General features: G+C 68.6%; 49 protein-coding genes and 9 pseudogenes (1 of these 58 cut by a window edge). 30 read left to right on the top strand and 28 right to left on the bottom strand.

Annotated features, from left to right (window positions below; all coding sequences use genetic code 11):
• A pseudogene (locus tag AC07FK_RS32430) lies at positions 1-524 on the bottom strand (IS5 family transposase); it reaches 307 nt to the left of the window's first position.
• A gap of 491 nt (positions 525-1,015) precedes the next feature.
• Between AC07FK_RS32430 and AC07FK_RS32425 the strand changes: the two are divergent.
• From AC07FK_RS32425 to murJ, 3 genes and pseudogenes are all read left to right on the top strand, one after another.
• A complete protein-coding gene (locus AC07FK_RS32425) occupies positions 1,016-1,480 on the top strand; it encodes a hypothetical protein (protein WP_479108496.1) in 465 nt (154 codons plus the stop codon).
• Positions 1,481-1,766: 286 nt separating this feature from the next.
• Positions 1,767-2,045, top strand: a pseudogene (locus AC07FK_RS32420) (transposase); the annotation flags it as partial.
• Between the two features lie 179 nt (positions 2,046-2,224).
• On the top strand, positions 2,225-3,907 hold the full coding sequence (gene murJ / locus AC07FK_RS32415) for a murein biosynthesis integral membrane protein MurJ (RefSeq protein ID WP_479108495.1): 1,683 nt from the start codon (positions 2,225-2,227) through the stop codon (positions 3,905-3,907).
• On the opposite strand, the gene AC07FK_RS32410 is transcribed toward murJ, so the two are convergent.
• A complete protein-coding gene (locus tag AC07FK_RS32410) occupies positions 3,863-4,270 on the bottom strand; it encodes a hypothetical protein (protein ID WP_479108494.1) in 408 nt (135 codons plus the stop codon). The genes murJ and AC07FK_RS32410 overlap by 45 nt on opposite strands.
• An 827-nt stretch (positions 4,271-5,097) precedes the next feature.
• On the opposite strand from AC07FK_RS32410, the pseudogene AC07FK_RS32405 reads away from it, so the two are divergent.
• Both AC07FK_RS32405 and AC07FK_RS32400 read left to right on the top strand, forming a co-directional pair.
• Positions 5,098-6,255, top strand: a pseudogene (locus AC07FK_RS32405) (alkyl/aryl-sulfatase); the annotation flags it as partial.
• Positions 6,256-6,762: 507 nt separating this feature from the next.
• On the top strand, positions 6,763-7,077 hold the full coding sequence (locus AC07FK_RS32400; protein ID WP_479108493.1) for a hypothetical protein: 315 nt from the start codon (positions 6,763-6,765) through the stop codon (positions 7,075-7,077).
• A gap of 335 nt (positions 7,078-7,412) precedes the next feature.
• On the opposite strand, the gene AC07FK_RS32395 is transcribed toward AC07FK_RS32400, so the two are convergent.
• Positions 7,413-7,598, bottom strand: coding sequence for a hypothetical protein (locus AC07FK_RS32395; RefSeq protein ID WP_479108492.1), 186 nt, complete (start codon positions 7,596-7,598; stop codon positions 7,413-7,415).
• Between the two features lie 291 nt (positions 7,599-7,889).
• On the opposite strand from AC07FK_RS32395, the pseudogene AC07FK_RS32390 reads away from it, so the two are divergent.
• Positions 7,890-8,159 (top strand): annotated as a pseudogene (locus AC07FK_RS32390) (helix-turn-helix domain-containing protein); the annotation flags it as partial.
• A gap of 843 nt (positions 8,160-9,002) precedes the next feature.
• Here the strand turns inward: AC07FK_RS32390 and AC07FK_RS32385 are convergent.
• The 3 genes and pseudogenes from AC07FK_RS32385 to AC07FK_RS32375 form a co-directional block, all read right to left on the bottom strand.
• Positions 9,003-9,134: pseudogene (locus tag AC07FK_RS32385) on the bottom strand (IS21-like element helper ATPase IstB); the annotation flags it as partial.
• A 493-nt stretch (positions 9,135-9,627) separates the two neighbouring features.
• Complete coding sequence (locus AC07FK_RS32380) at positions 9,628-11,106, bottom strand: SulP family inorganic anion transporter (RefSeq protein WP_479108491.1); 1,479 nt, start codon at positions 11,104-11,106, stop codon at positions 9,628-9,630.
• Positions 11,107-11,120: 14 nt separating this feature from the next.
• Positions 11,121-11,702, bottom strand: a complete 582-nt coding sequence (locus tag AC07FK_RS32375; protein WP_479108490.1) for a carbonic anhydrase — start codon at positions 11,700-11,702, stop codon at positions 11,121-11,123.
• Positions 11,703-12,524: 822 nt separating this feature from the next.
• Between AC07FK_RS32375 and AC07FK_RS32370 the strand changes: the two genes are divergently transcribed.
• Both AC07FK_RS32370 and AC07FK_RS32365 read left to right on the top strand, forming a co-directional pair.
• Complete coding sequence (locus tag AC07FK_RS32370; RefSeq protein WP_479108489.1) at positions 12,525-12,707, top strand: hypothetical protein; 183 nt, start codon at positions 12,525-12,527, stop codon at positions 12,705-12,707.
• Between the two features lie 840 nt (positions 12,708-13,547).
• Positions 13,548-14,120, top strand: coding sequence for a hypothetical protein (locus AC07FK_RS32365; RefSeq protein WP_479108488.1), 573 nt, complete (start codon positions 13,548-13,550; stop codon positions 14,118-14,120).
• Here the strand turns inward: AC07FK_RS32365 and AC07FK_RS32360 are convergent.
• The 4 genes from AC07FK_RS32360 to AC07FK_RS32345 all read right to left on the bottom strand — a co-directional run bounded on the left by AC07FK_RS32360 (position 14,117) and on the right by AC07FK_RS32345 (position 16,552).
• The gene (locus tag AC07FK_RS32360; protein WP_479108487.1) at positions 14,117-14,935 is read right to left on the bottom strand and encodes an ABC transporter permease; all 819 of its coding nucleotides are present in this window, start codon (positions 14,933-14,935) and stop codon (positions 14,117-14,119) included. The two genes, AC07FK_RS32365 and AC07FK_RS32360, sit on opposite strands and share 4 nt — an antisense overlap.
• Positions 14,936-14,964: 29 nt before the next feature.
• Positions 14,965-15,936, bottom strand: a complete 972-nt coding sequence (locus AC07FK_RS32355; RefSeq protein ID WP_479108486.1) for an ABC transporter ATP-binding protein — start codon at positions 15,934-15,936, stop codon at positions 14,965-14,967.
• A 187-nt stretch (positions 15,937-16,123) separates the two neighbouring features.
• Positions 16,124-16,303 carry a hypothetical protein gene (locus tag AC07FK_RS32350; protein ID WP_479108485.1) on the bottom strand — a complete coding sequence of 60 codons (180 nt, stop codon included), beginning with the start codon at positions 16,301-16,303 and terminating at the stop codon, positions 16,124-16,126.
• Positions 16,304-16,342: 39 nt separating this feature from the next.
• Complete coding sequence (locus tag AC07FK_RS32345) at positions 16,343-16,552, bottom strand: hypothetical protein (protein ID WP_479108484.1); 210 nt, start codon at positions 16,550-16,552, stop codon at positions 16,343-16,345.
• Positions 16,553-16,742: 190 nt separating this feature from the next.
• On the opposite strand from AC07FK_RS32345, the gene AC07FK_RS32340 reads away from it, so the two are divergent.
• The gene (locus tag AC07FK_RS32340; protein WP_479108483.1) at positions 16,743-16,922 is read left to right on the top strand and encodes a hypothetical protein; all 180 of its coding nucleotides are present in this window, start codon (positions 16,743-16,745) and stop codon (positions 16,920-16,922) included.
• A 51-nt stretch (positions 16,923-16,973) separates the two neighbouring features.
• Here the strand turns inward: AC07FK_RS32340 and AC07FK_RS32335 are convergent, their stop codons facing one another.
• Positions 16,974-17,168, bottom strand: coding sequence for an alpha/beta fold hydrolase (locus AC07FK_RS32335; RefSeq protein ID WP_479108482.1), 195 nt, complete (start codon positions 17,166-17,168; stop codon positions 16,974-16,976).
• Between AC07FK_RS32335 and AC07FK_RS32330 the strand changes: the two are divergent.
• Both AC07FK_RS32330 and AC07FK_RS32325 read left to right on the top strand, forming a co-directional pair.
• A pseudogene (locus AC07FK_RS32330) lies at positions 17,110-17,499 on the top strand (TetR/AcrR family transcriptional regulator C-terminal domain-containing protein); the annotation flags it as partial. The gene AC07FK_RS32335 and the pseudogene AC07FK_RS32330 sit on opposite strands and share 59 nt — an antisense overlap.
• A gap of 86 nt (positions 17,500-17,585) precedes the next feature.
• Positions 17,586-17,660 (top strand): annotated as a pseudogene (locus tag AC07FK_RS32325) (IS5/IS1182 family transposase); the annotation flags it as partial.
• Between the two features lie 227 nt (positions 17,661-17,887).
• On the opposite strand, the pseudogene AC07FK_RS32320 reads toward AC07FK_RS32325, so the two are convergent.
• Positions 17,888-18,061: pseudogene (locus tag AC07FK_RS32320) on the bottom strand (DUF5994 family protein); the annotation flags it as partial.
• A 281-nt stretch (positions 18,062-18,342) separates the two neighbouring features.
• Here AC07FK_RS32320 and AC07FK_RS32315 point away from each other — a divergent pair.
• The 3 genes from AC07FK_RS32315 (at position 18,343) to AC07FK_RS32305 (ending at position 19,476) form a co-directional block, all read left to right on the top strand.
• A complete protein-coding gene (locus AC07FK_RS32315; RefSeq protein ID WP_479108481.1) occupies positions 18,343-18,897 on the top strand; it encodes a DUF5994 family protein in 555 nt (184 codons plus the stop codon).
• A gap of 4 nt (positions 18,898-18,901) precedes the next feature.
• Positions 18,902-19,111 carry a hypothetical protein gene (locus tag AC07FK_RS32310; RefSeq protein WP_479108480.1) on the top strand — a complete coding sequence of 70 codons (210 nt, stop codon included), beginning with the start codon at positions 18,902-18,904 and terminating at the stop codon, positions 19,109-19,111.
• A 92-nt stretch (positions 19,112-19,203) separates the two neighbouring features.
• The gene (locus AC07FK_RS32305; RefSeq protein ID WP_138898869.1) at positions 19,204-19,476 is read left to right on the top strand and encodes a hypothetical protein; all 273 of its coding nucleotides are present in this window, start codon (positions 19,204-19,206) and stop codon (positions 19,474-19,476) included.
• Between the two features lie 170 nt (positions 19,477-19,646).
• On the opposite strand, the gene AC07FK_RS32300 is transcribed toward AC07FK_RS32305, so the two are convergent.
• Positions 19,647-19,784, bottom strand: coding sequence for a hypothetical protein (locus tag AC07FK_RS32300; protein WP_479108479.1), 138 nt, complete (start codon positions 19,782-19,784; stop codon positions 19,647-19,649).
• Positions 19,785-20,302: 518 nt separating this feature from the next.
• On the opposite strand from AC07FK_RS32300, the pseudogene AC07FK_RS32295 reads away from it, so the two are divergent.
• Positions 20,303-20,881 (top strand): annotated as a pseudogene (locus AC07FK_RS32295) (hypothetical protein).
• Positions 20,848-21,879 carry an asparagine synthase-related protein gene (locus AC07FK_RS32290; RefSeq protein WP_479108478.1) on the top strand — a complete coding sequence of 344 codons (1,032 nt, stop codon included), beginning with the start codon at positions 20,848-20,850 and terminating at the stop codon, positions 21,877-21,879. Before AC07FK_RS32295 ends, AC07FK_RS32290 begins: the two are co-directional and overlap by 34 nt.
• 152 nt (positions 21,880-22,031) lie before the next feature.
• Here AC07FK_RS32290 and melC2 read toward each other — a convergent pair whose 3' ends face one another.
• Positions 22,032-22,859 carry a tyrosinase MelC2 gene (gene melC2 / locus AC07FK_RS32285; protein WP_479108477.1) on the bottom strand — a complete coding sequence of 276 codons (828 nt, stop codon included), beginning with the start codon at positions 22,857-22,859 and terminating at the stop codon, positions 22,032-22,034.
• Positions 22,860-22,910: 51 nt separating this feature from the next.
• Positions 22,911-23,318 (bottom strand): apotyrosinase chaperone MelC1, encoded by a 408-nt coding sequence (gene melC1, locus AC07FK_RS32280; protein ID WP_479108476.1) that lies wholly within the window; start codon positions 23,316-23,318, stop codon positions 22,911-22,913.
• Positions 23,319-23,742: 424 nt separating this feature from the next.
• Between melC1 and AC07FK_RS32275 the strand changes: the two genes are divergently transcribed.
• Complete coding sequence (locus AC07FK_RS32275) at positions 23,743-23,961, top strand: ATP-binding protein (RefSeq protein WP_479108475.1); 219 nt, start codon at positions 23,743-23,745, stop codon at positions 23,959-23,961.
• An 851-nt stretch (positions 23,962-24,812) separates the two neighbouring features.
• Here AC07FK_RS32275 and AC07FK_RS32270 read toward each other — a convergent pair.
• A complete protein-coding gene (locus AC07FK_RS32270) occupies positions 24,813-26,054 on the bottom strand; it encodes a PucR family transcriptional regulator (RefSeq protein ID WP_479108474.1) in 1,242 nt (413 codons plus the stop codon).
• A 33-nt stretch (positions 26,055-26,087) separates the two neighbouring features.
• Complete coding sequence (locus AC07FK_RS32265; protein WP_452805873.1) at positions 26,088-26,270, bottom strand: hypothetical protein; 183 nt, start codon at positions 26,268-26,270, stop codon at positions 26,088-26,090.
• A 239-nt stretch (positions 26,271-26,509) separates the two neighbouring features.
• On the opposite strand from AC07FK_RS32265, the gene pgfA reads away from it, so the two are divergent.
• The 9 genes from pgfA (at position 26,510) to AC07FK_RS32220 (ending at position 39,824) form a co-directional block, all read left to right on the top strand.
• A complete protein-coding gene (pgfA, locus tag AC07FK_RS32260) occupies positions 26,510-27,463 on the top strand; it encodes a cell envelope lipid trafficking protein PgfA (protein ID WP_479108473.1) in 954 nt (317 codons plus the stop codon).
• A 306-nt stretch (positions 27,464-27,769) separates the two neighbouring features.
• Positions 27,770-28,972: a glycosyltransferase family 4 protein gene (locus AC07FK_RS32255; protein ID WP_479108472.1), complete on the top strand. Its 1,203-nt coding sequence runs from the start codon at positions 27,770-27,772 to the stop codon at positions 28,970-28,972.
• 78 nt (positions 28,973-29,050) lie between these two features.
• Entirely contained in the window at positions 29,051-29,728 is a 678-nt protein-coding gene (locus tag AC07FK_RS32250) for a class I SAM-dependent methyltransferase (RefSeq protein WP_479108471.1), read from the top strand.
• Between the two features lie 22 nt (positions 29,729-29,750).
• The gene (locus AC07FK_RS32245; RefSeq protein WP_479108470.1) at positions 29,751-34,043 is read left to right on the top strand and encodes an alpha-(1->3)-arabinofuranosyltransferase domain-containing protein; all 4,293 of its coding nucleotides are present in this window, start codon (positions 29,751-29,753) and stop codon (positions 34,041-34,043) included.
• A gap of 80 nt (positions 34,044-34,123) precedes the next feature.
• Positions 34,124-35,680 (top strand): condensation protein, encoded by a 1,557-nt coding sequence (locus tag AC07FK_RS32240; RefSeq protein WP_479108469.1) that lies wholly within the window; start codon positions 34,124-34,126, stop codon positions 35,678-35,680.
• Between the two features lie 26 nt (positions 35,681-35,706).
• A complete protein-coding gene (locus AC07FK_RS32235; RefSeq protein ID WP_479108500.1) occupies positions 35,707-36,468 on the top strand; it encodes a class I SAM-dependent methyltransferase in 762 nt (253 codons plus the stop codon).
• A 3-nt stretch (positions 36,469-36,471) separates the two neighbouring features.
• On the top strand, positions 36,472-37,377 hold the full coding sequence (locus AC07FK_RS32230; protein WP_479108468.1) for a DMT family transporter: 906 nt from the start codon (positions 36,472-36,474) through the stop codon (positions 37,375-37,377).
• Positions 37,374-37,589, top strand: coding sequence for a Trm112 family protein (locus AC07FK_RS32225; RefSeq protein ID WP_479108467.1), 216 nt, complete (start codon positions 37,374-37,376; stop codon positions 37,587-37,589). Before AC07FK_RS32230 ends, AC07FK_RS32225 begins: the two co-directional genes overlap by 4 nt.
• A 1,200-nt stretch (positions 37,590-38,789) precedes the next feature.
• Complete coding sequence (locus tag AC07FK_RS32220; protein WP_479108466.1) at positions 38,790-39,824, top strand: magnesium and cobalt transport protein CorA; 1,035 nt, start codon at positions 38,790-38,792, stop codon at positions 39,822-39,824.
• 84 nt (positions 39,825-39,908) lie between these two features.
• On the opposite strand, the gene mscL is transcribed toward AC07FK_RS32220, so the two are convergent.
• The 6 genes from mscL to AC07FK_RS32190 form a co-directional block, all read right to left on the bottom strand.
• Positions 39,909-40,364 (bottom strand): large conductance mechanosensitive channel protein MscL, encoded by a 456-nt coding sequence (gene mscL, locus AC07FK_RS32215; RefSeq protein WP_479108465.1) that lies wholly within the window; start codon positions 40,362-40,364, stop codon positions 39,909-39,911.
• Positions 40,365-40,474: 110 nt separating this feature from the next.
• The gene (locus AC07FK_RS32210; protein WP_479108499.1) at positions 40,475-41,035 is read right to left on the bottom strand and encodes an aromatic acid exporter family protein; all 561 of its coding nucleotides are present in this window, start codon (positions 41,033-41,035) and stop codon (positions 40,475-40,477) included.
• A gap of 151 nt (positions 41,036-41,186) precedes the next feature.
• Positions 41,187-41,663 (bottom strand): hypothetical protein, encoded by a 477-nt coding sequence (locus AC07FK_RS32205; RefSeq protein WP_479108464.1) that lies wholly within the window; start codon positions 41,661-41,663, stop codon positions 41,187-41,189.
• 1,753 nt (positions 41,664-43,416) lie between these two features.
• A complete protein-coding gene (locus AC07FK_RS32200) occupies positions 43,417-44,931 on the bottom strand; it encodes an FAD-dependent oxidoreductase (protein WP_479108463.1) in 1,515 nt (504 codons plus the stop codon).
• A 657-nt stretch (positions 44,932-45,588) separates the two neighbouring features.
• The gene (locus AC07FK_RS32195) at positions 45,589-45,921 is read right to left on the bottom strand and encodes a thioredoxin family protein (protein ID WP_479108462.1); all 333 of its coding nucleotides are present in this window, start codon (positions 45,919-45,921) and stop codon (positions 45,589-45,591) included.
• Positions 45,922-46,320: 399 nt separating this feature from the next.
• Entirely contained in the window at positions 46,321-47,460 is a 1,140-nt protein-coding gene (locus AC07FK_RS32190; protein ID WP_479108461.1) for a PucR family transcriptional regulator, read from the bottom strand.
• A gap of 87 nt (positions 47,461-47,547) precedes the next feature.
• Here AC07FK_RS32190 and AC07FK_RS32185 point away from each other — a divergent pair, with 87 nt between their 5' ends.
• Genes AC07FK_RS32185 through AC07FK_RS32175 form a run of 3 tightly spaced genes read left to right on the top strand, consistent with a single transcriptional unit; the run spans position 47,548 to position 49,885 of the window.
• Complete coding sequence (locus tag AC07FK_RS32185; protein ID WP_479108460.1) at positions 47,548-48,603, top strand: ferredoxin reductase; 1,056 nt, start codon at positions 47,548-47,550, stop codon at positions 48,601-48,603.
• 7 nt (positions 48,604-48,610) lie between these two features.
• A complete protein-coding gene (locus AC07FK_RS32180; protein WP_479108459.1) occupies positions 48,611-49,729 on the top strand; it encodes a fatty acid desaturase family protein in 1,119 nt (372 codons plus the stop codon).
• 12 nt (positions 49,730-49,741) lie between these two features.
• Positions 49,742-49,885 carry a DUF6207 family protein gene (locus AC07FK_RS32175; protein ID WP_479108458.1) on the top strand — a complete coding sequence of 48 codons (144 nt, stop codon included), beginning with the start codon at positions 49,742-49,744 and terminating at the stop codon, positions 49,883-49,885.
• 726 nt (positions 49,886-50,611) lie between these two features.
• Here the strand turns inward: AC07FK_RS32175 and AC07FK_RS32170 are convergent.
• The 4 genes from AC07FK_RS32170 to AC07FK_RS32155 form a co-directional block, all read right to left on the bottom strand.
• A complete protein-coding gene (locus AC07FK_RS32170) occupies positions 50,612-51,334 on the bottom strand; it encodes a cation efflux transmembrane domain-containing protein (RefSeq protein WP_479108457.1) in 723 nt (240 codons plus the stop codon).
• Position 51,335: 1 nt separating this feature from the next.
• Complete coding sequence (locus tag AC07FK_RS32165; protein WP_479108456.1) at positions 51,336-51,671, bottom strand: ArsR/SmtB family transcription factor; 336 nt, start codon at positions 51,669-51,671, stop codon at positions 51,336-51,338.
• A gap of 188 nt (positions 51,672-51,859) precedes the next feature.
• Positions 51,860-52,201 (bottom strand): hypothetical protein, encoded by a 342-nt coding sequence (locus AC07FK_RS32160; protein ID WP_479108455.1) that lies wholly within the window; start codon positions 52,199-52,201, stop codon positions 51,860-51,862.
• 832 nt (positions 52,202-53,033) lie between these two features.
• Entirely contained in the window at positions 53,034-56,270 is a 3,237-nt protein-coding gene (locus tag AC07FK_RS32155) for an RHS repeat-associated core domain-containing protein (protein WP_479108454.1), read from the bottom strand.
• 492 nt (positions 56,271-56,762) lie between these two features.
• On the opposite strand from AC07FK_RS32155, the gene AC07FK_RS32150 reads away from it, so the two are divergent.
• Positions 56,763-56,894, top strand: coding sequence for a hypothetical protein (locus AC07FK_RS32150; RefSeq protein WP_479108453.1), 132 nt, complete (start codon positions 56,763-56,765; stop codon positions 56,892-56,894).
• A gap of 9 nt (positions 56,895-56,903) precedes the next feature.
• Here AC07FK_RS32150 and AC07FK_RS32145 read toward each other — a convergent pair.
• On the bottom strand, positions 56,904-57,076 hold a 173-nt coding region (locus tag AC07FK_RS32145; RefSeq protein WP_479108498.1), incomplete at its 5' end, for a transposase.

Here is a 57,076-nt window from a genome sequence, read left to right as displayed (position 1 = left end):
GCGGGCGTCCCGGTCCCTGGGGGGTACTCGTATTGCCTCCATTACGGCGGTGAACTGGGTGCAGTCGTTGGTGTTTCCGCCCGTGAGCAACAGGGCGAGCGGGCGGCCCAGGCCGTCGCATGCCAGGTGGATCTTGCTCGTCAGTCCGCCGCGGGAGCGTCCGAGTGCCGGGTTGCGGTGCCCCCCTTTTCGGGCACCGGCCGCGTGCTGATGGGCGCGGACGATGCTGGAGTCGACCGACACCAGCCAGTCGATGTCCCCGGCCGCGTCCGCCCTGGCTTGCGCGGCCCGCAGCATCCGGTCGAACGTGCCGTCGGCGGCCCAGCGGCGGAACCGGGTGTGCAGACGGCCCAGGATCCGTACCGCTCGGGCACATCACGCCAGGCCACTCCGGCACGGAACTTCCGCACGATCCCGTTGAGCATCGTCCGGTCGTCCAGCCGAGGCCGCCCCATCACCCTCCGGGGCAGCAACGGCCGCACGAAATCCCACTCAGCATCGGACAGTTCATGGCAGCGTATCACCCGACCATGATCCACTACCCAAGATCACATTGACGACAGTCCCTGGCCCGGTGGTGACTGGACTGGCGGGAGTTCAGGTGGCAATGCCGAGTTCATTGCGTGTGGTGGACGAAATGCCGCGGCTGGCTCAAGCCGCCAGGAGGCAAGGGTCGGTATCGAACTCGTGGACGTAGTTCTTGGCCCGGCTGGAGTGGATGCTGACGCGGATGTCGACGGACTGGTCGCCCAGTGCGAGGCTGTGGTCGAATTGCGGGCTGGATTGGGCGGTCCGGTCCGGATGCATGCTGGCGGAGCAGTGTGAAGGCGCCGTACAGCATGCCTGCGGCTCGCTAATTTCTGGGCAGGTCCGCTCTAGGGATTCTGTGGCTGCAGCAGGCTCGTCGGCATGGCCGGGAACTGGTGGCAGGAGGGGTGTCTTACCGTGGCGCTTGAGCTGGGCCTATACGATCTCGCGCGACGGCAGGGTAACTGACGAGCACAAAGGAGTAGGCGTGGCGGAACTGATCAAGCAGCAGGAGCTCGACGTCGAGGTCGACTTCTTCGGATTCGGTCTCCAGGAGGTGGACGATCGGTTCGTGCCGGTCGGCTACCCCGAGGGGCGTGTTCCAGAAGGTTTCTTGGCGGAGCACCCCGGCCGTATCGATGTGGAGAGCGGCGGGCATACCCACACGGCTTCGTTGACGGTCGAGGTGTGGGACGCAGAGCCTCCTTCTGCGGAGGCACGCGACGCGTGGGAGGCGCAGGGTGAGGCACAGATTCACAGTGCATCAGGCGAGTTGGCGCTGTGGGCCGTGGCCGGCCCCATGCCCGAGTACGTGCGGCTTCCCGACGCTGGAAGGGAGTGGCGGGTGCGCATCTACTGCGCGGGGCGGCAGGAAGTGCGGTGCCTGGCACAGGAGTCGGTGCCCGAAGGCGTGGAACGTTACCTTGCGCAGTTCTGGCCCGTCGACGTATGAGGACTGGGCAGGAGCTTGGTTCACTCCTGCCCCCGACTCTCAGCTGATCTTGACGATGAAGCCGTCGTCCATGCCGTCGATGAGGCGGTTCTTCGTATAGAACTGTGAAAGCAGGATTCCCGCGTCCCGGTTCTCGTCGCCGGTCACTGGGAGCACGGAGAAGTTGTTCTTTTCAACGTACGGGTCGTACTCGGGCTGTGCGCACCCTTCGTAGGTGGTCGCGAAGGGGTACACCAGGGCCGAGCGCCCCTGCAATGCCACCTCATCGCCCACGACACGGAGGCGATGGGCCGAGTTCGTCCCGTTCCTGCACTTCGACGCCGAGATCCGCCGGATCGTCTGCACGACCAACGCGATCGAGTCCGTCAACGCGAGGATCCGCCGGGCGGTAAGGGCCCGTGGCCACTTCCCCTCCGAGAACGCCGCCCTGAAGTGCGTCTACCTCGCGGTGATGTCCCTCGACCCGACCGGCGCCGGCCGCAAACGCTGGACCACCCGCTGGAAGCGAGCCCTCCAGGCCTTCGACATCGCCTTCGACGGACGCCTCACCAACAACCGAATCTGACCCACGAGCCAACCACGGTTACACCGTTTACTGGACAGACCCCGAGAGCGCGACAGCCCCCGCGTGAGCGGGCCGGGTGGGTGTGCCGCTCCAGGGAGCGGACGGACGCGTGCCGGGACCGCGCGAGCAGTAAGGCGCGCGAATTGGGGGCGTGGGATCTTGGGGCATAGGTTGACGGCATGGTGGAGGGGGCGAACTCTGCGGCGCAGACCATGCCGCAGGAGCAGCAGACAAGGGGGCGGCATGCCGCCCGGCGGAATAAGGACAAAGGCGGGCTGGCTCGTTCGTCTTTGTTGATGGCTGTTGGCACGGTGGTCTCGCGGGCGACGGGGCTGATCCGTCAGGTGCTGCAGGCCGCGGCGCTGGGAACGGGCCTGCTGGCCAGCACGTACAACACGGCGAACACCGTGCCGACGAGCCTGTACACGCTGCTGATCGGCGGCGCGCTCAATGCTGTGCTGGTGCCGCAGCTGGTGCGGGCCCGGGCCACGGAGCCCGATGGCGGGCGGGCGTACGAGCAGCGGCTGGTCACGCTCGTGGTGTGCGTGTTGGGCGTGGGGACGGCGCTGGCGGTATGGGCAGCGCCGCAGATCGTGGGCCTGTACATGCGGGACACCCCGGACAATCACGAGGCGTTCGAGCTGACGGTGACGTTCGCGCGGTTCCTGCTGCCGCAGATCTTCTTCTATGGCCTGTTCAGCATCTACGGGCAGGTGCTGAACGCGCGTGAGAAGTTCGGCGCGATGATGTGGACCCCGGTGCTGAACAACGTCGTGCTGGTCGGCATGTTTGCCGCCTATCTGGGGCTGATGACGGTGCCCGACCGGGTGGAGGACATCACCGCCGCCCAAGTGCGGCTGCTGGGGATCGGGACCACTACGGGCATCGCCGTCCAGGCCCTGGCTCTGATCCCCTTCGCCCGGGCGGCCGGTTTCCGGTTCCGGCCGCGGTTCGACTGGCGGGGCACCGGCCTGGGTAAGAGCGTGCACGCAGCGAAGTGGACGCTGCTGTTCGTCCTGGCCAACCAGGTCTCCCTGACGGTGGTCACGAACTACGCCAATGCCGCCGACCAGGAGCTGCCGCAGGCCGGCGCAGGCTACTCCGCCTACATCTACGCGCAGACCATCTGGATGTTGCCGCAGTCGATCGTGACCGTGTCCCTGGTGACGGCGCTGCTGCCGCGCATGAGCCGGGCCGTCGCCGAGGGCCGCATCCCGGACCTGCGCGCGGACCTGTCCGGGGCGCTGCGGATCAGCGGCGTGGTCATCGTGCCCGCCGCCTTCCTCTTCCTCGCCCTGGGGCCCCAGATCTCTTCGCTGCTGTTCGCCCACGGAGCAGCCGATGCCGCCTCAGCCCGCCCACTGGGCTACATGCTGCAGGCGTTCGGGCTCGGGCTCATCCCGTTCTCCGCCCAGTACCTGATGCTGCGCGGCTTCTACGCCTTCGAGGACACCCGCACCCCGTTCTTCATGGCGGCCTGGATCGCAGGCGTGAACATCGCCCTGGCCACGGCCTGCCATGTGGCCCTGCCCGCCCGCTGGTCGGTAGTCGGCATGGCCGGGGCCTACACCCTCTCCTATGTGGCCGGTCTCGCACTTACCGCCTACCTGCTGCGCAAAAAGATGGGGGGCCGGATCGACGACGGAGGTGTGCGCCGCACCTACGTGAAGCTGCTGTGCGCCGCGTGCCCGGCTGCTGGGCTGGGCTGGGCCGCAGCGCGTGCGTGCGCTGGCCCGGGAGATGGGACGTGGCCTACTGCTGTCGCCTTGGCTGCCGGGGCGCTCGCGACAGCCCTGGCGTATCTCCTTCTCGCCCGGTTACTGAAGGTCAACGAGCTCCGTCGTCTGCCCGGGATGCGTTGAGTCCAGGCAAACGATGAAAGGGGGCGGGTAAGAACGCCGGCACCAGCCGCCAACATGGGTGTCACGTCCGGCGACGTGCGGGGGGCGCTCGGCGACGTGCCGGGCGACCGCGTCGACGCCGGGGCGGGCGTACCGCTCCAGGGAGCGGACGGAGGCGTGGCGAGAGCGGGCCAGCAGCATCGGGGTGGACGTGCCGTCCTCGGCGTCGTGTGTCAGGGCACTGTGGCGGAGCCGGTGGAGCGTCCCGCCGTCCAGGTCCTCGATGCCGTCCGGAGAGGCGAGGGGGTTGGCCGGCAGCTGGGTGTTCTCCTCGAAGATCTCCTCAGCGCGGCGGTAGGAGGGCCGGGGACACCGCGAACTCAACGGAGCTCTGCCAGGGTGGCGCCGGTGGTCTCCTCGTAGGTGTCGTCGCTGTATCTCTGGTGCGATATCTCGGCCTCGTGTCAGTGACCCACCATGGGATATACCGCGGTGTGGCATTGAGACGCGTTGTCCGTGTCACCCCCATGTCAGCAGCGGACAGCCGCTCGCCCGTCCATGACCAGCGAAAAAATGACAGGAAACAGCGGCCAGCCACTGCCAACCACTCCACTGACACGAACCCGGCACATCGCACGCAGCACCCGCTCTGAAGGGGGCTTCTGGCTACGCGTAGTGGGCGGCTCCGGCATAGGACCTCCCCAGTGCTGTGGTGAGCTGGTGCGCGGCAGGACTTCCTGCGCACCAGCCTCGACGACGTCACCACCGCCGCGGCCTCCTCCCCCATGGTCCCCATCCACCTGCGGGGCCTCCTGAACCGCCTCCCCACCCCGAGCGGCACCCTACTGCTGGGCCGTCTGACTTGGGCGGAATCCCAACCCGCCAGGGTCTTGCCCCCGCTGTGGCACGAACAGAGCCACCGCGCCTCCGACACACCCGACCCGTCGGCTGCCGAGGGCCGATGAACCGACCGACGATCCCGCTCGGGAGAGGACACGTCGAGCAGCACGTCGGCGACGGCATCGCGCGCCGCTCCTGTCCCGGCGGGATGCCGGTTCGGCCATTCCATGGGGCGAACGGGCGCAGCAGAGCAGGTCGCTCGCCGTCACTGGGAAGGGGGGTGTCGGCGCTTTCTCCGCCCTCGCCAACCACCAGGAAGCCCTATAAGGGCTTAATCTGCGCGAAAAGGCGTCGTGGAATGGAGCAGGCCGATGAGCAGCAGTCTTCCCTTCGAGGACACCACCGACTTCGACAATGCCGACAGGGGGTTCCTCGGCGCGCTGGTGCCGGCCGTGGTGCGGGATGCCGGGAGCCGCACGGTGTGGGACAACGACGTCTACGGGTTCGTGGAGGCGGGATGCCCGCAGACGGTGAACCCGAGTCTGTGGCGGCAGGCGCAGCTGCCTTCGAAGCAGGGACTGTACGAGGTCCGAGGGTGTGTACCAGGTGCGGGGGCTGGATCTGTCGAACATCACGTTCGTGGAGGGTGAGCGTGGTGTGGTGGTGATCGATCCGCTGATCTCGGCGGAGACAGCCGCGGCGGCGCTGGGGCTGTACCGGGAGCACCGGGGCGAGCGGCCGGTGACGGGCCTGGTCTACACGCATTCGCATGCCGACCATTTCGGCGGGGCGCGGGGAGTGGTCCCGGTGGGGTCGGAGACGGAAATTCCGGTGGTGGCGCCGACGGGGTTCATGGAGCACGCGATCAGCGAGAACGGGTACGCGGGCAACGCGATGACGCGCCGTGCGGTGTACATGTACGGGGACCGGCTGCCGCGTTCGCCCCTGGGGCAGGTGGGTGCGGGTCTGGGATGGCGATGTCAACCGGGACGATCGGGCTCCCCCCGACGCTGGACATCACCGCCAGCGGCCAGGAGGAGACGGTCGACGGGGTGCGTATGGTCTTCCAGCTCACCCCTGGCACCGAGGCTCCCTCGGAGATGAACATCCTGCCGCCGAACCAGCGGGCGCTGCGCATGGCGGAGAACGTCACCCACACCCTGCACAACATCCAGACGCTGCGCGGTGCGGTGGTGCGCGACGCGCGAACTGGTCACGGTACATCGACGAGGCGATCGACATGTTCCACGGCCGCTACGACGTCGGTTTCACCTCCCACCACTGGCCCACCTGGGGCCACGAGAAGGTGGTGGCGCTCCTGGCCCGCCAGCGCGACCTGTACGTCTACCTCCACGACCAGACGCTGCGGATGCTGAACGAGGGGCATGGTCGCCGCCGAGATCGCCGAAGAGATCCAGCTGCCGCCGGCTCTGGAGAACGCCTGGGACGCCCGCGGCTACTACGGGTCGGTGAGCCACAACGTCAAGGCCATCTACTACCGCTACTTGGGCTGGTTCGAAGGCACCCCCCCATGACGGCCCAGCCAAGACGCCACGACACCCGGGCCCCCATATCCACCAAACGGGCACAGGGCGACAGCGCCGCCCGGTCCAGCGCGGATTGGCAGAAGAAACGTGGCCGGTTGCTCAATCAGCAGTGGTCCTCACCAGTCCGGCGGGCAGCACAACCGGGGGCCGAACGCCGCCTACGGCCAGCCCCGGGAGGACCTGCTTTGTCCACTCACCACGAGGGTGCGCCCACACCCCACACCCCACGCTTCTGCAACACCCCAAAGGGAGATCCCCTCGGCTCGGTCGGCGGCTTCACAAGGCCAGACGGCCCACGCCGACCGCATCCCGTCACAGCTACGGCGCCCCCGGCCCCTCCGTAACGAGAGGACACCACGGCGCGTTGCACACAAAACATCACAAACATGACCTAACGTGCTGATTTGTCCGGTACTTCCCAATAACGTCAAATCTGACGGAAGTGGAGATGTTGTGCGCAAGCTTCGCAATGCCGCTCTGGTAGCTGCCATGCTCGGGAGTTTCAGCATGCTCGGGGCCGGTGTCGCCGCGGCCGGCGACGGCGACGGCTACGGCCACCCCGACGGCCGGCACAAGGGCAAGGACGGCAACGTCGTCGTGTGCGAGCAGCGGTCCCGTGTCAGCGACGAGACGCTCCAGCTCGGGCTGATCAACCTCGCGACCGGGCCCATCACGATCCTCGGCAGCGGCCCGGCGACCGCCGTCTCGGTCCAGCAGATCTGCAGCGGCGAGGACACCCGGGCCAGGAGCGACGCCCACGCCGAGACGGGACCCGGCCTCGGCCTCGACCTCGGCCTTCTCTAACCACGCGCCACCCCTCCCCGCGCTCGCCGGCAAGCCGGAAACGGGCGATACCCGTTGAGCTGATGGGCCGCAAGCCGTTCACGCCAGACGCCCGGCTGGGAATTCCCAGCCGGGCGTTTCGCGTGAACAGATGTCGGATTCAGCCACGCCGGCGTCCAAGCGGTCCGGCACGAAGATCCGGGGACCTGGACCGGGCGTTGGCCAGGACCCCGGGGGGCCGCACCCTCGAGGGATGGACAATGCGAGCACCGCCAGGAACAACGCATTGCACGCACTTCAGTCACGGGTAAAGGAAAAAGGACACCGAACTCCTGGTTGCGAGCTGCCGACGTTCCTCACCGGCATACACCGCCGAGGATGACGGCGGCGCTCTGGAGCGAGCACTCGCCGACACCGAGCGGCGCCCCGCTGATCCGAACGCGGTACAGCGCCTGGTCGACGAACTGGCAGCCGCCAGCGGCCGAAGCGGGCAGATCGCCCTCGAGCTCGCCCCGCCCTACCTCTGCGAACAGGAAACCCACGACACCATCCTCGCCCGGCTCGCGAGCGACATAGGCAGCGACACCGAGACCATCCTGGCCGCACGCCGCTACGCCGTCACCGGTGGCCGCCGCGCCCTGGACGGCACCTGGCTCTGCAACCGGAAGTTGAGCCGGGCCCCGCGCCGACTCCGGCGTTACTTCAGTGAGCTTTTTCAAAGTGGTCACCGATCGGGTGACGTCGGTGGCGGGGCCGTAGTGGCAGAACGGGCGGGGCTCCCAGGCAGTTGAGGGAGGTATCTGACATCTCATCTCGGTTGCCGGGGAGCCCCGTTGATTACGTATCCTGCCGCACTCGACCTTCCGCACGCTCTCGTAGAGAGGGTAACGATGCTGATCGTCCTCCGTGAGGGTGACCGGCGGTGCAAGCTGCCTGCGCACCAGCGTGCGCTGGGCGCGCTGGTGTACTTGCGCCAGCACACCACCCTCGCCCAGATCTCGGCCGGCTTCCGGATCAGCGTGGGCACGGCGCACGCCTACGTCCGCTCCGTCGTGACACTCCTGGCCAAGAAGGCACCGGGGCTGACCCGCGCCCTGCGCGAAGTGAAGGCGCGAGCGGGGTTGCTGCTCACCGGCAGCGCCGGCAGCGGTCGCTCCCGCCTGCTTACGGGGGCTGCCGTGAACCCGAACCGGGCCCGGGGGTTCCGATCGTGGTACCGGTCGTGGGGGCGGCCTGCTTCCTCGCTCGCGGACGCGGCGCTGGGCACTGGCGTTGTCGATTCTCGCCGGTGTACTTGGCGCCTCATCGTCGACCGCGGACCGCCCCGGAAGCGACCCGCCGGACTGGGCTTCATTCCGCGACCGGTGACCCGGAAGCGAAGCCAGTGCGCCGCTCTCCGCTGGCCAGCAGACGGCTGGCCGCTTTGACGCGAAGACACGGGACCCCACATGCGCCGCCACCCCTCGGAGTCACGGCGGTGGCTCCTCCGCAGAGTATTCACTCTCCATGACCAGACTGGCCAAGTAGCTCGGAATCGCGGCCAACACCCCTGTCCCTTGGTCATCGGCACATCAGCAGGTCGTGATCGGGACTGCTCGATCGCCTGCCATATCCTTCTGCTCTGGCGAAGACGGAATTGCGCAGGAGGAGGGCGGGGGTGTCGCGAAACCCGAGGGGCGAGTTCCTTGATAGCCCGGCTTGGATGTGTTTGAGCATCCTGTTCTGCGGGTGGACGGCGGCCAGTAGCGACACCGCGCCCTGGGTGAGGGTTGCCTCAACGCTGATGCTGGTGGCCTGGGTGGTGCTGCTGGCGAGGAACCTTCTGCGACGTGCCCGTGACCCTAGGTCTTCCGAGCCGGATGAATCGGCATCCTGAAGGACGCCGAGACCGGAGTCGGCCCGCCACCCGTGAGGGCGGCCGACCGGCGGGGTGGAATCGGCAGAGATCAGCCGGCCTTGGCGGGTTCCACTGCGCGGGCCCGGGTGCTGGCGAGGCGGAAGGAGTCGCAGCCGGTTTCTATGATGGTGCCGTTAAACGTGAGCCGGTCGACGATCGCCGCGCAGAGGTGGGGGTCGGTGCCTTGGGGTCCTCGGCAAGAACAAGCAGGTCACCTTCATCGGATGGCTCCTGACCGTGTGTCCGAGCTGCACCAACAGGCCCGAGACCGCCGCCTGCACGATTGCCTTCATGCTGCCACCCGAGGCTCCGGACTGTTCCCCCGGCCAGCGCAGTGAACCCGGCTGAAGCGGTCCATGGGCAATACCTCCCCATCGGCAGATACGGCTCGATGAACTTCCGCTGGTCATGCGTGAGTTGCCTGCGTGTCACGACCACACAGTCCTACCGGGTTCCACCCCGCGCGAAGGGCAGAATCCAGCAACTGACCACGACATCACACAGGCCCTAGTAGCCCTAGTAGGCGTGACGCCGACGCCGCCCGCCGCTGAACCGGATGCACGCGACGCCCGGTCGGTGAACCTGTGCCCACACCGCTTGCGCACCGGACGGCGCGCTCGGCCGGAGGCTCGGGTCGAGCGTTCGTCCGGGCGGCAGATCGCTCCGGCGAGACTTTACGGCGCCGTAGCCCTCACCGGCTCCGCGGTCGTGACCTTCACCGGTTCGGTGTCGGGTGCGCTGTGCCGCTGGGCCCAGTTCTCCAGGGCCGTGCGGCAGGCGCGGTCGAGGTGGTGCAGCCCGGACAGGTCCATCTCGATCGGCCGATCCTGCGGAAGGGCCTCCAGGCTGTCGAGTATCTTCGGCAGCCGCAGGAACGTCGCGTTGCCCGACAGGTGCACCTGGATCGGCCCCGCGCCCTTGTCTATGACCTCTGTCTTCAGGTGCGATGCCTCCCAGGCGGTCTTGATCACCGCCAGGGCCAGACCGATGAGCACGCCCTCGAACATGTTCACGGCGACGATCGACGCGGCGGTGGCCACCAAGATCAACGCCTCCCCCTTCTGCCCCGGCCACAGCCCGGCGAGCTGGCGGAACGGGATCAGCTTCCAGCCCGCGTGCACCAGGATGCCGGCGAGCGCGGGCAGCGGGATCAGCGCCAGCGCGGAGGGCAGCGCGGCGGCGAACAGCAGCAGCCACACGCCGTGCAGCACACGCGACGCCTTGGTCTTCGCGCCCGCGTTGACATTGGCCGAGCTGCGCACGATCACCGCGGTCATCGGCAGCGCGCCGAGCAGGCCGCACACCGCGTTGCCCCCACCCTGGGCGATCATCTCTTTGTCGTACTGGGTGCGCGGACCATCGTGCAGCCGGTCCACCGCGCCCGCGCTGAACAGCGACTCTGCGGAGGCGATCAGTGCGAACGCGATGATCGTCCCCCAGATGGCCGGGCTGGCGAGCTCACCGAACGCGTCGGCGCCGGGCGGCTGGATGACGCCGAGCAGCCCTTCTACCTCGACGGTGGCGACTGGCAGGCTGAAGGCGAGCGAGGCGACCGTGGCCAGCAGTACCGCGGCAAGGGCGCCGGGCACGATCTGCGCCTTCCTCGGCGCCTTCCTCCACAGCACGATGACGGCGATGGTGCCCGCGCCGATCGCGAGCGAGGCGAGCGCCTTGGTGCTGCCGAGGGCGTCGGCGAACGCCCCGGGCAGGCCGGCGATCTTGCCGAGGCCCGTGTCCGGGGCCTTCATGCCTGCCGCCGCGTAGAGCTGCCCGGCGATGATCACCAGGCCGATGCCGCAGAGCATGCCCTCGACGACGGAGACGGAGATCGCCCGGAACCAGCGGCCTATCCTGAGGAAACCCAGGGCGAGCTGGAGCAGTCCCGCCATCAGCACGATCACGCCGAGGGCGGCTATTCCGAACTCACTGACCGCCTCGAAGACCAGCACGGTCAGGCCTGCGGCCGGCCCTGAAACCTGAAGACTGCTGCCGGGCAGAAGGCCGGTGACCAGGCCGCCCACGATGCCAGTGACCAGGCCCAGCTCCGCGGGGACTCCGGAGGCGACCGCCACGCCGACGCACAGCGGCACGGCGACCAGGAAGACGACGATGGAGGCGGCGAAGTCCTGCCGCAGGTGCGGGAACTTCGACATCACAGTCAGCCCCTTCACAGTGCCTCGAACATGTCCGATTCCGCGCTGTGTTCGCGCACGGCCCCGGTGTGCACCTCGTAGTACCAACCGTGCAGCCTGAGTTGGTCCGCCTGCAGACGTTGCTCGATGCACGGGTAGGAGCGCAGCCGCAGCAGCTGCGTCAGCACGTGGTTCTGCACGGCCTCGGCGACCGTCGGGTCGGCGGGGTCGGAGCACTTGGGTTCCTCTGCGGCGTGCGTGAGCCAGTCACGCACCGCGGGTACGCCGTTCAGGTCCTCGCCACGCACCAGCGCGCCGACGGCGCCGCAGTGGGAGTGACCGCAGACGACGATGTGCTGGACGCCGAGCACCTCGACGGCGTACTCGATGGTGGCCGCCTCGCTGGTGGGGTGCTCGCCGGCGTATGGCGGGACGATGTTGCCCGCGGTGCGCAGCTCGAAGAGCTGGCCGGGGCGGGCGCCGGTGATCAGGGCCGGGATGACCCGGGAATCGGCGCAGGTGATGAACAGGGCCTCTGGTGTCTGGCCTTGGGCGAGGCCGGCGAACTCCTCAGGGCGCTGTCCGAACGTGCGGGCGTTGTCGATGAGGGGTTGCATGTGTGGTGCCTCCTCCTGGCGCGCCGTGGGGGCGCGTCGGGCTTACAGGACAGGTGGGGGACTGCTCTGCTGCTCAACAGCGGAACGCTTGGAGTGCCGCCGGAGAGTGGGCTGTTGAGGTTCTTGATGTGTGGAGGTGATGCGGGCCAGGCCGGGTCGCGGCGGGTCGGCTGCGGATCACCTCCTTCTCTTGGCACGCGCGCTGGACTGCGCCAAGAAAAGCCAAAGACAAGGTCAATGAAGAGTAATGGCGCAGGTGGGGTCGGGCTGAGAAGACATGCTGAACCGGCACTGTTTTCGACTGAAAATAGCTTGAAGTCGGCGAAAAACCACCCGGAGGGCGGAGGGGCGTGGTGTCGACGGAGTGCGCCGCGGACCCAATGAGATGACAGGTGAGCCGCCTCCCGAGAGACGGGCGAAGAGCGGGAGAAGCGTCGAACGATTACGGAAGATTCCCGCACGCGGGGAGGTCAAGCCGAGCAAATCGCCACCCGCAAGCCGGAATGCCCCGGTGCCAGCGGGGAGTACATGTTTATGGCCGGGTTACTGCAGTCCCGACATGCTGCGGAACCGCGTCCCAGAGTCCTCGCCACAGGGCGGGCTCGAGGGCTCGGGCTACCTCACGGGACTTGGGTAGCAGGTCAAGTCCGTCAAGTACTCCGCCAAGGCCTCGTCTCCTCGTGCTGGCAGACCCACCACCACGACACTGTTATCCTCGTCCGTCGCGGCAACGCCGGGCGAGCTGTGCTTCTACACCGACCCGGCTACAGGGGCGCCTCCTGGTGCTACCGCCCATGGGGCTACGCGGACGCGCCGGACCACGTGCACGACAAAGCTCGCTCCTTCGAGTCCAACGCTGATATCACCCTCTACGCGATCGACCATGCGCCGGGCGGACAGTGCTACTACCGCACGCTCTGGGCAGGTGACCGGGACACGAACTGGGCCTGGGGTGCCAGGATCGACGGCATCAGCACCGATCCGAAGGAATGCCAGGCCAACTGAGCCGCTCCTCCCCCGTCCTGGCTTGCCGAAAGACTTCAGGGCGACCGTCCCGCGACCGCAATGACCAGCCGAATATGTAACGTGACGATCGGATGACGACCAGCTCAGCGGCATACCCGTGCACCTGTCAGCGTTAACCAAGCATGAATAGCCTCGACGGATCGGATGCCCCCCCACCCGGCCGCCCGCCTCGACGCCTACTGGCTCGACCGGCCAGCACACGAACCAGAGCTGTGCAGGCATTGCCGCACCCTGTTCGAACCACCGCCCGAAGCAGCCCAATTACTGATGATCACTGCGTGGTGTCGCCTTGCAGTCGCCCATGACACCAGCACAGAGGACCTGCTGCCATGCGACATCACGCGCCGAATCTCAGTAACGGCAAGCTATCTCATGACCAGCCTCGACACTGACCGTCCTGGCCTCACTCACCGTCACCTTGGCACGAGCACTTCCCCGCTGACCACCGCGACCTGGCTTCGTGTCGACGGACGTCCAACGGCCCACCTGGGGGGGTGAAGCTGTTCGCGCTCGTGGAAGCACAACGCATGCCCACGGCTGAGCGGGCGGCCTGGTGGCTGTGCTCGAGGCCCGGGGGCGCCGGAGCAAGTTGTGGAGCTGGGGCTGTAAGGGGGACTGCTGAGCGTCCGATCACTTCTTCCCTCGCTTGTATCGCCAGCAGACGAGGAGGAAACGTCCCCAATCGGAAGTAGCACAGGGAACCGGCACGTCTGACATCTACTGAAGTGCAGCTATCCGCGGCCCTACGGTGAGACCCGAGCAGACTCGCAGCGAATGAACCTGCGGCCCCGTTGTCGGTCAGGTACAGAACCTTGCCTCGTGCCCCTCGATACAGATGAGCATGGGCCTGAAGACTGGGCCTTCACCTACTGGTTGCAGTTCAAGGTGGAGGTCCATAACCGCCTTGAGAGCCCCCACTTCGTTCTCCAGGAAACCGAGTCTGCGTGCCTTGGCCTGAGCTTCGAAGAAGTGGCGAACCCTTTCCCAACCTTCGGACGGTTCAAAGCCATCAAGGGCCGATCACCGGACGGTGAAGACAGTGATCTGAGCACACCCTCGCCACATCTCACCCACCAGACTGGTCCGTCGGTACTCTCGTCCCTCTGTTGCACGACTCCTCCTACAGAGCCCGTCCGAGTTGCCTCCACCGGCTACTACACGTACCTCGAACGCAGCTCCTTCCTGCGCCAGACCGCCGACGCCATCGAGGAAGGGGCCAACGCCTTCACGCTTGGCGTCGGCCCCTACAGCGACTTCGACGCGGACCGCGAGCAGCAGGCGCTGAAGCTGTTCAACCAGCGCGTTGAAGACCGCCGCAACGAGCAGCGGCGCCGCCAGCAGCAGCTGGACCAGCCCGCGCCCACTGGGCCGGCATCCCCGGCACATCACTAACCGACCCGCTGCATCGCCTTCCGGTGCCGTTCCGCCATCGCGGCTCCGGACTCGCGGCGGGCCATCCTGCGCAGGACGGACGGTGCGAGGAGCAGCCCGGCGACCGCCCAGGCGCCCAGCACGCCCGCTGTCTCTAGGTGCCGCCAGGATTCGCCGATCTCGGCGGCGACCGCTTCGGCCGGCAGCAACGCGGCACGCAGACCGAGGCCGAGCCAGTACACGGGGAAGATCTGTCCAACGGTCTGCAGCCACTCGGGCAACTTCGACAGGGGGAAGTAGATCCCCGAGATCACGACGAGTCCCATCACCGGAAGCATCAGCAGCCCGACGGTACGCGGACTGGAGACGAGTGAGCCGATGACGGCACCCATCGGCAGGGTCGCAAGGAGACCCAGCGGCACGACCCACACCAGCGTCAGCAACGCTCCGCGGCCCTGCCGGGCAACCCCGTCCACGAGGAACACGCCAACGGCAAAGGGGAGCGCCATGGAGACGAGAGCCGTTCCCGACACCATGATGATCTTGCCGACGAGGTGGCCGACCATGCCGTGAGGCACGGCCTTGGCCCGCAGCAAGGTGCCGTCTTCGCGCTCGGTCGCCAGGAGCTGCGCCGTGGTCATCATCCCGGTGAACGCAAGCGTCATCCCCACCATGCTCGGCAGCATGAACGCGCCGGCCGAGATGCCGGCACCCTTCAGCGGATCGTCACCGACCAAGAACAGCGGAACGATGAGCAGGACCGTCCAGAGCACGTACCCGAACACGTCCTGGCCGGTGGTGAAGGTTTGCCGGAGTTCCGTCCAGCCGCGCCGCACTCCTACTCCCGCCGCGTACCACATCGGACTCATCGCGATCCCTCCCCGAAAGCATGCGCCGCCCGCTCACCGGGAACGCTCCCCGCCTGCAGCTCCCGCACCATCGTCAGGTAGGTGTCTTCCAGGCTCGCCCGGCGCACCTCCAGCCCGCCGATCGCCTCGCCGTGTTCCTCGAACAGCCGACGGACGAACCGGGTGGGCTCTGCCGTCGCCTGCTCGAAGGACTGCCCGTCCCGCGTCCAGCGGACGGTGGCCTCGGCCGATGCCTGCCGGGACAGTTCCTCGGCCGGACCGTCGGCCACGATCCGGCCACCGGCCAGGATGAGGATCCGGTCGGCCAGCTTCTCCGCCTCGGAGAGGTCGTGCGTGGTCAGCAGAACGGTGGTGTTCTCGTCCGCGAGCCCGCGCACCAGGCCGTGGAACTCGTTCCTGGCCTCCGGGTCCAGACCAGCCGTCGGCTCGTCCAGGAACAACAGCTCGGGTCTGCCTACGATGCCGACGGCCACGTCGAAACGCCTGCGCTGCCCGCCAGACAGGGTTCCGACCCGCTTGTCCGCCTGCTCGGTCAGCCCCACTGCGGCGAGGAGCTCGTCAACGTCCCACGGGCGCCGCACGAGGGTGGTGGAGTAGGGCGCGTAGTACGAGCCGAGATGGGACAGCAGTTCCCGTACCCGCCACTTGCCGTGGTCGCGCCAGGACTGCAACACGATACCGAGGCGCGCACGCCACCGCTCGTCCCCGCGAGCCGGATCGGTGCCGAGGACGGCCACGTCACCGGCCGAACGCATCCGGAAGCCCTCCAGGACCTCGATCGTGGTCGTCTTGCCCGCCCCGTTCGGGCCGAGCAGCACGACGACTTCGCCTCGCCGGGCCGTGAAGCCGACGCCCTTCAGTACGTCCTGGCCGCGGTAGCGCATCCGCAGGTCGTGTACGGCGATGACCGTGTCGCTCTCCGGCGGTGGGCTGCTCCCGACCCCGGACAAGGCGTGAGCGGTCGTCATCAGTGTTCCCCCGTGCGTCTCGTGGTCCGTCTTCTGGGATCAGGGGCCGCAGGCCCTGCCGACGTCCGTGGTCATGGGACGTGTCTACGGCTGCGGCTGCTCCGGTGCCGTCGGGCAGCAACCGTTCGGGCCCTCCCCGGATGAACACATTACCGAACGGTTCACGTATCTCCTGCTGTTCCCCTGGTCAGCCGTCGCGCTGGAGTGCGCGGTCGAAGAACCTGTGGTCCGCGTCGATGCGGATGTCCCGCACGCCGAGGTAGAGACGGGGAAGTGGATCGTGGGTGGTGGCGATGACCTGGCAGGCGTCACCGTCGGCCGAGGAGTCGGCGGCGATGTCGATGAGGGTGTCGATCAGGCCGGGCATCAGCCCGTCGACTCACTTCCGGCGGCCGGACCGCGCCGGTCAGCCAGTTTGCGAGGGAAGCCGGTACTCGTACTTGCGGGGCCTGAGGTCTTCCTCGGCCAGCTCCCAGTCGGTGTAGAGCGTGACCTTGTCACCGCTGGCGGTGTACGGGTCGGTGCTCGTATCGATCTTGATGTCGCTGACCACGTAGAGATCAACGGTGCTGTACTTGTCCCGCGCGTGCAGGACCTCGTTGATCGTCAGCTCCACGCTCGTCGGGGCCCCTGCGGTCCTCTTGACCCTCTTGCGTTCCAGGGTCCTTGGCGGTCTTGACCGAGGAGCCCTCAGGGGTGACGGTCGTAGAAGTCTGTAGAAGCTTGAGGAGCAGGGGAGAGCCATTACGTTACGGTTCATCTCGAAGGACCCGAACACGAACGGGGATAACTGCCCGACCGTGTGGGTGGACGAGAAGACTGGGGACTTCGTCGTCCAGGGGTGGAAGGCGGACGACGAGACGGAGCGGGAGTGCTTGGAGACAGGCGGCATCCCGGACACCGAAGCGGTTGTCCGGCTGCCCGGTCGCATGGTGGCCGCGATCAGGGAGGCGTGTGATGTCGCAGGCGGTACCGCCATTCGCTGAGCTGCTGGCCTGTTGTCGTCATAGCGCCGTCCACCTGTAGACCCGTGACGCCTACGGAGTCACCATGCCGAAGACCATCGCCTCGCCGCCCGTGCGCTCGATCAGGGCATCCAGGTCCTCGACCTCGCGCTGTACGTCGTACTCCGGGCTGTCCCCGCTGTCGCCGCGGCCCCGGCGGTCGTACGTGATGACGGTGCAGTGCTCGGCCAGCAGGTCGGCCAGTGCGGCGGAATCGCCGCGCGTCATGAAAGGGCCGCCGACGAGCACCACCGCGGGGCCTAGCCCTGTTGCTCGTAGGCGATGGCCGTGCCGTCGGACCGCCCTCACCGACCCCCGAGTGATCCAGCTGCGGCGCCTGATCATCGCCAACGCCGACGTCTTCCCCGACCTGGGAACCGAGTGGTACGAGCGAGGCTTCCAACGAGGGCTCACCACACTGGAGGCAACCTTCCAGCGCCTGGCCGACCAGGGGCTCCTCCGCATCGACGACACACTCCTGGCCGCGAACCACTTCTCCGGCCTGCTGCTGTGGATCCCGGTCAACAAGGCCATGTTCACCGGCAGGGTCCAGCACACCGAGGCCGACCTCGACCGCTACGCAGCTGCCGGCGCCCGCGTCTTCCTCGCCGCCTACCGCCGACCACCGCCCCCGACCTCACCGACTCACGCGCACTGCCCGGCCGCACGCACGACCCGACCGCGGCCCGCACCCACAGGCCCATCCGGATCTGCGAACGCCCGGTCGTACGGCACCAAACACGAGGGCTGCTGAAGACCATGAGACGAGGCCGTTCCCGCACACCGCTGTGACGAGCGCGCCGAAATCCTGTGATCGGGTAACAGCTGCGCCACACAGCGCGCCGCGAGCACCACCGCCCACACTGTGACCGCGCCCCGTTTCACAACTGGCGCCCGGATCAGCATGAGCACGGGAAACTCGACAAGTCGCCATGGTTCCGGTTCTCCAGGCCGGGCAGCTCGGCCGTGACGTCCCGGGAGCGGGGCCACCAGGCACCGTCGAGGGCGCCTACGCGGGAGTGGGTCGTCTGCAGCCGGAGCAGCGCGGTACCTGGTTTCACCGCTCGGTGGATCTCGTCCGAAAGGAGCTTTTGAGGGGTGGGAGTGTCGGATTCGGCCACGGTGGTCCGCCTGCCTGCGCCGGGTCGCCGACACCTCATGGCCGGCGCGATACCGCCGTGGTTCTCACGTTACCCGCGTGCCTGCGGTGATGCCCGCGGCCATCGGCCGGACGGCGTGCCCGATGGGAAATCACCTGGTCAGAACGGCTCGTCCGACCGCTGCCCGGAGTACGCTGAAGGTACCGGGAGTAAGTCGAGCACCCGCTCCCACGCGGACGTCGTTTCCGGCGATCAAAACACTGGGCCGCCCTTCCGGGCGGCCCGGAGACGGGTCCGCGATCATGACCGCCACCCTCGCAACCCTGCTCTCGCCGCGCCTGTCGCTGACACCGGAGACCACCCTCGTCGGCCAGTTGGACGGCGCTTGGTGGCCTGAGTCACGCGACCTCGAAGCCGAGCTGCCACCCCTCATCGACGCGCTGGAGGGCCGCTTCGGACGCATCACGCGCGCCATGGTGAACCCCACCCGCTGGTCCGTCGTCCCGCACAAGGTTGCCGCCACAGGGCACATCGTGCACGTGGGCTGGTTCACCGAACAGGACCCCGACAAGATGATCCTGCTCTCCTACACCGTCAGCCGCTGCGACTTCTTGGTGATCCCGCCCGAGACCGAACCCGCCGCAGCCACCCGGCTCATGGCCGCCGCAGCCACCGCCGGCAGCATCCTGACCGCCGGTGTCCTGATGTCCGACGAAACCGCGACCGGCCGCCGCATGCGGGACGCCCAAAGCAGCGAGGACGCCTGGGAAACCGACGGCGGGTCCGCCCTGCCGCCGCTCCGGCACCCGGTCGCCGGCGCGCGGATGATCGCCATGCCCGGGAACCCGCGGAGGTGACCCCATGGAAACTCTGCTCACGATCGCCGCGATCGCCCTGCTGATCGCGCTCGGCACCGGCCTGATCCACCGGCTCAACGCCCAGCACGACGCACGCATCGCCGCCCACCACTTCGGCGACCCCTTGCCGGCCATTCGCCGGCCGCCCGGCCACAGCCACCCCACGCCAACGGAGCAAGCCGCCCACCGCAGGCGCACGGGGACCTGGCCATGACCACTCCTCCGTCCTAAGGCCGCGAGTGGGGCACCCGACACCCGGGACAACCGCCCCACCGGCCTCTCGCCCGCCCCTGAAGGGACGAGGTCATGGCGACACTGCGCGAGCGACAGGTATACCGCGAACGGGTCCTGACCGCCCTCTACGAAGCCACCGAAGGCAACCGTCTCCTCGGAGTCCCGGGGCGAAAGCTGCGTAACGACCTGCGCATCCCGGAGGAGGACCTGGCGGCAGCCTGCACGTACCTGGCTGGCGAGGAGCTGATCACTGTCGACTGGGAGCCGGGCAATACACCCGCGATGGTCTCCCTGACCCACCAGGGAATCCGACGCATGGAGGCCGAAGAGGAAGCACGCGGCTGAGCTGGCCCGCCCGATGGCCCGCTCTCTCCCCAGCCCGTCCGACCCGCGGTTGTACAATTGAACATGGATCAAGCACTCTCACGTGTGACGATCCGGAAGGGCGGCCTCAGCGGAGTGAATGCGCTGGGGCCGTTGTAACGACCCTCGCCATGAGGCCCGTGCACCCGACCTCATGGTGCCGCCCGGTACTGGTGACCCACCTCGCGGGTGAGGTCCAGTCCGAGGACACAGTCGAGCAAGGCGAACGTCTTAAACTTGGCACCGGCCAGTACGTCGGCGCGCGTCGCCAGGGTGACCAGCGTGTCCACGATCGGCCTGGACAGCTCCTGTGCCCAGTCGCCCCCCATCTGCCGCCAGGCGCAGAAGCGGCCTTCCGCCGTGGGCCCAGTGCCGGTACGCCCCTCCGGCGAGAGTCGGCCGTCCTGGCGACGACAGGCGCGGCCTCGATCGCTTGCAGGCGCGCGAACGGCTGGACCGGTCGTGCGGCTCGTGATCACCGTCGGGACCGACCGGGTGCGTGCCTTCACCGCCACCGGCGAAGACTCTCCGCGCCTGCCTCGCCTTCAAGGTCGACGTTCACCCGAGCCCCCAAGGAGCGCGTAGCCCTCACGTGCAAGGCCACTCGTGACGGGGCACTCATGGGCCGACTCGTTCGCGGAATACACCGACGCGGCGGTGACCTCGCCGGTGTCTCGTCGTTGCAGTCACGGCGACCGGTGCACTGTCCGGCCGCGGACTTACTTCTCGCACGATCAGGGCGAAGAGACGTCCTGGTTCTGACCGTGTGACGAGCCCTTGAGGCCGACGTGCGCGGGGAGTTGCGACGATGCGCGGATTGATTGGGTTTGCCGGGTTCGCCGGGCATGTGCCCGTGGGGACCGAGGACACCTCGCTGAAGGAGATGACGGAGACTCTGGCCTGCCGGGAACCGGATGCCTCGGCGGTCTGGGCCGAGGGGGCGGCGGGCCTGGGGCACACCCGCGTGGCGACGGTCGACCTCGTCGGTGGCAGGCAGCCGCTGGTACTGGAGCGGGACGGGCGCGTGGTGGTGGCGTTCACCGGCGAGATCTACAACCATGGATGGCTGCGTAGGGAGATGGTCGCGCGCGGGCACCGGTTCGAAACTCGCAGCGACGGCGAGGTCGTGCTCCGGGCCTTCAACGCGTGGGGCGCGGAGGCGGCCGAGCGGCTGGAGGGCATGTGCGCGTACGCGGCCTAGGAGCCGGGGCCGAGGCGGCTGACGCTGGTGCGCGACCGCCTCGGAATCAAGCCGCTGTACTGCGCGCGCACCGGCGACGGCGTGGTCTTCGGCTCCGAGCCCAAAGCGGTGCTGGCGCACCCTGCCGTGTCTGCCGGCTGGATCTGGACGGAATGCGCGAACTGCTGCTGTCCGCCCATCCGATGATCAGCACCCCCGGACGCAGCGTTTTCGCCGGCCTGGACGAGATCGCGCCCGGGACCGTGTCCGTGTACATGCCCCAGGGCATGCGCACTCGCCGGTACTGGTCACTGGCTCCGGTCGAGCACCGCGACGATCTGCCGTCGACGATCGCCCGCGTGCGATCGTTGCTGGAGGGTTCCGTCTCGTGCCAGATGCAGGCCGACGTGCCCGTGAGCGTGCTGCTGTCCGGGGGGCTTGACTCCAGTGCCATCGCCGCCCTCGCTCGGCCCGGGGCCAGCACCCTGCACACGCTCTCGGTGGACCTTGGTCCCCCTGCGTCGAGCCATGACGCGATGGACCGTGACCCGGACGGCCCCTACGCCGCACTGATGGCACACCACCTGGCCAGCTCACACCGCCGGGTGACTCTGAACGCCCGCGATCTGTCCGATCCCACCCGGCGCACCAGGGCCGCACATCTGCGCGACGGACTGCCCCTGGGAGACTTCGACACATCTCTGCTGCAGCTCTTCACCGCGGTACGCGAGCACTTACCGGTCACCCTGGCAGGACTTGGGGGCGACGAACTCTTCGGCGGCTACCGCTGGTTCACCCCCGAGGCAACAGCAGCGCACTCCTTCCCCTGGGACGACGTGCTGGACCGCGCGCGAACCCTACGGCGCGGCCGGAGGCCGACTGACCACCACCGCCCTCACCACCCTCCGCCTCACCCACGCCCTGGTCACGGTCGTCGCCGCAGGCGGCCAGGGCATGGCCATGCTCCTGGAACGCACCACATAGACCCAGCCAGGCATGAACCGCTTGGGCGGTGGTACGCATCCCGCGCGCACCATCGCCCCAACCTTCAGCTCTATAGCTGTGCACGGCAACGGCCGCCCAAGGCGTCGGTGCACCGCGCTACGCGCACTTCGTCATCTGTCCGGACCCGGGGAAGGGCTGCAGATCAGCAAGGCGTAGACGTGCCCTGCGCGCCAACTGGGCTGCTCAGTGGTGTCTACTGAGCTGCAGCCGGGGCACCTGCTGTGCAGCGACACGACCGGATGCCCGTGGTGCCGGTCCAGCCGCTGAACGTGAAGCGGGTCGTTGCCGAGCCCGTGTCACTCGTGACGACGTTCACCGACACCCGCGACAGCAACCCTCTGTTGCCTTGGAGCTATGCCGCGGCGTCGTAGGTGTAGTGCCTGGTGTGATCCAGCATGTCGGCCGGCGTCACGTCGTTCCAAGGCCGCATGACGTCATTGAGGCTCACCACGTTGCGCGTTTTGACGGCGGGCAGGTACGTCGATCCCGGGTGCCGTGCCTGCCACTGCGCCCAGAGACGGTCTATGAACGCATGATGCAGCCAGAAGACCGGGTCGTTGGGTGACACGCCCGTGCCCATCTGTCCGCCCACCCACACGTGCACGCGGTTGTGCAGGTTGATGCCGCGCCAGCCTTCCACGTGGTTGCGGAAACCGTCGGACGCGCTGTTCCAGGGCGCGGTGTCGTACGTAGGCATCGCGAGTACGGAGTCGACCTCCGCACGAGTGGGCAGCTGCTGTCCGCCGGATCCCAGGGAGCGGCGGAGAAAACCACGTCCGTCGACCCGTACGGACACCGGCCACTTGCCGGCGGTGACTGCGAATGCCCCGTCGCTCACCTGCCCGTCCCGGCTTCGGCCGGTACCACCCAGGAAATCGGCCGCCCACAGAGGGGAGGTGGTGGATCGGTCCACCGTCCAGTCCCAGTAGGGCAGTGCCACCTCCGGGTTCACTGCTTGGAGCGCCTGCTCGAACTGTATGAGGAACCTGCGGTGCCAGGGCAGGAAGGACGGCGAACGGTGGCCCACACGGTCACCGTTGTCGGTATCGCTCATGATGAACGCGTTGTGCGTAGTGACGAACGTGTCATAGCGCCCGCTCTGCTTGAGCTCGAGCAGTGCGTCGACGAAGTTGCGCTTCTCGGCGGGGGTGAGGTCCGCCTGGTTCTTGCGTACGGTCATGGAGTTGCCTTCGGGTCAGAGCTGGGCGGCGTCGATGGACGGCGGTGAAGTTCAGAGCAGGGGTTCGAGCTGCGATCCCTGGAGTTCGACCACGGCGGCGCGAGCCACGGCCCGCGGGCTGGTGAACGTCTCGTAGTGGTTGACAACGCTGATCCACGTGCCGTCGGCGTTCTGCATCACGTGCAGCTCCTCGCCGTCGATGTGCACGGAGTAGCCCACGCCGTGGTGTCCTCCGTGATGTGACGGCGCACCTTGTATGCGACGTCCTTTGAAGGACTCGTCGAAGGGCTTCGGCTGCGTGGGTGCGTGCCCGGAGCCGCTCGGAGAGTGGGCCCGGTCGCCGTGTTCGGCGGCCGGAGGGCCGGACGGTTCGGCGGTTCGCACGAAGCCGGTCAGAGCGAGGCCGGCCAGAGCTGTGGCGGAGGCGCCCAGGGCACGGCGTCGGCTTAGTTGAGACATGGGTGTTTCCCCCTGGTTGATGCCGAGTCGATGCGAGTCGATGCGAGTTTGTGGCGCCCCGAGATCCCTGTGTCGGTGCGGTGCGGCACATTGACGACCCCTCACCGAGGAGCAGTCGGCTGGTCAGGCCGACCGGGCCCCGGCGGGCCGTCCGTGCATATGACTACAGCCTTGTGCCCAGCCGGACGAAGTCTCGCGCAGCCGTTGGTCGCTATACGGACAAGGGCCTCCACTTAGTGTGGAGTTGAACTAAGTTGATCTTCCTCTGACGCGCGTTGCGCTGACGCGGATCAGAAGATTTTGCGGACGACTAGGTTCAGGAGTGGAGAATTTGTCGTCACATGCCGTTAATCGTGGCAGTCGTCACGTCGGGAAGCTGTCCGGATTCTGCGGGTGGGTCTTGAGTGAAGGGGTGCGCCCTCGCGTGGGCACCGTCAGCCTGCGGGTGCGGTACGCCGGTGCCGAACTACGCGTCGAGGTCACCGATGAGAACCCGGCCCCCGCCCGGCTGCAAGCCGCTGCGGAGGACGACGTGTCCGGCCGCGGTCTGTTCCTGATCGCCGTCCTCGCGCGTGAGTGGGGGGTCAGCGAGGACGGTCTGAGCACATGGGCCACCTTCCGCGTCCCCTCCGGGAGGCCCTGATGGTCGCCCTCGACGTAGCGACCGCCCACGAGCTGCTGAGCCGGCCGGTCAGTGGCGAGGACGAGATGAAGCGCCGGCTCGCTCACCCCCTGTCCCGCTCCCTCGCCGATGAGGGGATCAGCGATGACCTGATCGACACCCTCGAAGAAGTCCTCAGCGACCGGCCCGGCCCCGCCGCCCCCGGACGGAAGCTCGACGCCCTCTTATTCCGCTTCGGTCTCCCCGTCCCCGGCAACTGCCTCCCAAGGTCGCACCACTCACCGCAGAGGAAGCCGCGCGGATCACCGACCGGTTCCGCCGGGCCACCCGCCAGGTCACCCAGGTTGTCCCGCATCGTGTCGCGATGCACCCCACCCAGGAGCTTCGCCTCCTGCTCGCGCTCCGCGACGAAGTCGTCCCCCGAGGAGGCGCTGTCGTACCTGCGCCGGTACGCCCTGGCGATCCTCGCCTCCCACCGCAGGCGTCGGGCCGCCTCCCCTCACGGCCCGACCCACCGCCCGGCGCCTCGCCCTCACCCTCCTCGGCGCCTTCGCCCTCGCGGCCCTGCGCCGGGCACGGCCCCGACGGCGGCCGACGCCCGTCATGCACCGCCTGGTGGCCGCCGAGGAGATCCGGTTCGCCGAGCTGTGCCAGCAGATCACCCACGCACGCCGAGGAGTGTCACTCCGCCCAGCTTCCGGGCCGCTCGGGCCCCGGCTCCCGCCAATAAGAATCCAGGACAACGCACCCGTGTGCGAAGTTCGTGTGACGCACTCTGTGCCCGCTCATCCGCTTCCGACCTGACCGCACGGTACGCCGCGACGCAGAGTTCTTCGGCGTGCCGGCCCCGACTTCCCGTCAGGGCAGCCCGGTCAGTCAGGCGGCGGGACGAGATCACCGCGCAGCCGCCGGGCCCGGAGCACCAGCTCCATTTCGAAGCGGCGGTCCGGGTCGTCCAGGTCCTCGCCCCACAGCTCACGGAGCTGTCTCAACCGGTAGCGCACGGTCTGCGGATGGACTCCGAGCCGGTCGGCCACCTCCGGCGCGCCACCCCGCGTCTCCAACCAGGCCAGCAGGGTCTCGGCGAGACGGTGGGCGTGCGCGGGGCCGCCGGTCTCGCCCAGATGGGCCAGCCGCCGCCGCGCCAGATCGTCGATCAACTCGCCTGAGGGCAGCAGCACCAGGGCTTCGACGTGCTCGCCGCAGTGCAGGAGCCGCCCTTGCGGCAGCAGGCCCTGCTCGATCATCCTGACGGCGGCCTCGGCCCAGCGCAGCGACGTGGCGGCCTCCGCCAGGGGAACCGACGGGCCGATCGCCCCGGACCAATTGGCCGTCGCCCGGTTCAGCAACTCCCCGCGCCCGGGCGCGTCCGGGTCCGGCACCACCATGCGCGGCTGCTCACCTTCCATGTCGAGCAGCACCTCGTCGCCTACGGCGGGGGCGACGGCCTCCTGGGCGGGGCGCAGCAGCACGGCCACCGCCACCCTTTCGGGCAGCTTCCAGCCGATACCGGCCGCGCGGTCGGCGAGGAGGGTGGAAGGATCCGTGCGGTGCTCGGCGAGCAGGAGCTCGACGAGTTGTCGTTGCAGGCGCAGCCGCTCTCCGGCCTGGCGGGCGACGGCCTCGGCGTAGCCGCGTACCGACTGAGCCACCATGACGTCTAGGTACTCGAACGCGGACTCGGCGAGTTCGTACATGGCCGCGGGCGGGATGTCGACCTGCTGGCCGATCTCCGCCATACGTCGCCAGGAAAGGCGCACCCCCAGCCGGTAGATTCCCTGCAAGGAGTCCAGGGTGCGCCCCTGCGTGACTTCGCCGCGCCCGAAGTCCTGGAACATCTCGGGAAGGGCGCGCGGCCGGTCCGACCCCGTGGTCATCTGCTCCACGAAGAGCTGCAGCGCATGCCGGATGGCGATCAGGGCCTTCGGCTCTCCGGACTCGTCGGCGATGAACGCCAGACCCGGATACTCCCGTCGGATCGCGGCGAGGATGTCCCGTGCGAGCTCGGGGACCTGTTCCAGGGCGCGGTCGGCGAAACGCTGAATCCGTTCTCGTGGCACGTCGTGCCACGCTGACGACGCTTCCACAGCACGACTCCTGGATGTCCGTCGCATGCCGCTCGATCAGCCGGCCTGGATCTTTACAACCTAGCCCGCGCTCGGGCTCGGCGTGCTGGACGTCCCGTCGGCGGGCGGGTTGGGGAACGTGACGAGCGGCACATTCTGCTGCTCGGGTGTGGCGTCGAGAGCGGCGACGATTCCGAAGGCGGCGCCTGTGGCCAGGACGGCGGAGGCAGCGCAGGTCAGGAAGACGGCGAGCAGTCTGGGCATGAGGATGATCGGCCTCTCTGTCGATGAGGTTGTCACCCAGCGCGCCGGCCCGGTCCGGCGCGGTCAGTATGCGAGTCGCATTGACAGGTGGTCAAGCGCCGCCTAATTTCGCCGGTCACAGCGCTGTTACTCCCGGGTACGCCACTCCTCGGCCCGGACAGGCTGGAAACCGTGCGTGCGACCCCTTCCCGCACAGTCCATGAATGCCCCGCACATTCCGCCCGCATTGGAGTACCCGTATGCGCCATTCAACGTCGCGTCTGTCCCTCATTCTGCTGGGTCTTGGTGTCTTTCTGCTGGTACTCACCCAGCTGCTCGTCTGGTACGTGGAGCCGCGCGCCAAGCGCACACCGACCGACGTGAACTCCACGACCGTCTTCAGCGGTGAGGGCAGCTATTTCGACACCGGATCCGTGTCCACGGTTGAGGGTCAGACCATAACGATCACCCGCCGGGTGCTGGGCGACGTCGCCGGCAGCGAGCGCAGCGGAAACGCGATCTGGGACGTGTCGACACAGATCGACACCCCGAAGACGCTGCCGCTGGCAGACCCGCGGAGATCCTTGCAGTGGACCACGGAGCGCTGGGTCACCGACCGCCGGACGAACCTGCCGGTGCGCTGTTGCGAGGAGAAGCCCAGGTTCGAGGGCGAGGCCTACCTGAAGTTCCCGTTCGACGTCGAGAAGCGCGTGTACACCTGGTGGGACAGCACCCTGGGTGCCGCCGTACCGCTGAAGTTCAAGGGCACCACCACGATCCGCGGCCACCGGGGCTACCTCTTCGCCGGCACCGTCGCGGCCACTGCCACCGGCACCCGTCAGGTGCCCGGCGCGCTGGTGGGCCGCCGTCAGGGTCAGGTGCTCGCCGAGGAGTGGTACTCCAACGCGGGGATCGAGCTGACGGTGGACCAGCGCACGGGTCGGATCATGAACGCGGTGATCGCGCCGACCAAGACGCTGCGGGCCCCGGGGTCGAAGAAGGACGCGGTCACCCTGCTGTCCAGTAAGCGGCTTGAGTTCACGGAGGCGACCCGGCGCGAGCAGGTGGCGCTGGCCTCCGACGACGGCAGTCGGCTGAAGCTGCTCGGCGAGACCGTGCCGGTGGTGGGCGGGATCGCGGGCGGCCTGCTTGCGGCCGTCGGCGTCGTGATGGTGATCCGTAGCCGCCGTCAGACGGAACACTCAGGTAAGTGATAAAAACGAGCCGCCGATCAGACCAAACTTGTCACGCGCGTGCGTAGTGGAACGAATCACTCGAACGAACACTTGGGTTACCCCGCAGTAGAAACAAATCGTTCCGGTTTGAGCCGACTCCCACTCCCAGGAGTCCGCCACCGACCCGGTGCTCGCTCACCCATCGAGCGCACCCGGTCGGCACCGTAGCCGCAATAACGGCAGCACGGCAGTACCCGCACTCCGCACCAGCCCAGCGCTTCACCCCCGGAAGCCCGGCAACCCCTCACCCGCCTCTCCCCGCAGCCGCCGAGTCGGAGCACCTCTATGCCCCAGCACGCGTCCGCCCTGGCCTCCGGCCAGGAGGACTCCCCCGCTCAGCGCCCCGGAGGCCGAGTCACCGACTCGCTCGCCTTCGATCCCCACATCGCACCCGTCGCGGAACCTCTGCCGCGCCGGATCACCTTCCTCGCCCGACGCGACCTGGGCAACCAGGCCGCCGGCGGCTCGGAACTGCTCATCGACCGGATAGCCGGCGGTCTGACCGCCGACGGCCACGAAGTCACGCTGCTGTGTGGCGGCCCGGCCACAGAACGCGACTACCGAGTGATCTCCGCAGGCGGCGACGCGGGTCACTTCCTGCGCGCCAGGAAGACCTTCGCCCGCGAGGTCGGCGAATGCGACCTGCTGGTCGAGGTGTGCAACGGCATGCCGTACCTGGCGCCGCTGTGGCACCGCGGACCGACGTTGTGCCTGGTCAACCATGTGCATACCGACCTTTGGCAGATGCGCTACCCGGGCCCTGCGGCCCGGCTCGGCCGCAGGCTCGAGCACTGGGCGCTGGCAGGCACGCACCGCGACAACCTGATGGTCGCCGTCTCCGAGTCGACCGCCTCCGAGCTGCGCGGCATCGGCGTGGCCGCGGACCGCATCCGGATCGTCAACAACGGCGTCGAAGACCCCGGCCCGCTCCTGCCCGAAGCGAAGGAACCGCTGTTCCTGGCCGTCGGCCGACTGGTCGAGTACAAGCGCATCGATCTGCTCCTACGGCTGTGGGAGCGGGTCCGCCCGGTCACCGGCGGTCGGCTCGTCATCGTCGGTGACGGCCCCGAACGCGAGCGGCTGGAAACCATGGCCGGCCCCGGTGTGACGTTCGCCGGCCGAGTGTCGGAGGCCGAGAAGCACCGGCTGATGTGCGAGGCGTGGCTGCTCTTGCACCCCTCCCTCATCGAGGGCTGGGGGCTGGTCGTCACCGAGGCCGCCGCCCGGGCCACTCCCGCGGTCGGTTTCGACATACCGGGCCTGTGCGACTCCATCGAGGACGGGAAGACCGGGGTACTGGCACGGGGCGAGAGTTCCTTCGCGGCCGCGTGGTGCGCCCTGTCCCTCAGTGCCCACCGACGCGCAACCATGGGGCGTGCCGCCGCGCGTCGCGCCAAGCGCTTCCGCTGGAGATCCACGGTCCGTCAGTTCCAGACTGTCGCCGCCGAGGCCGCAGCCCTCGCCTCCTCCCCGGGACGCGGGAGGTGAACGGCCATTCCTGAGGTCACCGAAAGCGCGTACAAGGATCCGTCGCTGCGGCGATCGGCCACCCTCTTCCGGGCGTTCATGCGCGAGCAGAGCGACCCCGAGCGGTGCTACACCCTGCTCGCCCGTGACTCGGTCGCGCAGGTGGCACGTCACATCGACCTGGCCGGCAAGATCGTCGTCGACATCGGCGGCGGCAGCGGCCACTTCACCGAGGAGTTCCGCCGCCGCGGCGCGCGGAGCTACCTCTTCGAACCCGACCTGCGGGAGCTGAGCGCCCGGGGCACGGTGTGCGAGGACGCGGTGCTCGCCGACGGATACCTGCTGCCGCTCGCCGACGGCGCGGCGGACGTGTGCTTCTCGTCCAATGTGCTGGAGCACGTGGCGGACCCGCAGACCTTCATCAGCGAGATGGTGCGGGTCACCCGCCCCGGCGGACTGATCTACCTGTCGTTCACCAACTGGCTCTCCCCCTGGGGGGGTCACGAGACAGCACCGTGGCACTACCTCGGGGCCGGCCGGGCCCGCGATCGCTACGAACGGCGCACCGGTCGCGAGGCCAAGCACACCCTCGGCGAAAACCTGTTTCCCGTCCACATCGGTCCCACCCTGCGGCACGTCCGCGGCCGTGACGACGTGCAGATCGTCACGGCGCGGTCCCGTTACTGGCCATTCTTCGCGAGCACGATCACCCGGGTGCCGGGACTCCGCGAGATCGCCACCTGGAATCTGCTGCTGATTCTCAGGCGAAGCCCATGAGCAAGCGAAGCGAGGAACGGTCATGACCACAACGGTCCAGGCGCCCACCCGGGCGCCGCAGCCCGGCCCGACGCCGTCCGAGGCGTCCCGGGCGCCGCGGGGACGACGCCTGCTGTTCGGCTTCTGGGCCGTCGTGCTGGTGTGCTTCCTCGCGGTGTCACCGGGGAAGATGACATTCGAGACCAAGCTCGGTGTCGCCCTCGACCCCTGGCGCTTCCTCGGCGACCTCGGTTCGCTGTGGAACGGCAACATGGGCCTCGGCGGCATAGCCAACCAGTACATCGGCTACGCCTTCCCCGCGCTCCCCTACTACGCGCTCACGGACCTGCTCCAGGTGCCGGTGTGGCTGGCCGAGCGTCTCTGGCTGTCGATCATCGTGACAGCCGCCTTCTGGGGTGCGCTCAGGCTCGCCGAACGGCTGCGCGTGGGCACGCCCGCGACCCGGGTGCTCGGTGCGGTGGTGTACGCGCTGTGGCCCACCTTCACCATCGTCATCGGCTCGACCTCTGCCGCCGCGCTGCCCGGTGCCTTGCTGCCCTGGGTGCTGCTGCCGCTGACCTCCGCGGCGCTGAGCCCGCGTACGGCCGCCGCGCGTTCGGCCATGCTGATCCCCTTCATGGGTGGCGTGAACGCCGCCTCGACGCTGGCCTCGCTGCTGCCCGTGGGTCTGTACCTGCTCAGCCGCCCGGCCGGCCGGCGTCGGCGCGCCCTGCTGGGCTGGTGGATACCGGGCGTCGTGCTGGCCACCGTGTGGTGGGTGGTGCCGCTGCTCCTGTTCGCCATCCATGGCGAGAACTTCATGCCGTACGTCGAGCAGGCCGACACCACCACCGCCACCATGTCCGCGACCGAGTTGCTGCGCGGCGCCGGCAACTGGGTGGCGTACCTCCACTTCGGTGAGGCGTGGCTGCCCGCCGGCTGGACCGTCGCGGCCTCCGTCATCGCTGTGCTTGGTTCGGCGTTCGCCGCGGCCATGGGGCTGGCGGGCCTGGCCCGCCGGGACCTGCCGGAGCGCCGCTGGCTGCTGCTGACCGTCCTGGCCGTCGTCCTGATCACGCTGGCCGGGTACGGCGGCGCCTTCGGCGGTCCGTTCCACGGTGTCGTGCAGGACTGGTTGAACGGTTCGCTGAAGCCCTTCCGCAACATCTACAAGTTCCAGCCGGGGCTGGCCCTCGCGCTCGCCCTCGGACTGGCCCACCTGACGGCTGTGCTCTCGGTGAGCACAAGTCCTCGCGCACTCCCCGGCCGCCGCTGGGCGCCCGCGGCGGTCGCGGTGCTGGTACTCCCCGGGCTGGCCCTGCCGTACCTCAATGGCTCGATCCTCCAGCCGGGCGCCTTCACCAAGCTGCCCACCCACTGGGAGAAGGCTGCCGGCTGGCTCAAGGACAACGCCCCGAACAGCCGGGCCATGGTCGTACCGGCGACGGCGCACGGCATCTACACCTGGGGTTCCCCCATCGACCAACCGTTTGACGTGCTGGCCGAAACACCCTGGGGACAGCGTGACTTCGTCCCCTTCGGCGCACCCGGCTCACGCCGCGCGACGGACGCCGTCGAGCAGGCGCTGCTGACCGGCACCGAGGTCCCGGGCCTTCAGGCGTACCTGGCACGGGCCGGCATGCACGAAGTGGTCGTGCGTAATGACCTCGACCCCGACCAGATCGGTTATGTCCCGCCGCAGACGGTGAAACGGACCCTGGAGTCCTCCGGCTACAGGAAGGTCGCCGGATTCGGCCCGCTCGTGACCGGCGGGCGCATCGCCGCCGACACCCCGCTCCAGGTGCAGGGGCTGTATCCGCGGCTCCAGTCCGTGGAGATCTACCAGCCCCAGGACCGCGACAGGCGTCCCGACCGGGTCGGTGTGTCTGCCGCGGCCGACACCGCCGTGGTCAGTGGCGGACCCGAGGCGCTGCTCCAGCTGTCGGCCGATCCCTCGATGGCCGACCGGCCGGCCGTGCTGGCCGGGGACAGTCTTCCCAAGGGCGTCACCGCACCGGTGAAGGCCGTCGCGGACGGGCTGCGCCGAGCCGACACCCGGTTCGGACTGGTCAACAACAACACCTCGTACACGTACACCCCGGACGAGCGCAATCACTCCGGCAGCCTCCAGAACCCGGGCGAGAAGCCGAGGCAGATCCTGCCGTCGGAGGGCACCGGTCACCAGACGACGGCCCACCTGCGCGGCGCGACGTCCGTGACGGCCTCCAGCAGCGGCAACTGGCTGTTCCACCTGCCGCAGTACGACCCGGTGAACGCGTTCGACGGCAACCCGGACACCGCGTGGGCCGAGGGCAGCCCGGGCAAGCCGGCCGGCCAGTGGCTCAAGGTGGACTTCTCCGGGCCCACCGACGTCCCGGCCTCCATCCAGCTGACGCCCCTGCCGGGCGACAGCATGCGCGCCGCACCCACGCGGGTGCGGATCGAGACCGACCGCGGTTCGGCCGAAAGCCCGCTCCAGACGAACGGCCTGCCGCAGGCCGTCAAGGCGCCCGCCGGTGAGGCCTCCTGGATGAAGATCACCATCCTTGCCGCGCAGCAGGCACGGCCGGGCCTGACCGGAGCCGGCTTCTCCGAGGTGTCGATCCCGGACGTTCAGGTGACGCGCATGCTGGCGCTGCCCGCCGACGCGAAGCGCACCGACGCGGCGGCGACCGTGTACTCCCTGCACCGCGGCACCGACGCGGGCGGCTTGTCGCCCGTATCGGCCGAGGTGGGACTGCACCGGCAGTTCAGCACCCAGAAAGCGGGCGAGTACAAGGTGTCGGCGCGAGCCGTCGCCGTGCCAGGCGACCCGTTGGACGCACTGCTGGACCGTTCGGCCCCGGGATCGAAGAACCGGCTGACGGCATCCGCGGACTCCACCAGCCGCAACGGCATGTCGCTCAGCGCCCGCAACCTGGTCGACGGTGATCTGACGACCGCCTGGATCGCGGGCGACCGACCGGTCGTCCACCTGAGCTGGCCCAAGAAGGAGAAGGTCGACGAGATCGTCCTGGCGCCGGCGGGCGGGGTGTCCACCCGGCCCGAGCAGGTGCTGATCAGCTCGCCGCACGGCGCCGCGACAGCTGATGTGGACGAGAACGGGCGGGTGCGCTTCCCGGAGATCGAGACGAACCGGCTCGACATCACCGTCAGCAGGGTCGCCCCGCTCACCGTCCACAATCCGGTGGCGGACGCGCAGTTGCAGCTGCCGGTCGGGCTCAGTGAGGTCCACGTACCCGCGCTGGCCGACCTGCGGGTGTCGCCTCCGAAGCCGTCCGCGCGCTTCTCGCTGCCGTGCGGTGAGGGCCCGGACCTTGCCGTCGGCGGTGTCCTGCACAAGACGAAGGCATCCGGAGCGGTACGGGACCTCACCGAGCGGCGTCCCGTCACCGTCGCACTCTGCGCAGGAGACGAAAAGGACGGCACCCTGAATCTTCCGGCCGGAAAGCAGGAGGTGGAGGCGGGTGACGCGGGCCCACTGGCGATCACCGACGTCACGCTGACCCAGGGCACCCCGCAGAAGATCGCGGGAGCGGCGGAACGCGAGGCCACCGTCACCCGGTGGACCGACGACAGGCGGACCGTTTCGGTGTCGGCCGGCTCCGGCGAGGCCACGTACCTGCACACCTACGAGAACGCCAACGACGGCTGGAAGGCCACCCTGGACGGTACAGAGCTGGAGTCGGTGCGGCTCGACGGCTGGCAGCAGGCCTGGGTGGTCCCGGCCGGGGCGTCCGGCACCGTGGACCTGGAGTTCGAGCCCTCCGGACCGTACCGGGCCGCACTGATCGGCGGTGTGATCGCACTCGCCGCCCTGGCCGCACTGGCCTTCGTGGGCCGCAGGCGCAACGCCGGCGCAGCCGACGAGGAGCTGCCCGAACCGGCGGCACCCGGGATGCTGCTCGGGACGCTGGCGCTGACCGCCGTCGTCGCGGTGGCGGCGGGTCCGCTGGCCCTGGTGGTGCACGTCCTCGCCGTGGCGGCCCGGTTCCGGCCGGCCGTCCTGGTGCCGACCGCCGCAGTGGCGATGGGCGCAGCGGGCATCGTCGCGGCCATCGGCGCCGGGGAGCCCGCCGCCGACGGACAAGGCGCGTTCAGCGCCTTCGCCCAGGTGCTGGCGCTGGTGGCCCTGTCCGCCGCCTTGGTGACGGCGGTAAGCCCGGCGTCCGCGGCGGCCGTTCGGAAAGACGAGGGCGGCGACGCGCCGGAAAGCGACGGCTACGGCGACGCGGCCGTAGCCGGACCGGTGGTCACGGCCCGGCAGGGAAGCACGAGCGCCGGGGACCGGACTGATCCGCTCCCCCAGGATCCAGGACGCGGTGGCCCGTCATGACCTCGTCGTGGAGCGCCGCCGGGAGGGGGGCCGCAACCTCTTCCGGCAGGGTCCGGCTTCCCTTTCCGGCCACCGATGAGGTGTCGCGGCACTGCGTCAGTGACGACGAGCCGGACACCGTGCACATCGAGGTCCATCTGCCCGGCCGGCTGGACCCGGCACGGTTGCGGACCGCGTTCCGGCGGGCGCTGCTGATGCACCCCCGCGTGCTGATGCGGGAAGTGCCCGGCCGCCGGCACCGGCAATCCTTCGTGTGGGAGCTGACCGGCGAACCGGACCGCGACCCGGTACGTTTCGCGCGGCCGGGCCCCGACGCGTTGGGCCGCGCCCGCGCGCGGGCCCTGACGGAATGCCCTTCACTGGCCCTGTCGCCGCCGATGCGCCTGGAAGTCATCGAGGTGGGCGGGGTGAAGGCCGCCGGTGAGCTGCCGGAGGCGGGCTTGCCAGGGGCAAGTTTGCCGAGGGCGCCCCGGACCGTGCTGCTGCTGACGATGCATCACACGGCCCTCGACGCAGGGTCCGGGCTGCGGCTGCTCGCCACGACCGCGGAACAGTACGGCGATTCGGCCGCTCTCCCCGTCCCCGGGCCGGTTCGGCCGGCCCCCTCCGGGCCGGCCCCGACGGGCGGCACGGGCCGCGTGGTGTGCGCGCGGCCCGTGCGAATCGCCCCGGACTCCCGCCCCGAGCCGGTACGGGCCCGCGCCGTCGGCAACGGCATGCTCCAGGTGGAACTGCCTATTCCGCCGCGTGTGGGTGGAACGGGCGGGCTCGCACCGTGGACCGTCAACGACCAACTGCTGGTCGCCGCGACACTGATGGTGGGCCGCTGGAACGTCTCGCAGGGCCGTCCGGCCGGTCCGGTGCGGATCACCATGCCCGTCGACGACCGCCCGCGCGGCAGAGGGATGCCCATGGGGAACGGAACCCGGCTCGTCGAGGTGCCTATGACCTCCGAGGACCCGCGCGACTCGGACCTGCTGCTCGGTGAGCGGCCGGACCTGGCGGCCGTGACCCGGTTGCTGCGCACCACCGCTCGGCGCACCCGCGCGCTCAAGTCGGCCCACGGCGCACCGCTGGGGCCCGGGACGAGCCTGTTGACGGCGCCGCTGCTGCCGGTCGGGCTCCGGGGCACCCTCACCCGTGGCGCGCGGCGGGCGGCGGCGCCCTGGACATCGACGGTGCTGGTGACCAATATCGGGCGCATTCCGTACGCGCTGGACTTCGGTGACGCCGGCCGGGCGAAGGCCGTGTGGTTCTCCGCACCCGCGCGGATGCCGCGCGGGCTGAGTGTGGCGGCGGCTTCCACCGGCGGGCGACTGCATGTGACCCTGCGCTGGTCGCGGGCGCTGCTCGGTGACGCATCGGGTGCGTACTTGACCGGCCTGTTCGAGCAGGCGCTTTCGGCAACGTCACGGGTCACCCGGCCCGGATCGAACGCTGGGGATTGTGGACCGGAAACCGACGCACCGGAGGCGGACGTCACCACTCCGGATACCACCACTGCGCACGCGGAGGCGCCCGGAGCTCGAGGGAAGGCCCGCCGACCCGTCGGGCCGCACGACCGCGACGCGCCGTGTCCGGACCCGACACCAAGTGGAGACCGCTCCGCCCGGCAGAACCATGCGAGGCCGTCATGACCCGCTCACCCCACTGCTCCGCCGCCATGAAGTCGCCGGAGGCGGTCATACCTTCGCCGACCCGGCCCGTTCCCGGGCTGCGGGACTTCTACGAGGACCCCGCCGTCCCCGTCGCCTCCGGCGAAGCTCGTAGTCTGCGCCAGGCCCGGATGCTGGCCGACGCGCTCGGGCCCGCAGGGCCCGGCCACCCGGCTGCGACCGTGCTCGACGTGGGCTGCGGCGACGGTTCGGCGGCCGCGACCGCCGCCCGCGAACTGAACGGGCACCGCATCGTGGGAGTCGACTGGTCACAGGGCGCGCTGCGCCGGGCGGCGCCGCGCCTGAGCCATGTCGTCCGCGGCGAGTTGACCGGTGGTGGGCTGCCGTTCGCCTCCGGCAGCGCCGACGCCGTGCTCTTCAGCGAGGTCGTCGAGCACCTCGTCGACCCCGACAGCGCACTCGACGAACTGCACCGGGTGCTGCGGCCCGGGGGACATCTGATGCTCTCCACGCCCAACCTCGCCGCCTGGTACAACCGCGGACTGCTGCTCGCCGGAGTCCAGCCGGTGTTCTCCGAAGTGAGTCTGCGCCACATCCACGGCAGGCCGGGCAGCCAGGTGGTCGGCCATCTGCGCCTGTACACGGCACGCGCGCTGCGCGAGTTCGTGGCGGCGTGCGGGTTCGAGGTGGTGACGGTCGCCGGTGCGCCGTTCCACGGAGTGCCGCGCCCACTCCGCCCGCTGGACCGCTTGGCCTGCCGCCTGCCGTCCCTCGCCTCCATCCTCCTGGTGCACGCGAGGAAGGTGTAGCCCGTGGTGTGGGGAGTGGCCGCCGCACTGGTGGCGAACGTGCTGTACAGCACCGGCTTCGTCCTGGAGAAGCGGGCTTTGGCCGGCATGCCGCCGCTCAGTGCCGCACAGCCGGGCCGGGCCCTGCTCCTGCTGGCGGGCAGGCCCTTGTGGATCTGCGGCGCCACGGCGCTCGCCCTGGGGTTCGCCGCTCAACTGGCCGTCTACCGCACACTTCCGATCGCCGCCGCCCAGGGTCTGTTCCTGTCCGGGCTGGTCCTCCTGCTGGTGCTCTCGTCGGTGGTGCTCGGTGAGCGACCTTCCGGCCGTGAGCGACGTGCGGTGGCCGTCATCGGCCTGGCCCTGGTCATGGTCGTGTCCTCGCTGTACGGGAGCAGCGAGGAGATCAGCCACAGCGCGCCCGCGGGCATCCTGCTGGCACTGTGCCTGCCGACAATCACGGCCGGACTGCTCCTGTACGCGGCCGCGGAACGGCGAGCCCGCCGACGTCACCGGCAGCCGACCACCGGAGTGGCCTACGCGGTGGCGGTCGGCCTGCTGTACGGGGTCAGCTCGCTCGCCATCAAAGGCATCTCCGGGCACCTGGGCACCTCGCACCTCCAAGTCTCCGTACCGGCCCTGCTCGCCTCCCCCTACCCGTACCTTCTGCTGTTGACGGGGAGCAGCGGACTGGTGCTCTCGCAGACCGCCCTGCAGCGCTGCCGAGCGTCACTCATCGTCCCGGTGTGCTCGACCGTCACCTGCGTGTTCACCATCGTCAGCGGCACGATCGCGTTCAGTGAGCCGCTGCCCGAAGACCCGCTGCGGCTGTTGCTGCGCATCGGCGGCACCGCGTTGGCCCTTACGGTCCTGCTCACCCTGCCGCGACACGACGCGGCCTCCCCCACATCCGAAGGAACCCTGCCATGAAGCCTGACAGCCCGCTGCTGAAGATCCTCGCCTGCCCGCTCGACAAGGGCCCGCTGATCCTCGACGAGACCGGGGGCGCTCTCTACAACCCGCGCCTGCACCGCCGCTATCCGATCATCGACGGCATTCCGCAACTGCTCCCTTCCTCCGGCGAGCCCGTCGTCGAGCAGGAAAACGACGCACTGCCGGCCGGACTGCCCGACTCCGCCTGAACGCAGAATTGACGTCCTCCCCGCCCTGAAGGACGGGGATGGCTGCTTTTATGGCTGGGTGATCAAGCTGCTGTATGCCTGCGGGTCAAAGCGGGGCTCCCGGCCGCGGGTAGGTCACCCGGTCACCGGGCATACGAGGACAGGTCCCGGGTCGTTTGCTGGGGGTGATTCCACCGAAGAACATCTCCCCCGTAGTGCGCAGTTCACGTGGTGCCGACTCCCCCGCACGCCTGCCCAGACCCGCAGCGGTGCAGCCAGAGGGTGGCGGCCGGGGAGAGACCAGGTTGGACCTCTTCGCTGACGTGCTCGAGGAGCTGGTGCAGGGGCTGGAGCGTGTTCAACATCGGCCAGGAGTGCGGGCCGATGCGGGGCCCTCGGGCACGGCGAGGCCGCACAGGCCGGCAGCGGGCGGATGACGCTTGGCGGGTCACGCCGTACAGCTTCGCCAGTGCCGCGGCCGACTGCTGCAGACGCAGGCGGGCCACGATGGCCAGGCGCCGGTCGGTGAAGCCCGGCTTGTGATCCATCCGGCTGCGGCGGCCCGCTTGCGCTCTTCGTCACGACGCTCACGCAGCCCGGATGCGCATCGCTTGCATAGGGCGCTTGCCCGGAACCCCGCTAAGGCGACCTGTTCAGTGTTGAACCCCGCCGCGTCGGTCGGCGGGGCTCACAGGCCCGGGATGACTGCAGAAGGTGGGCGCTTCCAGTAGGTTTCCGTGCAAGCGAAAGGTGCACCCGGCCGTACCGCGCTGGGATGCCCGGGAAGCCGACGGTCAGAGCTTGTCGCCGCTCCGCGGGTGCGCCGTGGGATTCAGGTCTACCGGGGGCATCGCTAATTGCGTCGAGCGTGGTAGCAGCCTCTTCGCAATCGCCCGGCGCAGGCAACTACTGTGGCGGTTGTCACCCAGGCCACGGCCAGGCAGTCGGCGACAAGCCCATTCCACTTCTCCGCTGGGTGGGGAGTGGGCCAGGCCCTTCCGCCGTTACGGGGCCGGAAGCTCAGCGACCACGTAAACAGCCAATCTCGTGGGCCGTGAGGACAACGGCTGCGTAGTCCCCGGTCCGCTGGGACTACCGCTCGAAGAGGTTACCGGTTCTTCCAGCGGTACCCGCCTCGGTGACAGCCCCGGCCAGGGGGGCGGGGACGAGGGCGGGGCTGTGGCCGTCTCTGGGCTCTGTGGGTGCGGGCTGATCTTGCCGGTGCTCTTCGTCGAGGTGGGGGGCATGAATCGTGACGCGATGCGCAGATGTATCGGCATGGAGTGTGTGATGTATCGAAGTGATGGCAGTCCTCAGGCGGCGGAAGTGGTGGAGAGCAGCGAGGGCGCGTTGAAGCGGCTGCGCGACGCGCCGGAGGGGACGTTCTGCTGGATCCGCATGGCTGATCCTTCGGCGCCGGAGGTGGAGGCGCTGGCCGGTGAGCTGGGCCTGCATCCCTTGGCGGTGGAAGACGCGGTTCAGGCGCACCAGCGGCCCAAGCGTGAGCGCTTCGGCGATGTGCTTTCGGTTTCGCTGAAGACGCTGTGGTACGTCGAAGAGAGCTCGCAGGTCGAATCCGGCGAGGTCATGATCTTCCTCGGCCCAAACTTCGTCCTCACCGTCCGCCACGGGAAGGCAGACCCCGCATCCGAAGCCGCTCGCCGACTCGATCGCGACCCCGCCATGCTGGCATTGGGCCCGGTGGCGGTGCTGCATGCCGTCCTGGACGTGACCGTGGACACCTACACCGCCATCGCCGACGAGGTACGCAGGGATCTGACCGACCTGGAGCGCCGGGTCTTCTCCTCGGTGCGCGAGGACGTGATCGAAGAGGTGTACACCCTCAAACGGGAGGTGTTGGAGTTCCGGGACGCTGTGCAGCCCCTGGTGCCGGTCGTCCAGGATTTCGCCGGCCCACGCTCGGGCTGGCCCGAGGAGGCCATGGCGTACTTCCGGGACGTCGCTGACCACGTACACCGCACCGACACCGAGGTCCGGTCCCTGGACGAGCTGCTCAACTCCGTCCTGGACGCCCACCTGGCGCGGGTGGGGACGTGGCAGAACGACGACATGCGCACCATCTCCGCCTGGGCCGCCATCTTCGCCCTGCCCACCCTCATCGCCGGCCTCTACGGCATGAACTTCGCCCACATGCCCGAGCTGGAATGGACCTACGGCTACCCCCTCGCGATCGCGGCCATGGTCAGCGCGTGCGCCCTGCTCCGCCACCTCTTCCGCCGCAACGGCTGGCTGTAAGTCCGCCATGGGGGCACCGGGCTCCTCACCGAATCGGCTGACGGGCGGCCCGGGCGGGCACGACGGAGGCAACGTCTGTGTCGCTCACTGGTCGTGGCGGGCCCGTTCGGTGCCCGTTGCTGCGGTCTGTGTGGGGAGGACTGGCAGAGGGCTGGTACAGGAAGCGCAGCGGCGCGCCTCGGTGGGCACGGGGCTGAGGCATTCGGGGCATTCTCGTTTGGGTGCCTGGACGTCGTGGTTGGGTGCGAAGCGCTCGTGCAGCTTGTTCACCGGCAGGACCACGAGGAAGTACAAGGCGGCGGCGACGAGGAGGAAGCTGATCGTGGCGTTGACGAACGCACCGTAGGGGAAGTCGGTGTTGCCGGCCGTGAAGGTCTTTCGGCTGACGTCGCCGGTGACCCCGGTCGCCAGTCCGACCAGCGGGGTCAAGAATGCCCGGACGAAGCCGTTCACCACGGCCGTGAAGGCTGCGCCGATGACGATGCCGACGGCCAAGTCGACCACGTTGCCGCGCAGGATGAAACTGCGGAAGCCTTTCATTGGTACTCCTCCATCTCTGTGCGTCCCCATGGCGGCGGGGGTTGAGTCTGCTGTTCCCCTGCTCCCTGTCCACTGCCCGGCGAACGCGCACCGCTTGGGCTGTCCACTCCTCACAGTGGTGCCCGCAGTCCTCGTGAGCGTTCTCCTCGGCGGTTTACTCTCCCGCTGTACGGGCCAGTGTCCGCAGAAGGTGTGGGCGCGAGCGATAACGTCCTCGACCATGTGCTGGGCCGTGTCCGTGTGCGGCGAGGGAGCGACCGCGAAGTGGGCGGCGAGCCCGCAGCACCCACCGATGGCGGCAGCCGCCACCAGATGTCCGATGCAGTCGAACTCTCCGCCCCCGCCTGCGAACGCGAAGAGGGCCACCACAGGGACCTGAGCGCCCTGCCCTGCCCTCCCAGAAGGCGGAGTCGCGGTCCCATCAGAGCGATGAATGTCAGGACCCCCACGCTCCAGACGTGGACACCGGCGGTGCTTCCGAACGCCGCCGCTACCGCTATCCCGAGCGCCGTCGCCCCCAGGTACTGTGCCGAGTCCCACATCGACCGGTAGACCGTGGACTGCTGGGCCAGCAGTGCGGTGAATGCAGCGAAGGCCGTGACCGTGGACGGCAACTGCCACGAGCCCACGCACCAGGCAGCTGTGACGGCGGCGGCTCCCTTGACTTGCATCAGCAGCCCGTCCCGCTCCTCACCCGGCCCCCGCACCACCCGGCGCACAAACCGCCACGGGCTCTTCACCTTCCGCCGCCACCACGGACCGACCGCGCCAGCCTGGTGCCAGGCCCGGCTTCTACTTCGCTGCAAAGCACGCCGACCCGGCTCAGCTGCTGGCATGGGCAGCGACAGACGGCCGCACATGGGAGCAATGCCCGCCACCGGCTGCCTTGGGGATACGCATCCGGCGCAGCAGATCCCGGGTCAGGCGTTGGTCGAGCGTGGTGCGCCAGGTGACACCCGGATGCCGGGAGCGCAGATGCGACAGCGCCCTGGTGCCCAGCCCGCTGTCCCGGAACGGTTCGTCCAGGACCACGTTGGTGATCACGCCCTCGGCACACTCATCACACGCCTGATAGCTCACCCGCCCGACCACCTTGCGGATGTGCACCAACAGCAGGCAGTCCTCGTCCGCACCCTCGTGGGCGGCAGACTGCAGCAGTTCGATGTCGCGATAGGCCAGCAGCCTGCGGTGCCACCTGCCCCAGCGCCGTCCAGAGCGCCGGTGCCTGCCCTCCCCCCGCCCCCGTGAGGCGCCAGCCTGCAGTCCGGGCAACCGTCCCTGCGCGGTGATCATGACCATCGTGCGGTTTCGCAGCATGCAGATGCAAGTGCCCCGATAGCAGGGACCGATGTATGCGCTAAACCATGGACACGTCACGCCACCGCGGCAACGGGGAGCTTGAGCCAGCAGATCGGTGATGAGGCACCGCGGGTAGCAGGCGGCACCCATCGCGGTGTTGGTGCTCCTGCATCTGAAGCTCCCACCCTCTGCCCTCAGTTTCCGATCTGGACACGCTTCATCGATGCGAGTCCCGCGGGGAGGACGAAGGTCAGGACCGCAGGTGCTGCAACGCAGACCTCTGCAGGTGGACCACAGCACCAACAGAAACGTCCTATGTCTGCCCGGGCACGGACGCGGGACGGTGTGATCGCTACAGTCTCGGGTAAGCGGGCAGGCATGCTCAAGCATCGACGTGTACGGGTGGCGTGCGTACTGCTCATCGGCTGGGTGTCGCTGGCTGCCGTCGAACGGCGGGCGGAACAGGCACCCTGGCCGGAAGCGGTGGCGAATGGATTGTTGTGGTCGTGTGTGTTGGCGGGTACCTGGTGGTTTGTCGATATGACGCAGGGCCGGTCGTCAGGAGCAGCTACTGCCCTCGCGGTGAGCAAGTCTGCTACGAGCAGCGACCCCATAGAGAAGGGGGTGCGCGCGAGGCCGTCCGCCTCGCCTGTCGACGACTCGAAGGATGCGGCCGGATAGGGGCCCTGGCCGGGCGGCGTACCCGAGCTTCGATGGGCGGGGACCATGAGGATGTGGAGAACCGGTGAAGCTGACCGGAGGCGTGATGCTGATACACGGCGGTCGCCTGTCATATCGGGCCAGCCGACACGATGCCGCTAGGGCTGAACTTTGGACGTCGTTTCTCATGGCGTGATCTCGTTGAGTAGTGCATGACGGATCTGGTTGAGCGGCTGGTGCCGGACGAGTTGTGGGTGTTGTTCCGGCGGGTGGTTCCGCCGACAGAGGTGGTGCGTCCCGCCCCACAACGTGACGCTCTCGGTGATCGACCACGTCGAAACGCGGCGGTCGGCCGCGACGGGAGCCTGGTCTCTGGCGGTTGCGCGCCTGGTGGGCCCCGTCCGGGATGTGCCGCCGATCCCGCGGCGGCGCAGGTACACGCGCTTCCTGCGGGAGGCGTGCGCCTTGTTCGCCCCACACGATCGGGGCGGACGCGTGGCCGACCGGCCCGGTGCGGGGCGTGCCGGATCTTCTCCGACACGGGCTCGAACTGCCGTGCGCCCCCGCGCGGCCCGGCCGTCACCACGATCGACATTGGTTTCTGGCCTGCTCGACGTCCAGGTGCAGCTTGGTGGTGAACCCGCCGCGCTAACGTCCCAGCCCGTGATCCCCCGGCTCGGTGAACAGGCCACCTGACGGTTCCTTCGGCAGGTCACCTGCTTGCGATCGCACCCTTTGCGTCGGCCAGTGAACGAACACTCTCACCCGCGCCGCCAGTCACACAGGCGGACTGACTTCGTCCTGGCGACTCTCAGAGCCGCACGACGGACGGATACTGTTGGCTTCCCCTCGGCCTGGGCTCGGAAGAACACCGCAAAAAAGATGGCTCGAGGCACAGCTATTGGTATCGGTCCACATCACCGTTCGCCAGAACGCGGGTGAGAAGGTTGCGAACGAACCGGTCCCGCGTCAGCCGCCTCGTGCTCTTCCACCTCCTTCCACCTCACGTAACCGTCGCCGCTCGCGTCGACTATGCAAGGTTCATTCGATGACCGGCCGGACGGGTGCAGCGCTCCTGGGCCGCCGGGACCGCTCAGCAGACGGCGAGGCCGACTTTGGTGTAGTAGCGCTCCAGGTGTGCCGGGTCCTGTGTAGCCAGGCCGATGTGACCGTCGGGGCGGATCAGGAACAAACCCGTGCCGAGGGCCTGCGCCAGGGCGCCGCCGGTCACCTGCAGGGTACGGACAGCCGGCGGTACGGGGGGCGGTGCGCTGTCCACTGCGAGCAGGGTGAAGTGGGGGCCGGCGAGCAGTTCGAAGAGCTGTCGTGGGGTGTCATGGGCGGCTGCGTCCGCCGGGGTGAATGTGAGGTCGGGGGCGCGGTCACCAGCTTGGAGGGCCGCGGGTGTGAGCTGTTCGCGGGCTTCGGTGCTCAGGGGACTGTCGCGGTAGTGGACCGGCAGGAGGGTGAGGCGCCCTCGGTGGCGGGCGCGCACGCGGCTTCCGTCGGGTTTGCGGCCGAGGCGGTAGAGCTGGGCGCTGATGTCAAGGACGTCGTGGGCGGCAGGGCGGCGTTCGGCGTCATAGCTGTCCAGCAACGTGTCTGGAGCGTGGTGGTGCAGGACCTGGCCCAGTTTCCAGCCCAGGTTGTAGGCGTCGTGGACGCCGATGTTCAGGCCTTGGCCGCCGCCGGGCGGGTGGACGTGCGCGGCGTCGCCCGCGATGAAGACCCGTTTGTCGCGGAAGCGTTCGGCCAGTGCTGTGCGGGGCTTGTAGGAGGAGGTCCACTGGACGTCGGTGACGGCCGCTGGGGGCAGGTGGGTGCGGGTGGCGATCAGTTCCCGGATCCGTTGCGGGCAGGGGTCGCCCTCCTCGTCGCCGACCGGGGTGGTGAGCTGAAACTGGTCGGTTCCGGGCAGCGGGCAAAGGAGTAGTTCACCGCCCGGCCCGTCCGGCCACGTGTGCCAGTGGTCGCGGTCCAGACCGTCGACGCGGACGTCCGCGACCACCGCGGCGTGCAGTGCGCCGCCCTCGGCCTTCATCTTGATGCCCAGCGCCTCGCGGACGGTGCTGCGTCCACCGTCGGCGCCGATCAGGTAGGGCATGTTCAGGGTACGGCGGCTGCCGTCGCTCTGTGTCAGCTCGGCCTGCACCAGTTGGTCGGTTTGATGCAGGGCCGTCAGCCGGGTGCCGTATTCCACCGCCCCGCCCAAGGCCAGGAGCCGGTCCTGCAGGATTTGCTGCGTCCGCCATTGCGGCACCAGCCACTGCACCGGATACCGCGTCACGGGCGCCTGCGGGTCGCGTTCCACCAACCGCCATTCGCCGTCTCGGCGGCCGTTGCGCCAGGTCTGCATGGGCGGAAGGGGCCTACCGGCCTCCCGTAGCGCGTCCATGACACCGATGTCGTCCAGGACCTCCTGGGTGCGCGGCTGCAGGCTCAGACCGCGTGAGCCGCTGAACGGCCGGTCGGCCGCCTCGACGACGAGGGTGCGTACGCCACGCCGGACAAGGTCGACCGCGAGGGCGAGGCCGGTCGGGCCGGCACCAACAATGAGAACGTCAATGGCGTTCCTTGACGCATTTTGGGGAGAGGGGTGGGCGGGCATTACTCACCGCTTTCTGCCGTAGGCCACGGCCTAGAAGGAGTGCGGTTTCTTTGCGCACGTCAGCACGCAATGCCTTACGGGTCCGACCTTCCCGTTGATGGGGTGGCTTTGTCAGCCGACCACCCGCCTGCACCCGCATGGCCGGACGACCCGCCCGGCACCCGGATAGTGCCGCGCCGCCCCTGCCACTTCCAATCCAGCGACGGACTGAAGTTCGATCCAATGTTGATCCATCCCGTGGACCAGGGCCATCACAAGGACGACCAGCCCCAGAGGCGCCAGGGACTCGACGACAACCGCTGACGCGCACGACACCCGACGTTGCCGCACTCCCCCGGCCAGGCCCTTCCGCCGGTGTTTCCGCTGGTACCACATTGCCCAGGTTCTGCTCTGGCAGTTCACGATGCCCGGAGCCAGGGGCAGCGGCTGGCAGTTGCTCCCATTCGACCTGCGCTGCTGCGCTCCCGGCAGGGAAACAGACATCACGGCATCGTTTCCCGGGAGCCGGGCGGCTGCCCTTGTGCAGCTGCCGTCGGACACCGGGCTGGACGGCGTTGTGGGACCTGTGGGGGTGCCTCAGCCCCAAGGTGTCTCAGGCGGCGCAGCTCCGACAGACGAGACGTGACGGGCGTCGCGGCCAGGTGCCGCAGCGGTCGTTCAGAGGTGGCCGTCCAGGAACTTCCGTACCTCGGCGATGGTCATAGGGCCCGTGCCGTGCGCCACCGCCTCTCCCTCTTTCAGCAGCACGTAGGACGGGGCGCCGGTGATCCCGTATCGCTCGGTTGCGGCCGGACAACGCGTGATGTCGGCGCGGACGGCCGTCAGGCGGCCCGCGTAGTCGTCGGCGATACCGCCCACGACGAGGTCCATCACCCGGCAGGGCTCGATTGCCTTGGGCCATGTCCCGGTGAAGTATGCGAGGACCGGAACTTCGCTCATCCCGAGGATGAAATTGAACTCCGCGTCCTCACGGGGTCGGTGAACCGCCATGGAAGCTCCTGACCTCACGTCCGTTATTCCATCCCCATCATCCCTCGGGCGGTGTGCCAGGCCGGCCCGGTCGGTCGTCCGTTTGACCTGTCGGAAGGGAGGCACAGGGGCCGTCGCAGAACCACGGCGGTCCTCCGCGCGAGCGGCCCGGCCCCCGCCCCTGGTGACCCGGCCCGGCCGCGCCGCCGGTCACCCGGCTGCAGCCCGCCGCGCGCCCGTGGGTCGGCTCGTGCCCCCGACGGACTTCTCGAGGCCTTGTCTGGTCTGCACATCACCCCCCGGGTCTCAGCTGGCCAATACCGCTCTTCCCCCGGGCCGCATGAGCCAGCTGACGGCATCGAGAACGAGGCACGATATTGGACCGCTAGCGGACGCAGTCGTGGACGGTCGAAGTACGCGTCAGCTGACCCGAAGACCGAGCGCCAGCGTCAGTTCAAGGACCTGGTGTGGCGATGCGAGATCCGGAAACAGCTCCCGCAGCTGCGACATCCGGTACCGGACTGTCTGGGGATGGACGAACAACGCCGCTGCCACCTCGTCCCGCCTGCCCTGGTGCAGCAGCCACGCCCGCAACGTTTCCTCCAGCCGCCGTGCGGTCGCGGCAGGCAAGGTCCGCAACGGTGCGAGGGCTCGGGCACGCAGGTCTGCGAACGCGTCCGCGTCGGCGCTCAGCACCAGCTCGGGCAGGTGGTCCTCAGTGTCGCGAATGTCAGAGCAGAGGGAGCGCGCGCGTACGGCTCGTGCGTACGAGGCGGACGCACGAGTCCATGGCCGGGCCGGGCCGACCACTGCGGCGCGGTCGGTCAGCTGCCGCAAGAGATGTGATCGGTCGGCATCGGGGACGAGCAGGACACCGGTGGTGTCCTGCAGATCATCGAGGAGGAGGGTGCTCGGGTCGAGCGTGCGGTAGGCAGGCCGGGCCTGGGCGGCGGGCAGCAGGACCGCGGTCAGCGAAACCGGCGGCTGCCATCCGGCCCGTTGAGCGGAGACCAGCAGCACGTCCGGGCTCGCACCGGCGAGGAGGTCGCGGGCCAGGTGTTCCAGGTGGCGCTCGTGGTCCCTGCCCCGGGCGGCCAGTTCGTCGGCGTGGCCTGCGGCGCTCGCGGCGGAGAGCTCGTCGATGTAGGCGAAGGTCAGCTCGGCGAACTTGGCGACCTCGGCGGCGGGCAGACCTGCGGGTACGGCGCCGGCCGCGAGGCATCGCCAGGCCACGCGGGCACCGACGCGGTAGGCGCCGAGCAGGGCGTCCATCGAACGGCCGTCGCGGACCTCGCCGCGGCCCAGTTCGTAGGCCGCGTCGCCGCCATCGCCGCCCGTGGCCTTCCCGCTCGCGAGGTCCAGGTAGTGTCCCAGGGCGGTGCGGACGGCTCGGCGGATGGTGGCGCCCATGTGGCCCGAGAGGGCGTTGGCGTAGGGAGGGACCTCGTCGATGATCGCCTGGACAACCTCGTCGGCGGTGGTCTTCAGCGCGGCCCGCAGTGCGGTGACCGTCGTCTCGTCCAGGGCCAGTTCGCTGGCCCTCTGGATTGCATGGCTCACGTTTCTATTCCCTGCGAACAATTCTGCCAGCCAGATTTACGTCCTGTGGTCAGGACTTTACGCCTTGAGGCGCAGCAAGCTGGAGCCATGACGAGTACAGCCCTGCGCAGCAGGGCGCAGAAGCTACTGGAGATGGTCACGACGCCGCTGCTGCCGTCTGACTACCTCGACCTGATCAGCCCGCTGCGCGCCGGCGCGGACCTGCGGGGGCGCATCGAGGCCGTGCACCCCGAGACGGGTGACGCCGCGACCATCGTGATCAGACCGGGAAAAGGTTGGCGCGGCCACACGGCCGGGCAGTACGTGCGGATAGGAGTCGACGTCGACGGGGTGCGCCTGTGGCGTGCCTACTCGCTCACCTCGCCGCCCAGCCGCAAGGACGGCCGCGTCACGATCACCGTGAAGGCGATCCCGGACGGCAAGGTCAGCAACCACCTGGTCCGCAGGGCGAAACCGGGCACGCTGATCCAGCTCGACCAGGCGACCGGTGACTTCGTGCTGCCGCAGGCCAAGCCCGCCAAGGTGCTCTACCTGACGGCCGGCAGCGGCATCACGCCCGTCATGGGCATGCTGCGCGCCACTGAACTCGACGACGTCGTCATGGTCCACTGTGCGCCCCAGCCGCACGACGTGATCTTCCGCAACGAACTGCATAATCTGGCCGCGGACAAGAAGCTGCAGCTCACCGAGGTGCACACCGACACAGACGGCATGCTCGACATCGCCCGTCTCGACGAACTCGTGCCCGACTGGGCCGAGCGCGAGACCTGGGCCTGCGGGCCCGCGGGCCTGCTCGACGCCGCCGAGGAGCACTGGATGGAGCACGGCCTCCAGGAGCGCCTTCACACCGAACGCTTCCGCCCCAGCATCGTCGTCGCCGGCGACGGGGGCGAGGTCACGTTCAGCGCCACCGGCAAGACCGTCGACGCGGATGGCGCAACGCCCTTGCTGGACGTCGGCGAGGAGGCCGGCGTGCTCATGCCCTCCGGGTGCCGCATGGGCATCTGCTTCGGCTGCGTCACGCCGCTGAAGGCGGGCGCTGTCCGCGACCTGCGCACCGGCGACATCACCGAGGCCGAACCGGGCGTCCTCATCCAAACCTGCGTGTCCGCCGCCGCGGGCCCCTGCGACATCGAACGGTAGGAACACCTTGACCGCAATCGACCCCACCGCCCACCTGAGCGCGGAGCAGATCGAGGAACTGGGCCGCGAGCTGGACGCGATCCGCGACGAGGTGATCGCCGACCGCGGCGAGAAAGACGCCGCCTACATCCGCAAGGTCATCTCGGCGCAGCGCAAGCTCGAGCTGGTCAGCAGGGGCGTGCTGCTGTTCTCGATCTTCCCGCCCGCGTGGCTGATCGGCACCGCCGGGCTGTCCGTGGCCAAGATCATGGACAACATGGAGATCGGCCACAACATCCTGCACGGCCAGTGGGACTGGATGCGGGACCCGAAGATCCACTCCACCACCTGGGAGTGGGACCACGTCTCGCCGGCCGACCAGTGGAAGCACTCGCACAACGAGCTGCACCACACCTACACCAACGTGATCGGCAAGGACAACGACCTCGGCTACGGCATCATGCGCGTCGACGAGGACCAGAGGTGGCACCCGTTCCACCTCGGCCAGCCGCTGTGGAACTTCATCAACGCCTGCTTCTTCGAGTACGGCATCGCAGCGTACGACCTGGAGCTCGGCAAGAACCTGAACAAGCGCCGCCGCAAGAACCCGGAGTTCCGCGCACGGGCCAAGGCCGTGGGCCGCAAGATCCGCAAGCAGGTGCTCAAGGACTACGTGATCCACCCGCTGCTGTCGGGTCCGTCGTTCCTCCCCACACTCGCCGCCACGTTCACCGCGAACCTCGTCCGCAACCTGTGGACCCACTCGGTGATCATGTGCGGGCACTTCCCCGAGGGCGTGCAGGTCTTCGAGCGCCGGTCGATCAAGGGCGAGACGCGCGGCCAGTGGTACCTGCGCCAGATGATGGGTTCGGCGAACATCAGCGGCAGCAGGGCCATGCACTTCATGACCGGCAACCTCTCGCACCAGATCGAGCACCACCTGTTCCCGGACCTGCCGAGCAACCGGTACGCCGAGGTCGCGGTGAAGGTGCGCGCACTGTTCGAGAAATACGAGCTGGAGTACGTCACCGGGCCGCTGCCCAAGCAGGTGTTCTCCGCGTGGCACAAGGTCTTCCGGCTCTCGCTGCCGAACAAGAAGCCCAACGTCAAGACGCCGGACCGCGAGCAGGAGCTCGTCGCGGCCTGATCCCGGTAAGGGTTGAGATCTCTCGGCCGTACCGGCGGCACCGCCCGTTTCAGTGAGATCCGTTGCGGACGGTGGGCGGCCGCGACGTCAGACCGCACGGCACGGGATCCGGGGCAGCATAATGTCCGACTGCGCTGCCTGAACGTGCACCAATAGCTCGCACACAGCCCCCGGCGAGGTGTTTAGTGCTGACCTGCCGTGGTCGGGCCGGAAGTCGGGGGCGTACGCGCAGTCGGTTTGCCGACGGGCGGGCTGGGTGGAAGGCAGCGGCTGGGACGTGGGGCAGGGGCGGGCACCTCCCTGACCCGCACCACGAGCAGTGCCAGAGCGTCGTCCGGCGGCTCGTGCGACAAGGCGCCCAGGACGCTCTGCCCGATCTCGACGACCGGCCGACCGCTGTCAACGCCCTCCCGCGCGCCGGACTGCCTCCAATTGCCACTCGGAGCCGTCGGTGTCCTGCAGGCGCTGCGCGATGAACGGATGCAGCGGGCCCGCACGGTGGTGGAAACCGTAGTGGCTCCGCACCGGTGACCACATAGCGGCACCCGGGCCCGGGTCGCGGCAGCCGCGGCGCAGGCGTACTCGAGGAAGGAGTTGATGATGTCGACGGCCACCCTGGAGGTGAGAATCGCGCTCGCCTTCCCGTAGATCCCGCCGACCACGTCGGCGTGAGCGCGGGGCTCGGCGCACCGGGGACGCTGCGGCGAAGCGGTATGAGGCAGACCGGTGTTGGGCACGCCGGCCGGAGCGGCCACTGTCGAGATCAGCGAGCCGGCCGCGAACCCTGCCCCGATCATCCGCTCCACGCTGCCCCGCCGCTCCGTGATCGCCCGGTCGGTATCGACGGGCCGGACCGCAGAGCTGCGGGACGGCAACGAGATGTCACGAGCAGCAGGTGCAGCCCGGCGTGCCGCCGCGCGCGTCTGCCTCGGCCGCAGCAGTCCCGACCACAGGGATCGGGGTGTTCCCGGTGGGTGCGCAGCAGCCTTTGCCCTGCCAGGCGTCGCGGCCTTCCTTGGCCGCGACGGCGGCGATGACCAGGGCGGCAACCGGGTCGGCCCAGGACCACCCGAGGGTGGCGTTGAGGAGCAGGCCGAGAAGGAGGACAGCGGAGAGGTACGTGCACAGCAGGGTCTGCTTGGAGTCTGCGACCACGCTTGCGGAGCCGAGTTCGCGGCCTGCGCGGCGTTGGGCTGCGGACAGGAACGGCATGATCGCCAGCGACAGGGCGGCGATGACGATGCCGGGGACGGAACGGTCGGCCTCTGCGGTGCCGGCCAGGGCCCGGACGGCGTCGACGCCGACGTAGGCGGCGAGGGTGAAGAAGGAGAGGGAAATGATCCGCAGGGTCGTTCCCTCCCGGCCGTCGCGCACGGCGGATTCGCGAGGGGAGAACTGCCAGGCGACCGCCGCGGCGGAGGACACCTCGATCACGGAGTCCAGCCCGAAGCCGATCAACGCGGTAGAAGAGGCGATGGTGCCGGCGGTGATCGCGACGATCGCCTCAATGGCGTTGTACGTGATCGTGGCCGCAACCAGCAGACGTATTCGCCTGGCGAGCGCGTCACGGCGGGCCGGGGACGGTCCGAGGGATATCGCCGTCATCTCAGCAGCAGTCCTTCGTAGCGGCGCTCGCACAGGTTTGGTCGGAGTCGACCGCGACCACAGCGGCGAGCAGATGGTCCAGGGCGTGGCCGAGGCGGGGGTCGGCGAGCTCGTAGCGGGTGCGGCGCCCATCGGGCACGGCGACGACGAGGCCACAGTCACGCAGGCAGGCCAGGTGGTTGGACAGGCGGGTGCGGGAGACGCCGAGCGCATTGGCGAGGTCGGCGGGGTAGTCCGGCGCCTGACGCAGCGCGAGAAGGATGCGGCAGCGGATCGGGTCGGCGAGCGCGCGGCCGAAACGGGCCAGCACCTCGATGTCGGAGGAGACGGTCAGCACCCCACGAGAGTACAGCGAATCGTGAATTCACGGAGACATGGATGATAGCGACCAGTCCGGTGGGGCCTAGGATCGGCCCACCGGCCAGCAGGGAGAGGGCTGACAAACGTGACGGGCGACGCTAACGACCGGTCATAACCGGGTGCCCACCTGCCCGGCACCCCTTACAGCCGCCGTGCGACCTGCGCTTAGGCGCGTTCGACCGCCGCCCGGCCGTGCACGTGCATCAGCGCCAGGTGGAACAGCGCGGGAGCCAGCGGCGCCCATCGGCGGATCCGGTCCGCACTCAGGAGGTACCGGGTGACGTCCGCCGCGCGGAAGGGAACGAACTCCGTCGCCTGGCGCTCCCACCGGTCGGCGACGCCCCGGCTCAGACGGGCCTCGACGTCGAGCACGAACGCCAGAAGGGCGAGCGAGTACTCGTTCGGCTCCAGGGAGAGTTCCTCGCGCATGCCCCGCCGGGCGACGGCGTACAGGTCGGGCACGTCGGGGCCGGCGGAGTCGGTGTGGCGGGACAAGCCCTCGTTCACGGAGGACTTCCACACGCCGGTTGCTCTGCGACGCGGTCACTGCGGCGGCTTACCACCAGCATGTCGTCGGCGGTAACGACAGCGACGTTCGCGGCGAAGCAGGACTGGAGGAAGGCCGGGGCCCGGAGCGGATGATCCGGGTCGAGATAGAGCGAGCGGGGAGTGCCGCCGCCGGGCAGCCTGCGGTCGAGCTGAATGGTGAACACCCCGCACCCCAGGAGAAGCGCACCCGTCCGCACCAGCGCCCCCCACCCCGGACGGGCCGAACGGGGGCCCAGCACCAGCCTGGTCCACAGTGGGGGGCATCCTGGCAGGGCTGGCAGCACTTCGCCCCTGTCCCGTCCCCGACACCGCCCTCACCGGACGCCCTTGCGCGCGCCGTCTGCATCGTGGCACACGCGGTCTCGTTGACCAGCTCGCTCCGCCCAGCACTACTTCCGCTTGTTTCGCATGGCGGCAATAATCACAACCGCTAGGGACACGACAAAAACAGCGACGACGAGGAACCCGTACTCCTCAGCAGAGGAGCCAATAAGGGACAGGTTCACTTGAGATTCTCACCTTCTCCGGTATTTGAATGAGACAACTATAGTCGCTGTCGCCAGCAAAACAGTGATCAGGCCCGGAATTATCCATCCTCCACGCTGTTGGACAATAGCCAGCACGGTGAGGGCAATGAGCCCCACGCAAGCAACCGTCGCAATCAAAATTCCTTGAGTAAATCTCTGCCTATCTTCCACTTCTTCTCTCCCTGATAAGGCTGTGTGGGGACACCCTTTCTGGGTGTCCCCACACAGGTTGTGATCAAGGCTTGGTGCCTGCTCTTCTCTTGTCAGCTACGTGCAGCTGCTGTTCCTGCCGCAGCGGCGCCGCCGAGTCCGGCGGCGAGAACGTGACAACCTGTGATGCCGGCGCCGATGGAAGCGCCAAGAGTGGGAGCTGCTCCTGCGGTGGCCGCCGCCATGCAGATACCTTCGGTTCCTATGGAGGTGAGAATTCCTACCGAAGTGGCGAATGCGGCGTCATTGTCACCTGACAGCGTTTCGTAGGTAAGTTTCCCGAAGTCGAGGGCTCCGGACATGTCAGGGAACGAGAGGAGGCCGCTGGGGTCGATGCGGTTTACGGGGTCGCCTTCGGCGTACAGGTAGGGATTCTTCTCCTGGCCGGAGGGGTCGGGTGAGTTGAAGCGGCCGATGTTGGGGTCGTAGTAGCGGGCCTCGAAGTGGTAGAGGCCGGTGGGGTCCTGGTAGCTGCCGGCGAACCGGTGCGGCTGCGGGACGGTCTCTGATGTCGCGGCGCGGGTGACGCCGCGGGGGCTGTAGGAGTACGAGTTGACCTTGGTGCCCATTTCGTCGGCGAGCGCGATGACGGAGCCGAGTGCGTCGGTGAGGTAGTAGTAGCTCTTGCCCCCGGTCGTCATGGAATTCAGCGTGCCCCCGGGTTCCCGGTTGAATCCCATGTCCACACCGGCCGTTGACTTGGCGGACAGGCCGAGGGGGCCATTGTGGAAGTACGTGTCGCCGAGCTTGATCCGCTCGCTCTGGTCGGTCGATCCGTACTGGCCGGCGTACGTCTTGCCGCCGACGGTCAGCGAGGTGAGTTGGGAGTAGTCCGACCACTTTTCGGCCGTGCGGGCCTGATCCGTCGTGGAGGCTCCGGCGGTTTCGTTTCCGAGCTTGTCGTAGGACCAGCCGGTGGTGACGCCGTTCTTCGCGGTCAGCTGCGAGGCGTCGTTGTACGTGAACGTCGAACCGGTACCGGGGCAGGTGCCGGCGTCGGCCTGGGAGGTGAGGTTGCCGGCCGCGTCAAAGCAGTACACCCACGTGGTCTTCAGCGTGGTGCCGGCCGTCTCCTTGGCCAGGGTCATCCGACCGGCGCTGTCGTAGGTGTACGCCTGCTTGAGACCTGCGGCCGTGTCGGTGCGGGTGCGGACCTTCGATCCGTCCTTGTCCGCCGTGGCCGAGTTGGCGTCGTGGTCGTAGCTGTAGGTGTATGACAGATTGGCCAGCGTGCCCTTGGGCGACGTCGCCTTGATGGCCGTGGGACGGCTCGACTTGTCGAGCGTGACCTCCTGCACGGTGCCGCCGGGGTAAGTGGTCTTGGTGCGGGTGTCGTTGTTGTCGTAGGTGTACGTGGTGATCTTGCCGGTAGGGTCCTTCAGCTCGGCGAGCTTGTTGACCTTGTTCCACGTGTAGTCGGTGACACCCGACGGATCCTCGTAGGTGTCGACGTTGCCCGCCGGGGTGTACGTGAGGCGGGTCTGCGAACCGTTCTGCAGAGTCCGCACCGTCTCACGCGACAGCGGGTCGAAGTCGTAGGCGACAACCCCGGTGCCGTCGGAACGCTGCTTCAGGTTGCCGTCGCCGTCGTAGGTGTAGGTGACGGTGGCGTAATTCGAGCTGTCGACCTTGGTGATCCGGTCACGGTGGTCGTACGTGTAGAGGGTCGTGACTCCGCGCCCGTCCTTGGAGGCGACTGGTCGGCCCAGATCGTCATAGGTGTACGTCGTGATACCGAGCGGGGCGGGCGGGGTGGCCTTGCTCAGGTTGCCCGAGGCGTCGTACGTGAACGAGGTGACTTTGCCGCGGGCATCCTTGACCGTGCAGCGCTGGCCCTCGAACCCGCCGCACGTCGGGGTGGCCTTGTTGTACGTGAAGCTCTGCGTCCCGCCACCGGTACCCGTCACCGCGACGGATGCGGTGTTGCCGGCCGTGTCGTAGGTGAAGTCTGTCTTCTCCCCGTCCGGGGTGCTCATCGACCCGGGCAGGTCCGCTCCGGCGATCGTCTGGTACGGCCCCACGGCCGACGACGCGCCGGTCGGCAGCTTCGCCGAGGTGGGATTGTTCCGCGCGTCCCAGCCATAGGTCGTCACGTTCGCGCCGACGCCGTCCACGCCCATCGCGTCCGTGGCGGTGGCGATGTTCCGGTTGGCGTCATAGGTCCTGGAGCGGGAACGCAGGTTGGCGTCGGTGACCTTGGTGACCTGCCCGTCCGCGTCGTGCTCGTACTTCGTGGCGTGCTGCTCGGGGTCGGTCACCGTCGTCGTACCGGCCTTGGAACCGTCCTCGGACGTGTAGGAGTAGGTGTAGGTAGGCCCGGTGTGGCCCGTTCCGTTGAACTCGGTGGCCCTCAGCATCGAGGTGACCCGGTTGTGGGCGTCGTAAGTGAAGACGGTCACCCGCCCCTCAGGGGTGGTGATCTTCGTCAGACGGCGTGACGAGTCGTAGCCGAAGACGGTGGCCTTGCCCTCGGCGTCCGTCGTCTTGGCCAGGTCGCCTGCCGCGTTCAGATCGAAGAGCGCGGTGCGGCCCGTGTGGTCCTTCGCCTGCCACTGCGACGCGTTGGTCTTCAGCAGGTCCACCCACCGGCCCGAGCGGGTCTCCGTGAGCTTGAAGCCTTTGTGCTCCGTGCCCTCGTCATGCTGCGTGACCGTGATGGAGCCATTGTTGCGGTCGGTGACCTTCGTCAGCGTGCCGTACTGGTTGTAGGTGTCCTTCGAACCTGACTTGCGGGTGGTCACGGTGTACGTGCCGTCCGCGTTCTCCTTCAGGTCCTTCGAGTATCCGGTCGGCGTCTTGTACGTGCCGTCGGCGTTTTTGGCGAAGCGCAAGGCGTCGCCCGTAGCGTCGTACAGGATCACTTCCGTGCCGGAGATGTCGAGGTAGCGCTCGTACCCCTGCCACCACCGCTGCGAGACCTTGCCCCAGGGTGCGTCGAACGAGTTGTACGTCCGCGACAACTGCAGCTTCTGCCCCACACCCGCGACATCGAAGTCAGTACCCGCCAGCATCAGGTTGCCGTTCGAGTAATCAACCCGGGCAACGAGTGAGTCGGTGATGCGGAAGTTCGAGATCTGATGCCACGGCACCGCGCCTTGGCCGACCGGCACGTACGCCGCCTCAGCGGCCTCTGCTGTTGATACCGCGGCCGACGCCGCACCGCTCTTGCTGATACGAGCCTTCTGCGAGGAGCGGGCTCGCTCTTTCTGCTCCGCACGCCACTGGGCCACATCCGTCGACGGCTCGTTCTCGGCCTTCGACGCCACTGGCTTCGTCGAACCGACCTTCACGGGCGGGACCGTCAACTTCGGGGCGTCTTTGCCCCACTTCGAAGTCGAGGGCACCGGATCCGCAACAGGCGCCGAGGAGGCCGGGAGCGCCGAACCACCCAGGGCCGCCACCACCAGCGCCGCGGTCACTGCATATCTTGCACGGAAATGAGCACGCCGAGACGGCGTGCCAGAAACACGCGAATCCATCTACTTCCCCCCACAGGAAGAGAAAGGTGACCGCACCGGTCACCGGAGGCACACACGTTGACACAACCCCCACACGAAGCGCCGTGCCGTACCCCGAAACTTCGAACGCACGCCCGACGGAATCAGCCCCGCCGCTTCCGTGAACGGACGTCGCCAAAGGTTTCAAACACGCCGTCGCGCACACGGATGTCCGGGATGCGGAAGGAAAACATGGCCGGTAACAGTCGACGCACGCCCGCTCCGTCTCCGGCGCAGCGGGTGGGGACGGCACCAGCGCTCTCGGTGCGAGGAATACGGTGCGGCATGAAGCAGCGGGCGGGCCAGGAGGAGCGCCCATCACAGTGTGCGGAGCCGGGCTCGCCCGCGTACGACCAGAACGCCACGCGCAACGCCCACGACAACATCACAACAGCGCACAGCATGACCGGCGGCTAAGACCGTGTCCTATGTGGTGAGTCGGGCAAGTCGTTTGTAGCAACAGAGAGCGGCGGCGAGGCCAAGAAAGGCCAGGTAGTTGCGGGAGTGGCGTTCGTAGCGGTGGTTGAGCCGGCGGTATCCGGTCAGCCAGGACATGGTGCGTTCGATGACCCATCTGCGGCGCCCCAGTCGTTCGCTGG

The organism is Streptomyces sp. NPDC046122 (assembly GCF_056429965.1).
Note: the sequence above shows the minus strand (reverse complement) of the source record. Positions and strands in the feature narration are given on the sequence as shown.

Coding starts and splice junctions, on each gene's coding strand:
- murJ (WP_479108495.1), top strand. CDS start 2,225: ATGGTGGAGGGGGCGAACTCTGCGGCGCAGACCATGCCGCAGGAGCAG.
- AC07FK_RS32400 (WP_479108493.1), top strand. CDS start 6,763: ATGCTCGGGAGTTTCAGCATGCTCGGGGCCGGTGTCGCCGCGGCCGGC.
- AC07FK_RS32380 (WP_479108491.1), bottom strand. CDS start 11,106: ATGTCGAAGTTCCCGCACCTGCGGCAGGACTTCGCCGCCTCCATCGTC.
- AC07FK_RS32375 (WP_479108490.1), bottom strand. CDS start 11,702: ATGCAACCCCTCATCGACAACGCCCGCACGTTCGGACAGCGCCCTGAG.
- AC07FK_RS32355 (WP_479108486.1), bottom strand. CDS start 15,936: ATGACGACCGCTCACGCCTTGTCCGGGGTCGGGAGCAGCCCACCGCCG.
- AC07FK_RS32350 (WP_479108485.1), bottom strand. CDS start 16,303: ATGCCCGGCCTGATCGACACCCTCATCGACATCGCCGCCGACTCCTCG.
- AC07FK_RS32335 (WP_479108482.1), bottom strand. CDS start 17,168: ATGACGCGCGGCGATTCCGCCGCACTGGCCGACCTGCTGGCCGAGCAC.
- AC07FK_RS32315 (WP_479108481.1), top strand. CDS start 18,343: ATGACCGCCACCCTCGCAACCCTGCTCTCGCCGCGCCTGTCGCTGACA.
- AC07FK_RS32310 (WP_479108480.1), top strand. CDS start 18,902: ATGGAAACTCTGCTCACGATCGCCGCGATCGCCCTGCTGATCGCGCTC.
- AC07FK_RS32305 (WP_138898869.1), top strand. CDS start 19,204: ATGGCGACACTGCGCGAGCGACAGGTATACCGCGAACGGGTCCTGACC.
- AC07FK_RS32290 (WP_479108478.1), top strand. CDS start 20,848: ATGCGCGAACTGCTGCTGTCCGCCCATCCGATGATCAGCACCCCCGGA.
- melC2 (WP_479108477.1), bottom strand. CDS start 22,859: ATGACCGTACGCAAGAACCAGGCGGACCTCACCCCCGCCGAGAAGCGC.
- melC1 (WP_479108476.1), bottom strand. CDS start 23,318: ATGTCTCAACTAAGCCGACGCCGTGCCCTGGGCGCCTCCGCCACAGCT.
- AC07FK_RS32270 (WP_479108474.1), bottom strand. CDS start 26,054: ATGCGACGGACATCCAGGAGTCGTGCTGTGGAAGCGTCGTCAGCGTGG.
- AC07FK_RS32265 (WP_452805873.1), bottom strand. CDS start 26,270: ATGCCCAGACTGCTCGCCGTCTTCCTGACCTGCGCTGCCTCCGCCGTC.
- pgfA (WP_479108473.1), top strand. CDS start 26,510: ATGCGCCATTCAACGTCGCGTCTGTCCCTCATTCTGCTGGGTCTTGGT.
- AC07FK_RS32255 (WP_479108472.1), top strand. CDS start 27,770: ATGCCCCAGCACGCGTCCGCCCTGGCCTCCGGCCAGGAGGACTCCCCC.
- AC07FK_RS32250 (WP_479108471.1), top strand. CDS start 29,051: ATGCGCGAGCAGAGCGACCCCGAGCGGTGCTACACCCTGCTCGCCCGT.
- AC07FK_RS32245 (WP_479108470.1), top strand. CDS start 29,751: ATGACCACAACGGTCCAGGCGCCCACCCGGGCGCCGCAGCCCGGCCCG.
- AC07FK_RS32235 (WP_479108500.1), top strand. CDS start 35,707: ATGAAGTCGCCGGAGGCGGTCATACCTTCGCCGACCCGGCCCGTTCCC.
- AC07FK_RS32225 (WP_479108467.1), top strand. CDS start 37,374: ATGAAGCCTGACAGCCCGCTGCTGAAGATCCTCGCCTGCCCGCTCGAC.
- mscL (WP_479108465.1), bottom strand. CDS start 40,364: ATGAAAGGCTTCCGCAGTTTCATCCTGCGCGGCAACGTGGTCGACTTG.
- AC07FK_RS32210 (WP_479108499.1), bottom strand. CDS start 41,035: ATGCAAGTCAAGGGAGCCGCCGCCGTCACAGCTGCCTGGTGCGTGGGC.
- AC07FK_RS32205 (WP_479108464.1), bottom strand. CDS start 41,663: ATGGTCATGATCACCGCGCAGGGACGGTTGCCCGGACTGCAGGCTGGC.
- AC07FK_RS32200 (WP_479108463.1), bottom strand. CDS start 44,931: ATGCCCGCCCACCCCTCTCCCCAAAATGCGTCAAGGAACGCCATTGAC.
- AC07FK_RS32195 (WP_479108462.1), bottom strand. CDS start 45,921: ATGGCGGTTCACCGACCCCGTGAGGACGCGGAGTTCAATTTCATCCTC.
- AC07FK_RS32185 (WP_479108460.1), top strand. CDS start 47,548: ATGACGAGTACAGCCCTGCGCAGCAGGGCGCAGAAGCTACTGGAGATG.
- AC07FK_RS32170 (WP_479108457.1), bottom strand. CDS start 51,334: ATGACGGCGATATCCCTCGGACCGTCCCCGGCCCGCCGTGACGCGCTC.
- AC07FK_RS32150 (WP_479108453.1), top strand. CDS start 56,763: ATGAAGCAGCGGGCGGGCCAGGAGGAGCGCCCATCACAGTGTGCGGAG.